Origin of the sequence: Streptococcus sp. HMSC061E03 (assembly GCF_001813505.1) — a bacterium.
In the GTDB taxonomy this organism is placed as follows: domain Bacteria; phylum Bacillota; class Bacilli; order Lactobacillales; family Streptococcaceae; genus Streptococcus.
In genome coordinates, this window is the sequence record NZ_KV812784.1 from 883,737 (window position 1) to 939,739 (window position 56,003).

Consider the following 56,003-nt stretch of genomic DNA (forward strand, 5'->3'; position numbering starts at 1 on the left):
TCCATTCATTATAACTTCTTTGATAACTATATCCCATAAAAACTACCCATCCTACCATCAATCCCACCATCAATCCAAACATCGTAAAAATAAATATAAAAAATTTTTTCATCATGAATACCTTTAGTTTTTTTTGCCTAATTAATTTGGTTATTTGTTCCTATCGACAACCTAAAATTTCATCCTAGTCACCTTTTAGTTGTACTTGCGTATGGGCTAGCAGGTCACCTAGGTGCCTCTTATCATTCCGAAACATCGTCATTACCAGTAGCAAAACTGCAAGGAGAGTCGCCGAAATAGAGAGGCTAATGGATAACACATCAAACTCACTATAGAAGCCATGAATCGTGCCCATATGACCGAGTTGCCAAGGAAAAAATTTGATGACATTTCTAATCAAGCTTGCCTGCACTGTTTTTTTCTGGTAGACCAGTTCCAGTCCCACTTTTACCTTCCCAAAACTGCCATCATTTTTATAATCCAAGAATGTGAAAAGGAGCGTGATTGGCAAAACAGAGGTGAAAAATACAAGCCACTGTGACTGAATTTCTGTAAACTCTGGGACGCCATTAAAAAAGATAATGTAAATAAGCATCGAACCTAAAAACAGAAGTACTAAATAAGCTAGAATGAAAAGATAATCGAATAGAAATTCCATCATTCTTTTTTTAACCGAAATAGGATTGATTGTTAAGATCTTCATCACTGTCTTCCCCCTTCTCATCTCCTATTATAATATAAGGGTGCGAATAAAGATACTATTTATAAAAAGAAGCCCGCAATCTCTCGATTCCAGGCTTCTTTCTTACTGCTCTTCCCTATAAATAACAAATCCATTTGGTTGGATGGTTAATTGTTCACCAGAGACGCTCCCCAGACTGATCAGATCTGCTTGTCCTCTTTCTAGAACAATGTCTTTCTTGGAGTGGTTAAAGTAGGCTTTAAGGAGCTGTCCTTCATGCTGCCATTCTACTGCTACTACATCTGGCTCTATTTCTTTCAGACTCACTTTACCATGCTGGATAACGCCCGCTACTTCTTTTCTGAGCTGGATCAAGTCCTTCATAAAGTTCAGCATGTCATTGTCTTCTGACACGCGCTCCCAAGGCATGACACGGCGGCAATCTGGGTCTGGACCACCAATGAGGGCTAGCTCCGTTCCATAATAGATACATGGCGTTCCTCGTTGCAGATAGAGGAAGGCAAGAGCAGACTTGACGGACTGAAGATCGCCTTTGGCCGTCGTCAGGATACGCTCTGTATCATGGGAGTCCAAGAGGTTGAACATCACCTCAGAGATCTGCTGCCTGTAGTACATAGACTGGCTATTGATCTCCCAAATGAAGCGTTGCGTCTCCTTATGCCCCCGCAGGAAATAATCCTTGATACTCTCAGAAAGGGGATAGTTCATCACCGCATGGAACTCATCACCATTAAGCCAAGGTTGGGACGAATGCCAGATTTCCCCGAGGATATAGAGGTCTGGCTTCTTGGCCAAGACCGCCTTACGGAAATCTCGCCAGAATTGATGATCGATTTCATTAGCCACATCCAGCCGCCAAGCATCGATATCAAACTCTTCAATCCAGTATGTCGCAACCTTCAAGAGATAGGCCTTCACCTCAGGATTAGCCGTATTTAGCTTGGGCATATAGCCCGCAAAGGCAAAAGCATGGTAAGACAAGTCGCGACTATTCCACAGATTTTCTGAGGAGACAGGAAACTCCTTAATATGGAACCAGTCCTTGTAAATCGAATCCTCCCCGTATTTGACCACATCCTGCCATTGGGGTGAATCATAGCCAATATGGTTAAAGACGGCATCCAGCATAATCTTCATCCCACGCGCATGGGCCTCTTTCACTAGCTGGCGGAAGGTCTCCTTATCTCCAAAATGTCGATCAATTTCAAAATAATCAATGGTATCGTATTTGTGGTTGCTTGGAGATTCAAAAATCGGGCAAAGGTAGAGCCCTGTAATTCCTAACTCCTGCAAGTAGTCCAGATGATCGATGATCCCTTGCAAATCACCACCAAAGAAATCCAATACTTGAGGAGCAATAGAGGCATCCCAAGGACGAACACCTTCTGGTGAAATGGCTGGATTCCCATTGGCAAAGCGCTCAGGAAAAATCTGATACCAAACCGTCTGCGCCACCCAGTCCGGTACAGCACACCCATCAATCTCATGGATAAAAGGAAGCTTAAAACCGTTCATGACGAAGTCCAGGTTCTCCTTGTTGTAGGCTGCCACACCCCGGTCTCCGTACAAGATCTTCTCTCCCGCTGTGTCCTCTAATTCAAAGAGATACTGGATCCGGGCATGGCGGACAGATACCGACACTTGCCAATAATCAAAGAGGTCGTCGGTCGTCACCTTGTCCATTTCCTTGGTCGCCTCATATAGATCCTCTATAAAAATAAAAGGATCCCCATAGTGCAAGACAATCCGTTTGATATCTTCTTTCTTGGTGCGGATGCGAATGTTGAGCTGGCCATCCTTATAAAGATAGGCATACTCCGATTCAGGCCGGTGGTAAATCGCTGTTAATTCCATCTGTCTCGTCTCCTACTTTTCTCTCTGTTCATCATTTACCGTTTTATGCAAACGATTCCATAAACTATTTCTAGTATACTACTTTATAAAAACGTTTGCAAGATCTTGAGAGAATATTAGACCTCTAACTTTTTAAGATTGTAATGCCACACAAAAAGCCCACCATTTGGGGGCTTTCTCATCATCTAAATGACTGATACTTATTCCTTACTTGTATGCCGCTTTCCAAGACTTAGCGCTTGCTCTTCTGACATTTCAACTACTTTCGCAAAGTTGGTATTTCGTGGCATGCTATCTTTAGAATACCAATAAACATCCGCACTCCCATTTCTGGCCACATAAACAACTGGAGCTAGTTGAGGAGTTGGTGCTGCAGGCTCGACAGGTTGGACTGGCTGAACTGGCTCTACTGCTTGACTCGGTTGAGGGGCTTGACTTGGTTGCGTCTCTACAGAAGGGCTGGCTGGTTGTGGTTGGCTACTTGGTTCTGTCGGCACTAAAGATGGCTTGGCAGTCCCCTTCAGATAGTCAATGGTCGCATTCTTAGAGTAGTTGTCCAAGGTCACGGTGGTGATCCCATAAGCATCTACCGACTCTTTGGGACTACTTAGATGGATAGGTAAAAGGTTGCCATCTCGATCAATTCCCACATATTGCAAGGTCACCTGCCGAGGAATCAATTCATCCCCCGTGTAGACAGGCGTCACCTTATAATCTAGCCAATAATTGGGGTGGGTGGCCAGCCAACTATCGAGTCGTTTCTCGTAATAGAGCATGCCTTCCACATTACTATCCGCTGTCCCTTTATAATTCCCCGTATTGGTCCAGGCAGTTAAAGGAACCAGATTTTTCCCTTCATTAGTCAGTCCACTAAATTGATAGCCAATCAGATGTCCTCTATGGAACAGCCAGGCCTTCTTCCCTTTGTTTCCATAAGCAATCTTATAATTGTGCCAGCCAACCGGATTATAGTTGAGACGTGGTTCTCTTTTTTTCTTTGGCTCATCCTTGTCCTGCAACTGAATATGAGCTGAGGTCGCACGAACTAAATGATCAAAATCTCCCAGTACGAGCTGCTTACTGCCATTAAAAGGCAGTAGATGAAGACTCTGGTAATCGAGGCCCGTTTGCTCAGCTTGAGCCCCTTGAACAATGGCCAAGGACATAAAAACCGAGACAATCGCAACAATAACATTTTTCAAAAACCGTTTTGTAACCATGATTGAAACTCCCACATTTCTATCTAGTGATATTATAGCAGAAAAAACGGTTACAGACATAGAAGATAGATAATTTCTTCTCCTATTTCAATTATATGTTTTTAATGAGTTTATTCTCACTTTAATATTCTTTAGTATATAAAATACGGACTATTATTTAAATACATAAAATAATACACAGCTTTCCTAAATCAACTTATATTCATACCACTCTTCATCTACTTTCTGAAATCCCAAAGCCAAAAACATTCTTTGACTTTGAGTATTAAAAGGATAAATTTGAGCAGTTACCTTAACCATTTTTTTCTCTTTGGCCAACTGTATCATTTCAGAAATACATCGTCTTCCAATCTGTAAATTCTGATACTCTTTGCTGATCACTATAGAAAGTTCCGAGTTATCTTGAAGTGTCACATCTCCAACTAACACTCCCTCATATTGGATATAATAGCACGAACCATGTGAAGTTAGGTAATCATACATTTTATGAAGTTTTGTTACATCGTAAATCTGATCAGTATTATCCACTTGTTTGCAAACCTCACTATCCTGATACCAAAGAAGGGAGATGGCATCATTTCTATAATAAGGAATAAGAGTGATCCGATCATCTACTATTCTATTCATCATGACTTGTTCTTATTTCTATTTAGAGGGTTCTTCCGATACTTCAATATTCCCCATCAACCAATTGGACATCTTTTTGCCCTTGTCTTTATAAGGGTTAGGGGGAAACAAGGTAAATGGGGGAATGCTGGCATCTGGGAAGAATAGTTCTACACTTATCGTTCGCTCGCGATTATGATCGACGTAGGCTGTAAAATAGATATGGTAATGTCCGCTCACATCACCACCATTATCATACTCTCCTCTAGCAGTATTTGGTAAGAGCGTCACAGATTTTATGTCTTGCTTTTCCTGGGCTAAGTGTGCGATGATCTCACTCTTAATAGCAGCCTCATGATTTCTGACGAAATTCCCATCATCACTATATCCAGGATGCTCACTAAGAGAATAGAAAACAATAACCATCAGAAAAGGGAGAGAAATTAAAAAAATAATCAGCTTATTTGATTTTAACATGGGGGTCCTCATTCATTTTATCTTTTGACAACTCATCAATTTTAATCAAAGACAGCGTTTTATAGTACGCTGGGATTTGTGGCATTCTCATAAACACAAAACCAAACCACGATATAATACCATTCACAATCAATAATGCTCCTTCAGTTCCATTACTAGTTCCGATAAAAAAACTCAAACAAACAATATTAGCTATTACCGTGATATACCAATCGATCATTCGTTTCCCTTTTGGTTCAAAAACAAGACAGTATGATTTGCTATCTTTAGGAATTCTCGAGTCAAATGTCCGTTTGGCACGTTTTCCATACCAAACCGCCATTAGATAGGATAAAAGCATAGAGAAAGCAAATATACCTAATTTCAAAATAATTTGTTGACTGACTCCCCAGCTGATAAACGCCTTTTTCATGAACCTATAGGAAATACCGACCAGTGGTTGAACCATAATGGCTATTGTAGATGTTCCTAACCGAGTTTTAGATCTTATTTCAAAACTGTCATTGGAAGGAGATAACTCAACCATATTTGCAGTAACTTTCTTAGGAAGCCAACCCAAGAAATAGGATTTTCCTTTTATCGAAGTAGAATCTAAAATGAATTTTTTATTGTTATACTCAACGATTCTAAAAACTGCTATATTCGAATATTTAAATTTTAAATCCATATTTATCTTTCTAAGCTTATCAGAGTCAAATTACCCTTGAGTTAAAAGAATTTATTCGATTTCACGAATACCTTCAAATGTGATCATTCCAATTCTACGATGCATCTTATAATACTGCAGACATTTCAACTCGGCGGTTACTCTTTTCAATTTCGTTCATGGAAACCTCATTCTTTTTCAAAAATAACACTACTAATTTGCACAATCTTTTGATTAGATTTTAGTTGAATAGTTACTCTATATATAGTTGAGCTAGAATGATTTACTAATACTATACATGTTGTTTCCTCTGGTAAATCATATTTGCTTTTTAGATGTTTATAGAGGTCAGAGTTATTTTCTGGCTGATATACAATCTCACGAAGTTCTGTTTCTGCACTCTTAAAGGTCTCCTTTACATCTAAAGAAGTAAAGAAATCTCTTTGTACCACTAAATTAAGAATTTCTTCATCATATAAAGGAGTTACCTCCGACCCATAATTTAACTTCCCATTAGAATATGTAACCGGAACAGTTTTGTTATCCTCGCCAAGTGTTATTGTATAATCACCTTTAATATCAGATTGAGTGATATTTAAATCTACTTCGTATTTTTTTACTTCATCTTGATTTTTTATATAAACTCTACTAGTGTATGCCTTTAATCCTGTAAACTCCTTCTTATCTTGCTCCAAAAATTTAAACAAAGGTTCAAACGTTTTTTCAAATTCGTACTGTTCCTTTGTTCTGTTTTTGGGAATGGTTTCACCACCAAATCCATTAAGGAATGCTAAAGTATACAGAGCAATTCCTACAAACATTATCCATAAAAGCCATTTAAATTTTTTCATATTTCCTTATTACTCTCTTTTAAACACAAAGTCCTTCAATCTACTTATAAAAAATCTTGACCCAATCCTGCTTTGCACTGAGGATACGAGCAACATACACTGTATGCTTCTCCATATAATAAAATGCGAGATAGTTCTCTATTGGCATATAACGATAGGGTTTCCCATCATTCGTCATCTCACCATAGCCCCGGCTTGATACCAGAGGACAGGCTTCTGGAAACAGTTCTAGGGTCTCAAGAGCACTTAATAGCAAATCAACTTTGCCATCTGCAGCTTGCTGGCTATAAAAATTCACAAGAATATAGTCGTGAATGCCACGCAAGTCCTGCTTAGCCTGATCTGCAAGAAAGACCTGATAGCGTTTCAACTTAGTCAAGACCAAATTCCTTTCTCACATCGGCTACAGAAGTGACTTTCCCTTGAGCAATTTCCTGGTGCCCAACTAAAATCTCCTTCTTCAAATCCTCAAAGGCCACTTGATACTGCGTGTTCTGCAAATCACTTGAAACAAATTCTCTTGGATCCACAGTCCCGTTAGCAATTTTTCGAAGTGCTGCATTTAGGACATCTGACACAGAAATTTTTTGATCCGCAAGTACCTCTTTTGTTTTCTGGTAAAACATCTCATCTGCTCGAAAATTCACTGCTTTCGTGTTTGCCATTTCTACCTCTCCTTTGTACATACAATTTGTATATACATTCTACCATACATAAGAGAAGGGATTCAAGTGAAAAATGGATTCCTCTTTCACTAAATAAAAGTTGTAAGAGATAAGAAATTTGAGTGCGTAACTGGTGACAAATAGTTTTAAAACGGAAAAAGGTGATAGATTGTTCTGTCTATCACCTTGTGTTTGCTATTGATTATCTTGTACTTGTGCTTTGCTTTTCTAAATCATGACACATACAGATCCATAATATTCTAAAGGGTCGGAATTACGTCAATATTTAGGACTTATTATGTCACATGCTTCTTTTTTCTCTGAAGTCTCTTTCTTTTCTCGAAAATAAAAAAGTTTTTGTCAAGGAAATTTTTTAAAAATAATCTTGTTCATGACCTTACGTAACGATGTATAATAAGTATGAGGAGGTGGGTAATGATGGCTAAATATAGAGCAATTCCGGAAGGATTTATGACAGTTGGGCAACTTGCTAAGAAAATGGGGGTTACCGTCCGTACTTTACAATACTATGATAAAGAAGGGGTGCTTTCCCCATCGGCAGAAAGTGAGGGAGGTCGCAGGCTTTATACCGATAAAGATATAGTGCTACTCCATCAGATTCTATCTTTAAAATCACTAGGCTTTTCTCTCAAGGATATAAAGAGCCGTTTGATCTCATTGAAAACACCTGATGATGTTGCTAAGGCTCTTACAGAGCAAGCAGATATTCTTCGTAAAAATATAGAGCAACTTAAGGATTCTTTAGTCGCAATAGAGCAGTTAAAGGCAGAAGTTTTACAAATACAGACGGTCAATTTTAAGAAGTATGCAGACATCATCGTCAATCTACAGATGAAGAATGACTCCTACTCTCTCATTAAGCGCTTTGATGATGATACGCTCGACCAGATACGCAGTCGATTTGACAAGAAAAGCGGGCAAGATTTTATGGATAGGTTGAACCGCCTAAGTGATCAAATCGTGGAGCTTCAGAAAGAAAACGTACCAGCTGAAAGCGAACAATGCCAACAGGTTGTGCAAGAATACTGGAGCTTGATTATGGAGTTTACAAATGGTGATATGAGCATGCTTCCGAAGTTGATGGAGATAGGGAATATCGATACCGCCTCAAACGCTTGGGAAGAAAAGCAAAAAATCGTTAATGATTATTTAGGGCCTGCTTTACAAGTCTATTTTTCAAGGCTTGGAACAAATCCCTTTGAGGAGGTAGAACCATGAAAGACGCAATAGAGGTTTCTGGATTAAAGAAAAGTTATGGTAGCAATATGGTTCTTAGAGGTCTCGATTTTCAAATCAAACAAGGAGAAATCTTTGCTCTGCTCGGAGTGAACGGAGCTGGTAAAACAACCACGCTTGAATGTATCGAAGGTCTGAGAAAATATGATGAAGGCACTATAATTGTAAACGGGAAAACCGGAATTCAACTACAGTCCTCCTCTCTACCCATCCACATCAAACCGATGGAAGCCATAAAGCTCTTTGCAAAATGGAATCATACATACATTGATGATGCTATGCTAAAGGCCCTTGGCATAAAAGAAATGAAGGAGTCGCAATACATAGAATTATCCACCGGTCAAAAAAGAAGATTACATCTTGCTCTTGCACTTATCAGTAATCCGGATATTATTTTTCTCGATGAACCGACAGCGGGACTTGATGTTGAAGGAAGACTATCCCTCCATGAACAAATCCGAAAGCTCAAATCACAGGGCAAGACAATTGTTTTGGCAAGCCACGATATGGCCGAAGTTGAAACCTTATGTGACCGCATTGCTATTTTGAATAGTGGAAAGATTGTCTTTTGTGGTACTCCTTCAGAACTGACAGACAGGTTGGGAAGAAAATATTTCATCCATTTAAAGACCCAGGACGGAGAGAAATCTTTTGAAACAGATACGATCGAGGACACTTTGATTTCATTATTGGAAGAATGCAAACAGAAACATATCCAAATACTGGATATTAAGGTGGATCGTGGCACACTGGAGCAGCATTTCATCGAAATGGCAAGGAGGGGATCGGAATGAATGGTTTTTTATATAGCCTAGCATTACAGTGGAAATTGGACATACGAAGTAAGTCTCTCCTGGTTACTTACTATATTGTACCGCTTATTTTCTTTCTTCTCATGGGTGGTATTTTTACTTCCGTTATACCTAATATGGGTAGCACACTCATACAGTCAATGATTGTCATGAGTGTTTCCATGGGGGCCTTTCTCGGCTTACCGGCTTCCTTGATTGATACATACGGAAGCGACATAAAAAAGATTTATAAAGCAAATGGTGTGCCTATTCACTTAGGATTGGTGACCATGGTTCTCTCTGCCTTTGTTCATTTGATAATGACTTGCATAGTGATCCTACTACTTGCTCCTATTTTATTTAAAGCAAGTCTACCGAGTCAACTTCCCCTATTCTTTCTCGCGCTGGGCATCTACATTTTCGTATCGTTAAGTATCGGAAGTATACTGGGCCTTACTGTAAAAAATCAAGCAAAGCTTACCATGATAGCGCAACTTGTCTTTTTACCCTCAATTATGCTCTCAGGAATCATGTTTCCTAGCAACTTACTACCTGATTTTCTTCAAGCAATCGGGCGTCTTTTCCCAGCCTTTTGGGGATTCCGATTGATGGTCAATCATGGTTTTGGTCTTGAAAATCTTTGGTATCTGATTCTTGTATCCTGTATCTCAGTAATGACTTGTATCCTCCTCTTGAATCAGCAAAAATCTAACTAGGTGCCTGAATAAATCCATAGCAACATTAACTATTAAGCAAAAAGCGACGAGATTATTACTTATCTCGTCGCTTTAGTGTTTTTGGTTGTCTTTATCTAATCTCTGTTATGTTATTGAAACTTCTTGCTCCCATCGCCTAAGCACATCTTTTAAAGGCTCATCAAGATAGGTATAGGCCTTATCTTTAATCCAATCAGGTATGCCATAAGCTGCTTCTGCTATACTTCCTGTGATAGCAGCAAGAGTATCACTATCCCCACCAAGAGAGATGGCATTTCGAATTGCATCTTCAAAATCTGTACTTTCAAGAAAGGCAATGATAGCCTGAGGTACTGTATCCTGACAAGTTTCATTGAAACGATAGCTAGGACGAATTTCATTCAGAGATTGAGAAAGATTATAGCCATACTCCTTCTCTATTTTTTCCTTGATACGTTTCTTACACTCTATAGGGTTATCATTGATTGGTTGCCCGTAGTCACTACAGTAGCCCCCAAAGTAATACCGACACATAAAGATAGCATCAGACGTCGCCATAGCTCCTTTGACGCCTTCTGGATGATTATGAGTCACCTCTGCGGAAAGTCGAGCAAGAGCTCTGCTAGTTGGCCAGGTACCTGTTCGTGCACAATAGCAACAAGCCATGACCCAAGCACAGGGAGAAACACGCATGGCAGAGCCATTGCCAAAGCTATTATAAGGGGCGCGGTCATTGCTATGAATCCATGCGTCAAACCTAGCACCATAACCAGCATCAGGATACATCCTACCATACTTCTTCATGGCATCAATAAAGTCATCCTTCTGACCGCCATTCATGATGGCTTCAGCAACAGCACAGGTCATAACCGTATCATCAGTAAAAAAACAATCCTCACGAAATAATGGAAAGTCTTTCGTTTTAATATTGTCCCATTCGTAAACAGAACCAACAATGTCTCCAACTATTGCTCCTAGCATCAGATTCCTCCCTATTACATATCAGATTCATTAAACATTTCCAATGAATCGCTCTTTAAAAATGGCTCAACCAAATCAACCCACTCTTGAGGTAGATAAGCTGATAAATAGCCGTGGTTATAGCCTTTAGCTTCATACAGGATCGTATTGGGATGGAGCTGCTGAAATAATTTCGCTGATGCTTTCACACAGTTTAATTCTTTTTCACCGTAGATATACAGAACCTGCGCCTTGCTAGCAGAAATCGTATCCTTGAGCTTGTAACGCCCCATATAGGTTTTGTAAATAGTCACTAATGTTTTGATAGGCGTCCTTGGCAGATCCTCCAAATAATATGCTTTTATCTCCTCTGGATAGGCCAGTTTAGGATAGAGTTTGTTCATCATGCTTAATTGAAGTTTACAAGAGAATTTACTGAACATCAGTTTACCAAATAGTGATACTAGAAAGATGCTGAGTTTAGCTAACCCTGGTTGAGGAATACAGAGGCTTCCGTCTATGATGGCCTTCTCGGCAATTTCGCTGTCTAAGGACAAAAGCTCCATAGCAATTTGACCACCAAGTGAAACACCACCAATCGCAAACAACTTCCCGCCACAGTGTTCTTTGATATAGTCTAGGATCTCCAAAGCAGAATCTTCCGTAGAAACATAATCGAGTTGGTACTCTTCACCGTGACCATTCAAAGTAGGTAAAATAACACGGTATTCTTCTGATAAGATCCGTGCTTGGCGAAGATAATTCCACCAAGAACTGCCACCGCCATGTATCAGCAAGATAGGAGGCAAATTCTTATCACCAAATTCATGGAATTTCATATTTAAACTCCTTACTGTAAGACTTTCACTAGATACATCCCTCGTTTAACGTTATTGTACTGATATATTTAGACAGAGTTTTTATTATCTATCTCACAAAAAAGAATGAACCTGCCACTCCTTTCTGAAATCTATACCTCCACCTATTTCTCCAGTTTTATCACCTTATCATAGCGCTTCAAGTCCTCTTCACTATAGTGATGAATCACTTCTACAAGTGTTTGAGGGAGGGAGAAGAGAAGTTGACTGATTTTCTCTTGATTTTTAAAGTCCAGATTGGCTTTGACCTCATCAGCTAGGATAAATTGGCGATTGTGATAGAGAGCACGGGCAATTTCCAAGCGCTGCTTCTCACCGCCTGACAGAGTCTGGTTGCTAAGATTTTTGTTTTGAAGAGTTTTCAAACCAGTTTGCCGAAGGATTTCATCCATCCTTACAGTATCAAGTTCTTGTCCCAAAGCAATATTTTCCTCAAGGCTTAAACCATCAAAGATATGACTAGACTGGAGAATGTAGGCTCCTGCTTGATAGAGTTCATCCGAGGTTAGCTCTTGCCCATGGTAACGAATCTGACCATGACTAGGCTCAATTTCACCATAGATTAGGTTCAGTAAGGTTGTTTTTCCAGAACCACTTTCTCCGATAATGGCAATCTTTTCACCTTCCTCAATAGTAAGATCACAAGGGGCTAGGATTTTTTGACCATCACGCTCTACACTGACTTTCTCTAACTGGATAGGAAAGACGGAACCTTCGAGAACAGAAGGCATATCCAAGTCTACTCCCAACAATTTTTGATATTTATCACAGAGAGACTTGGCTGATTTTCTAGTATTGATAAAATAAGATAACTCCTGAAATTGATAGCCAATATTATACGATACGAGGTAAATTCCTACAAAGCTGGCTGCAGATAGGTAGTTATAATAGGTCATGAAACCACCAATGACAATGGGCGCAACAGAGCAAAAAGCATCAATTCCATTGATAAAGAGACTATTTATGGTCCGTTGCTTTTCATAGGCGATTTCTTCCTTTAGAGCCTTGTGCAAATCTTTAGAAAACAGTTTGTAAAACAAGCTTTGTCCCCGATAATACCGTATGGAACGAGCACCTGCGATCATATTGGTTGCTTGAGAGACATAGGCTTGATTAGCTAAGGACTTCTCCTTCGTAATTTTATCCAAACGTTTAGAGCCAATTCCACTACAAAGAACAGGTATCGAATAAAAAATGATAAAGAGCAAGCCAAGATAAAAATTAGTCCAAAGAGCATAACAGATAGAGACGGTTGTAAATCCCAAAGAAGAAATGATAATAACAGTCGGCTCAATAAAATTATCTTCTAGCTGTTTTACATCATTTTCCAAGTCTGACAAAACTTCTTCATCCGCTATCCGACGGCTATATAGAAAAGTCTGAAAGATAGCCTTCTTAATACCCGACTTGAAGTCTGTCAGCACTCGTGCATAGTAATAACGTTTCCCCGCCAAACCCAGCAAGAGAATCAAATTTCCAACAATCCCCCAAAACAAGACCTGCCATAGCAAATGCAACTGGTGATTGGTAAAACTAGAGACAATATACTGAATCAAAGCTGGTGTAATGATAGCCTCCAGCCAAGTAATCATAATCGCCACAAAATAGAAGAATAAGTGCTTCTTGGTTACATAAGATCTAAGCATAACGTATAAACCTCCTAAAGTTATTTACCAACTTAGATAGGCGTTTTTTATCTCTTTGCTGGGATACAAACACTTTAAAAATATTTCATTCAAAGATTTCTATGCTTTACCAGCAGAACTACAGATTCAACGTGGTGCTAGAAAGCATCTATATTATAGAACAAAAAGTGACTAGTTTAGCTTTGTTATTAGATTATTGAACGAATTCATCACTCTAAGAGAAGAGTTAAAAGCTGATTACGTCTACTCTAAAATATTATAACATAGAAAAATAAAAGGGTAAATGGAAATTAAACCCTAACAATTCCATCTATCAAACCAAGATACTAAACTTATACTCTTGCTCTAATATTTCCTATGTACACGAGAAAAGCCTTGACCTCAAGGCTTTTTACAATCCCTTTTATTACAAGTTTTTTACGCTTTTACCTACCGTTTCGTCGTACACTCCTTACTCTACGACAGCTATACCCCAGGGCACCTTCTCGCATGGGCGGACTCAAAAGGTTCAATGAACCTTTTGAGGATTAGCTACGTTTCACTAACAAACTCACACACTCTACGTGTGGTGCTAGTAAACTTCTATATTATAGAACGAAAATGATTAAGTTGTTGTTTAAAATTAAACTTTAGAATGAAACTATTTTATAGTTAGCATTTTTCAAACTTTATAGCTGATAATTGTCACTTAATAAATTTACTTGCTAACTTGTAAACTTTTTGAATCTCTTTACTCTTAACGTCCCAACTATCAAGTTCTTCTTTGATCAACTCTGGAAATTTTTTGCTAATATCCCTCAAAGCATTACCAACTGATTTTCTAACATATTCACTAGAATCTTCTTTTAATGTTGCGATTCGTTTAATAGCTTCATCTGGATTATCCTTGAAATATGGTCTACTCGTCCATATTCTCAAACCTTCTGTAACAGCTCTTCTAACATTTGGATTACTGTTTTGTAACCATTCGTCAATAACCGGAAGAGATTTTTCATAACCTGTTTGCTTACAAAATTCATCAAATGCTTTTGCTAATACTTCTTGAACTCTCCAATTGTCATCCTTTGAAACCTCATCCCTCAAAAAGATCAAAATTTCTTCACACGATAACAAATGGCCAAAGAGAAATACACTGTACATTCTAACTTGATATACATTGGATTTAAAAGCTAAAAATGCTAATTCTTTGGTATACGCATTATCGTTTGATTGATAGTCAGCAAGAGCTCTTTTCTCTTCTTCTTTAAATCCATTTTCTATTAAAGAAAATTCTTTTTCTAAATTTAAAATATATTCTTTCATGTAACTTGACCCCGAAACAACATTCCAAGTTTCAAGATAATTCTCGATAGGTATTAATAAAGAATTGAATTCGTTATAATATGAGCAAATAATCTTGACATTTTTTCAAATTGATATTTAAACCCTTTTATTATTCAGCCTTTTCTCAATCAAATACCAACTAGGAATGATTTGCTTCATATCATCATACCATTCTAAAATTTCCTTGGCTTGATTTTGCATTACTGCTATTTCTTCGATTCCGTAAGGAACAGACCATGGCAGAGCACCAACTATGTTATTTATAATATAGATAGCAAGAAGTTTCCAAAATAAATCTGGAACCTTATGATCAAAATATCCATCTATCATACCAGACGCAAAAGAGGGAGAGACTTGAGCAGACCACACAATACGATTGAATTCCTCCCAAGGATCTCCGATGTCAAGTCGATCAAAGTCAATGACATAAATTTCTCCATCTTCACCAATCATGAAATTCCCGATATGATAATCTCCATGTTGGAAAACCTGAGGTCTATCTTTTAACAACTCTCGATTTGCATTTAAAAACTCAATAAAGGTCTGACCATTTTCATATTGAACGGGACATTCTTTGTATTTGGAGATTTTGTCATCAATTTTTCGATTATAAAAGACCTCCCAATCTTCACGAACTTCTGTAATAGGGAGTGAATGAATTTTTTGGAGGATTCTTCCTGCTTCTACTCCGTAAATGTATTGTTGTTCTTTTGAAACAGTTAAAATGGTTTCTCTTGCATCTTTCCCATCTATCCATTCATGTAAAGAATGTACTTCGTCATCGCAGAGTTCTATGCTAATCGGTTTACACATAGGAACTCCAAGAGAAGCCACCTTCTCCATCATATCAAATTCAAATCTTTTAGAATCTAACTTCTCCTTATCAGAAACACGCAAGAAATATTTTTGCTGATTTTGATCTGTCACACAATATTTTTTATCATCTGACCAGCCTTTATTTATGCCTATCTTACTAATAAAATTCATCAAGCACTCTCCGATTCACCTTCCAACACTTCTTGCAGCTTTAACTAGTAACCCATCCAGTTCGTCTACACTTTAATTTCCTAGATCCAGATTTACATTATGAAAACTAGTCAATTTTCTCAATAATGTTTCCAAGTTTATCTAGTACAAGACAGGAATGATCATTTAATGGAATTATGGGAACATTAACGAGTTCTTCAGCTCTATCCTTATTAGCTTTATCATTTCAGGAATCATAATGGACACTAATTAAAAACTGACTAAAGAGTCCTAATCCATTTTTTATCTTTATCTGATGATCTGAATTATCATTAGGTGAAACATAGACTTTTTCTCCTAATAATAGGGCTCCTGCAGAAAATCCCATAACTTTCGCCCCTTTATTCAGCATATGATCGATATAATTTTTGAACTGCTGATTGACGTAAGTAGCTATATACTTTTCCGTATTTCCACCACCGATAATAATTAGATCAGCATCTAGATAGCTATCAAAAAAAATCTGCTCAGTGTCCAAGAGTAAGTGATCAGTGTTTAGATTAGGAAATTGACTTTGGAAAACTTCCGTGTACTTTTTCATATACGATTCCCAATTTTCTCGATAAACTGTAAAAATGACAATTCTTTCGATCTTCCTTGATGACACAATTTTATTAACAATCGTATGGTTCTTTATCGGCGGATTTCCACCCATCAAAAAAATTTGTTCGTCCAAACTTTCACACTTTCTAAAGATACATAAATTTTTACCACGTTCTGAAATTATAATTTCTTCTTAAAATAAATAAGTCTATTTGCCTCCTGAAATCCAATATTGAGATGAAATCTTATAGAATCCGTATTCGTTAAAGTACAGTCACTTGCAAATTCCTTACATCCTTTATTTTTTGCCCATTCCTCACATTTTGTACAGAGATTTTTAGCAATATCCTTTAAACGATATTCCTCGTCGACAATAATCCCTTCTAAGAATCCAACAGGACTATATTTACAACCTTCAACATAATCAAATCTGAGTGAACATAGTGCTAGACCTACAATTGTGTCACCTTCAACTTCAGTAAAGATTGCAGTATTTTTGCCATTCGTATATTTTTTTACTTCATCAATAGCTTCTTTTTCGGTCAATTGGGGCCATAATTGTTTCATTAGTTTAGCCATTTTTATAGAATCTTTTGTTATTCCATCCATATTGATGTTCCTCCGCAAATTACAAGCAAATGTTTCGAATCATGCTGTTACTTTGTTACTCATTGATTGATACCAATACTATCCCCTTCTACTTCGCTGATGCCTCAGCTCGTACAAGCAGTGATACTGCCTCAACATGGTGTGTCTGTGGGAGTTCAAAGCTCCAGTGGAGCTTTGAAGCATCTCGCCTTGAAATGTCAAAGCGAGATGTTTAACTGCGTTTTACCAATAAACTCACACACTCAACATGTGGTGCTAGCAAACTTCTATATTATAGAACGAAAGTATGTAAAAGTGATTTTGGAATAATACTATAGAACGGAACTATTAAAATTTATTTAGTAAGGAAATTCCCTAACTCACTGACCAATCCTTGCTTTATAGAACAGAAATCAATACTCTGAACTTTCGTCGCACGTAATGTAATTTTTTCTGCAGTAGTATAAAAATCTAATTCATCTTGAGTGAAGAAATCTACTGCATCATATCGACGTATAGGTATAAGTTTTTCATTATAATAAACCAGCATTTTAATCGGATTGACTCGCAATACCTCAGCCACCCCAGAATCCGCAGTTGCGAAATAATGGAGATAAATCACATCTGAGTTTTCAATACAATTGAATAAAGTACTTTGTTCCAATAGTCTTATATGAAAAATATCCCATGCTGTATTATGTATTTTATCAATTAAATTCTTAGCCCCTAGCTGCAACTTTTTAAATATTTCTTGAACAGCACTATCATTTTTCAAAAAAAGTATTAATAAAGTCATTTCCAATTCTAAAAATACGCATAAATCCTCAAAACAATAGCGTTTAAACTCAGCGACTTTAACTTTTGTAGAAAGATTTTTTGTATTTTTCAAAATGAATGCTTTCAATATATAGCAACACACTGCCTCATACTGTTGTATCACCTCATCATTGCTTAGGTAGTTTTCTGCATCTTCCCAGATTTCTTTCATCCAAATATATTTATCTGGTTTTAGAGTCTGAGGCACATTAGATTGAAAAACTTCAAAATCAGTGCTATCAAAATAAACATAACTTTCAATCATTTTGGCTAATAATTCACGATTTAGTGGGGTGGTATATCTTTCCATTAAAGCAGTTGAAATATTATTTGTTAGACGCAACGATTTAATATCGTGTAAAAACTTAATTAAATTCTCCTTATCAGGGACATTTCTCCCTCTATATAAATCATGTATGTAGGTAAAAATGTTTAAGTCATAATTGATAATTCTGGCAACGGGTAAGAAATTATCCTTAGCATTCACAGTATTTTTATCAATAACCCAAATTTTTTGATAATCTCCCAAACCAATCAGATTAAACTTTCCATAGCTAAATGATTTGCCTATGTTACCAAAATTTGACTTTTCTTCATCAAATAGAAAAACTCTACACTCATGAAGGTTCCATCTATTGAAAACTTCTATTTTCTGTATGGTCGTTTCACACTTAACTAGCTCCTGAATAAAAGGATATATTTCAAGCATAGGTGTTTAACCTCCCAAAATACTTAGTTGTCTTGTTCATAACGAATAACTTCTTCCCAATAATCATACTCATCACAAATATACAACATTGCATTAAATAACTTCAAAAACTCTTGTTCTTCGATTTCTTTCTCCCACCGACCATGACTAATCATATGACGATTTGGTTCATCAAGTGTAAATCTATTAGTATCTTTGAAGAAACTATAGAGCCAGTGCATCAGTCCTACATCGCTAAAAGACTTATCAATAAATATACTATCAATTTCTTTAATTGCTCGGTGACCTACTGGTATTTTTTTCTCTAATGAAGTCATTTCTGAAATTCTATTTAGTGCACCATCAATTGCCAAACTTCCCAGAGTGTATGCTGCATAAAAGTTTCGATTAAAGTAGCAATCAACCATTGATTTTACAAGAGGAGCTGAATAACACGGCGAATTTTGTAAGTCAATAATAAAATCCTCATTTTTTAGTTTATCCCTAAGCAGCTCTATCCATTCGTCCTCCAAGGTATTCCATTCCTCAGCAAGTAAACGTTGATAAACACTTCTATCACGAAAATAAATAACCCATCCATTTTCTGCCAGCAGTTGAACTCGAGAAATAATCTGCTCAATTTCTTCTTTTGTATAAATCGAAGGCAATGACTTTAAAAGATCACTAATGCCAATAAAAATCTTTGAATAATCATTTTGATAGCCCGCAATTAAATTTTTAGCAGACTCTGCAATATTTTGAATTGCTTGCAAGTGAGTGTTTGAAAACATCTTATTGTACGAAGCAATCAGTTCTGACATGGCATGGGCAGCACTTTTGTTCACTTGAATTGATGGATCCAAACTTGCTAAAGGAGTCGTCAAATTAGCAACATTCACTAATTTAGATATACTTAATGCATTTGAATCCGCAATAATTCCTGAAATATTGAAAGTATTTACTGCTGCTTGAAAGTTACAAAAGGACTCAGCCAAAGCAGAAATAGCTGCAGTATTTTGTTCCCACTTTATCTTCTCAGAGAGGTTTGTTGTGCTGTCTGAGGGAATTTTTATAGAGTCTATTTCAATTTTCTTCACTTCATTACTATCAGTCATCTTCCCCTCCCAAAACAGCTTATTTATATTGATTATTATACCACTAAAACCACAAAAAAGATCTCAACTATTCAATCACAGTCACTTACAACTCTACCTCAGTCTATCTAAAAATTGAAAACAATATTCTCTTTTTATGGGCTAGTTATAGTGTCCAATAACTAGCCCATAATCAATCTATTCAAAACCATTTTATAGTTAAAATTTTTAATCGTTAACTAAAATAATATTTAAAAAAGTTATTGATTCCTGTCACATTGTAATACTCACTATAAAAATTTCTAGATTTTCTGTAAGAATATAACCCACTATTCTACTTCGCTGATGCCTCAGCTCGCACAAGTAGTGCCACACACTCAACATGTGCCGATAGGTATTACCTATATTATAGGACAAAATAGATACTCAAGATTTGAAATTATATTATTCAACGAAAATATTATCAACATGATTCCATGCCAAATAGTTTATTTTTGTTTTCAAATCAATATTTGGGATGAGGACTATTCGATTCGAAAAAACTTCTTGATTATTTGACAATATTTGTTGTAACGTTGCTCTAGGGACTTGTTCTTCATTAGAGTATAGGAGATTAACCTGGTAATACAACTTTAATTTACCATCTTTATTCTTTTTACTTTTTAAAGTAGTTGCCATCAAGTTTTCGATTAATGAAAATGTATTTCCCTCATTACTATTTGGTTTCCAAACAGTTTTATTTGACCACTCTGATTGAGGAAATATATTTTCTTGATTACTAGAGTTAAAATTAAACTTAGGAATATTATAAATCAGTTGATGACCAAGAATGTGTCCAGTGTGAAAAATCGAATTTGGATACTTTGATTTTTTTAATTTTCGCTTCTGATTTTCACGTATAAGTGAAGATGAATTAATAAGTGCCCGACCTCCCATTGCACAATTATTTCTAAATGAAAAATTTTCTGCAAAATCATACTTGTCGTCAGAATCAGTTTGAAAAAAATCTTGGTCAAAATCTGAAGTAAATGATGATAGAAAAAATGCCCCATAATGAAAAGTTTTCGCTAAATCATCAAACCTCACAATATTAACTTTTTCTAATACACTTGTACCAACAAATAGTGATTCAATCATTTCTAAACTTGGATATTTAAAATCTGTCATTTATGAACCTCATTAGGTAGTTTTCAATCTTATTATACCACTAAAACAACAAAAAAACTGCAACCTTTCGGTCACAGTCTCTTATAAATCTACCTCAGGCCCTTCTAGGAAAGTGACTACAATTTGTCCAGCTTCTGAAATACTGATGTGGTCGAGAACTTGATTTATAATAACTCCATCAAATTTATCTAAATCTAGTATCTGATACATCTACTTTGCATAGTTCTTATGAAGAAGATTTTCTCCTCGCTCTAGCTTTTGCCATTTAGCTACCACACTATCTGTATGTTCTTGTAGCAGTCCAACTGCTTTCATAAAAGCTTTTTCAAGCATTTCTTCATCGATTTAATTGTTTAAACATCCAATTTGGCCTTTGATCCTATATCGATTATTACACTGCCAAACCTTCCGTTTACCACGACTTGTCGTCCAGTTCTTTCGACCAAACGCTGAACCACATTCGGAACAGTAAATCATGATAGTAGAAGAAGCATTTCAATAATTTATTCGTGGCCGTTAGCTATATTTCTTTCCCCTAAAACTCCTTTTCAATGAAAACAAACACGTACTCACAAGATAAATGAAAATAGGATTAGATAATTTCTAGCTATCATTTCTACTCACTCCAAAAATTCTCTCACTCTTATACTTCCCTAGCACATAATAAAAAGCCGTACAATCAAGGCTTTTCATTATTGCTCCGTTACAAGTTTTTTACGCTTTTCACTAACAAACTTACACACTCAACATGTGCTGAGAGCTTTCTTCTATACTAATAGACGAAAGGGTGTGAAAATGATTTTTAAATGATACTGTGGAACGGAACAGTAGCCCTAGTATTGACTACTGTCGTTTCTATTCATATTGGCTATTCTAGGACTGAGATGAAAAAATCTATAAATGCTCAGAATAAAATTGAACCCGCAAATCTCCCCAAAACAATGGTGAGTCATGTACTTGTATTATTCCGAAAAAATACACCTCTGGTGCAGTGAGACAAATTGGTGTATCTTATAGTGGCTTCGTAGATGAAAGCTATACTCTACTATCACTCTTTGATGATGTAGAACAAATTGAAAAAGATAATAGACTTCAGACAGCTATTGATGTTGTCAGAGAACAGTTTGGTTTTTTAGCCATACAAAAAGGAACCGTCCTAACTGAAGGTTCCAGAAATATTGAACGCAGTAAACTTATCGGTGGTCATTCCGCGGGTGGATTGGAGGGATTAAAATGAAACAAGAAAAAAATACAGTACAATTTTCAGAAATCCGTAGCAAAGGATGTAATGATATTGAAATGCTTGAAAGATTTTTACATGGAATCGTTGAAACAGCAACTTCAAAACTTCGTCAGAGAAAACTCAAAACAACTGAAATATCGATACGACTAGTACATGCTAAATCTGAAAACCGATTACCATTGGAATTTACATTTAGCATTAAGCCAACAAGCTCATCTGTGATAATCTATACTGAGGTAATCAATCGCTTTAAAGAATGTTACACAGGTGGGGGAATTCAAGGTTTTACGATTCAATTTGATAAAAATACCCTTGCCTCTGCATAGAAAGGATTTGATATGATTGACCGTTCATATTTACCATTTCAATCAGCAAGAGAGTACCAGGATACAAAGATGCAAAAATGGATGGGCTTTTTCCTATCTGAACATGCATCAGCACTCTCTGATGATACAAACAAAGTAACGTACATGTCTGACTTATCACTAGAGAAGAAATTATTACTCCTCAGTCAAGTATACGCCGGGCAGCTACGCACACGCATTCAAGTGATTGAAAAAAACAAGCGTGTTTCCTACACTGGAACAATACCAAGTCTGACCAAAGATTTCATTTTGATAAAAACTACAACAGGTCACATCAATTTGAAATTAAAAGACATTATTAGTATTGAACTTGTCGAGGAGGTGCTCTATGAATCAGCTTGAGTTTCAGCGTAATCACCTACAAATGGACTATTATAGCGAGAGCTACCAAGATTTTGAACGTGACTTCTACCGCTACTCTAACATGAATATTCCATTGACCTTCCTAACTGATGATATCCTAAAAACAATGGCGACTTCACGTAAGAATTACTTTGTCCTCAATAAGGAAAAGTCCAGAGATAACCGCGATCACTTCTTCATATTTGAAGTAAGTACCGTAGATGAGAATCCGCTAATCTATCATTATACATATAAGAAAACTACAATATATTTAGCAGAAAAATAGGAGCAGTTCAATTGACTGTTCCTATTTTTAATATTCATAAAATCTAAAGTCTTTATACTCTTTAACAATGGAGTCGCCAACCAGAACAGACTATACTGACCAGCGACTACCTTAAATTTAATGTTTCAGATTTATTTTCTTATCTCTAATTTCATAAACTACATCTGCTACATTTTCGAGTAATCGTTTATCGTGGGTGATAAACACGATAGTTCCGGTGTACTCCTTCATTAGTATTTCCAAAGCCTCTAAACTTGGTATGTCAAGGAAGTTACTGGGTTCATCCATTATTAGGATGTTATATCTACCCATGAGCATTTTAGCAAGCAACAATTTTATAATTTCTCCACCGCTTAAAACAGATAAACTTTTTCCAATATCGTTCTGTTTGAACCCCATAGATGCTAGCACTGAACGAATTTCTGATATATTGTAGTCACAATCCTTCTGCATAAACTCCATAACATTCTGATTACTGTTGTACTTGTAACCATTCTGTGCAAAGTAACCTATTTTTGCCTTAGGCGAAATAGAAATTCCTTCTTCATGGTTTAAGATCATTTGGATTAAAGTTGTTTTTCCGATTCCATTACCACCAGTTAACGCCACTTTTGCTCCTAACGGAATTTGAAAAGATGCATTTTCAAACAGAGCCTTATCCCCAAATACTTTATTAATTTCTGCACCGACTATAGGGTATGGATTATGGAGCTCCAATGCTTTACTTTGCCTGAAACGAATTCTGCGAATGCCTTCCGGAGCTTCTACTTTTCCTAAGGCCGCAATCCTGTGCTCTAGGGTTTTAGCAGCATTATACATCTTTTTTTCCTTACTTCCTATTGATTTTTGATGAGCTAAACGCCCTCCGTCTTCAGTACTTTTTTTCTTTGAAGAACCTTTTGCCTTCTGTTCTATTTTACGAGCCTGTTTTCGCTTTTCCTCCGCAGCCCTTTCCAATCGGGCACGTTCCGCAATAAATTGTTCGTATTCTGCAGCTTGGCTCTTACGTTCTTCCTCTTTCTGACGAAGATAATCAGAATAGTTTCCCCAATACTCAGTGATTTTGCCATCTTTCAGTTCCCATATTTTATCTACTATTTCATCAAGAAAATAGCGGTCATGGCTAATAACTAACAGTGCACCTGTAAAATATTTTAGCTGTCCTATTAGAAAATCAATTCCTTCACGGTCTAAATGGCTCGTAGGTTCATCCGCTAAAATACCATGAACCTGTGCCGATAAGGCCTGTGCTATTTTAAGCCTTGTTTCTTCACCACCGCTCATAGTCTGTATATTTAATTGCTCAACACCTAGCTTGCCTACAAGTGCAAAATCTTTTTCCTCCTGCAGAGTTACTTCGTCCAACTGGGGAATATAGGCAAGTTCACCCAGACGATTCATTTTACATCCTGGGGGAGTTAATTCTCCTAAAAGTACCCTGAGTAAAGTGCTTTTTCCAGCACCATTTGCTCCTACTAAACCAATACGGTCATAATCATATACTTCTAATTCATTTATATCTAAAACATCGCGTCCTTTGAATTCCACACGAATGTCTTTTGCTTTTAATATTAATTCCATAACATTTCCTCCTGTCTATAATCGCATGCTTTCATTTGCTTGTATGCAGGGAAAACCCTGCGATTTTAGCAGGAAGAGTTACATGAAAATAAGATACATAAATATTCCTCCAATATTGTTTATTTTAAATCTAATTTTCTAACCTCAGTTATCATTTGGCAAACTATAGCAATGCCAATAATTAAAATACCTGATAGTAAAAACCAATGATTTACACCGATTTTATCAGCAAAGAATCCAGAAAGAATTAACCCAATTGGCATAGCAAGTGACATGATACTTCCGATCAAAGAAAATACACGTCCTAAATATTCAGGCTTAATTTTCTCCTGAAAAAGAGCTGTTTGCACACCGCTATAAAATGGCACCGAAAGCCCCATTATTGCACAGCAAACTACGAATATTACAAATCCATTTGGAGGAAGTATTCCCGAAACGGCTAAACTGGTCCCCATTATAAAAAATGAACTTGTTATTAGTAATACATGCTTTTCGAAGCCCCCTAATCTTCCTAATAATAAGCCTCCTGCTAGCATCCCAAATGCAAAGGAAATTTCCGTAATAGAAATATGCACAGGCGTTCCATTAAAGTGTTCCATGCTTATTAAAGGAAATAGTGCATTGATTGGCATATAAACAAAAGTATATAGTGTTCCTAAGAGTAATAAGGCAAACAATCCTTTGTTTTGTCTCAGAACCACAACTCCTTCTTTCATCTCCCTTATGAAATTTGGTTCTAAACTTTGCACTTGATTACCCAGCTTAGGTATACGTACAATTGCTACCGTAATAGATGCAATCACAGCACCCAATACGTCGATGGCAATAATAGCATTTAAATCCCAAACGGAGTATAAGAGTGCTGCAACTGCCGGACTAACAATATAGCTTATAGACTGCAAAGACTGACTATAGCCTGCGCATTTCGTTAGCTGTTCTTCTGGTACTAAAAGTGGTGTAACCGCATTGAGTGCTGGGGTATGAAAAGCTGTTCCAATGCTACGGATAAACAATACTATCATAATCATCCAGACAGGTAGCTCCATACAGAATGCAACAATAGCAAGCACTGCACCAGCTGCTGCGATAATTAAATCGGCACCAATCATTATCTTCTTCCTATCATGACGATCCACTAGCACACCAATGGCAGGTCCCAAAATCGCATAGGGTAAAAAACCTACTAATGAAGCCATAGACAAGACCATCGCAGATCCTGTTTTTTCTGTAAGGTAAAAAATAATCGCCATTTGCAGGATGGCACTAGTGATTAATGATACTGCTTGCCCTGCCCATATTGCATAAAATTTTCGTTTCCAATTGTTGTATTTTTCCATTTATATTATCTCCTGCATATTATTTTGCTTGAATTTCTATTTTGAATAGCATTCTAGGCAATAAAAAATGCAGGCCAAACCCCACAATGTGGCTTTTGGTCTGCATACATACAATTTGGAAACATTCATATTAAAGACATAGTTAAATAAAGGTATAGTTAAATAACCAATATCCTCACCGTAACTAATGAATGCTCAATATCGTATAAATAAGCACAACAAAAAAGCCTATCATCGGGTATAGATTCTGCTTTTTTTATTGCCAGCTTATCTTAAACGCATTGAGGCTGTCATAGTTTCGGTTCCTCCTACATCTTTGTTTATATCAATTTATAGTATAACACAACAAGATGATATGTTCAATATAAAAGTTATGGAATGAGACTCATACTTCCAATTCGATGCCAGATTTAAAGGATATGACGAAGTTTTCTTCATAGACTGTAACGCTCTGGATTATCTTCCTTAGTAGCAAGCGATTAGCTTTCACAAAATCTTCTGTTTGTAGTTTTAAAAATTCATCAGGATTTTCTAACTCAACCTCAAAATATTTCATTTTACATTCCCTCATTTCATTTATTGATAAATTGAGTTTGCAAAAAAGAGTGGACAATTTTTGTCTACTCTTAACCTTTAAAATAGTTTTTTTTAATCGATTTGAAGTTGCCTAAATTATTACTTATTCGGTAAAATGAAGTATTGCTTTCAACAGATTTCCTTCAACTACACTTCACTTGATTCAAACAAGGTGGGTACATTTCTATTCCCACAAACTCCTTGTCAATGGAAACAAACACGTACCCACAGGGTAAATGGAAATAGAAACTGATAATTTCTAGCTATCACTTCTACTCATTCCAAAAATTTTCTCACTCTGATACTTCCCCACCATAAAGCAAAAAGCCTTGCAATCAAGGCTTTTCATTATCCCTTTCGTTCAAAGGTTCTAGGCTTTTACGAGCAAAGCAAAACACTCCACGTGATGCGTTTGTGGACTCAAAAGGTTCGGGGAACCTTTTGAGAATTATCTGCATTTTACCAACAAGCTTACACATTCGACATGGTGCGTCTGTGGAAATAAATCCACCGGCTGGACTTTCTTTAATTCGTAGCCCAACTCTTGATAGAGTTTGATATCACGCGCCATGGTGGCGACGTTACAGGAGATATAGGCGATGCGGTCAGCTCCTGTTTGAGCGCTTGCTTTGATAAAGCTTTCGGTCAAGCCCTTACGTGGTGGGTCAACTAGGATGGCGGTTGGTTTGATGCCATTCTTACTCCACTTAGTCATGGCATTTTCAGCCGTGTCACAGACATAGTGAGCATTGGTAATGCCATTTAAGCTAGCATTCTTCTGGCTATTCTCCACTGCTTCTGGGATGACCTCAACTCCATAGACTTCCTTGACATGCTTGGCAACTGACAAGCCAATGGTTCCAATTCCGGAGTAGGCATCAATCACGATATCCTCTGCTCTCAAGTCCGCAAAGTCAATAGCTGTCTGATAGAGCTTTTCTGCCATTTCGGTATTGACCTGGTAAAAGGCTGGGCCAGAGATTTGGAAGCTATTGCCCAACATTTGATCTGTAATATAGTCTTGACCATAAAGCGTACGCCATTCTTTTCCAAAAATGGCATTGGTATTCTGGTCATTGATATTTTGCATAACGGATTTGATGGCTGGGAATTGCTTGAGGAGTTGTTCAATCAACTGTTCAACTCTGAAAACTTTAGGACGAGTGGTGACTAAAATGACCATGATTTCTCCAGAATGATGTCCTCGGCGAACGACAAGGTTACGAATCAAGCCAGATTGTTCCTGCTCATCATAAGGCTTGAGGTCAAAACGACGAATCAAATCACGAAGAGCCAAGACCACTTGGTCAATGACTGGATCTTGGATATAAAAGTCTTCAATCGGCATCAAATCATGGGAGTTCTTCCGAAAGAAGCCTGTTTCGACCTGACCATTGACACGACGGACAGGGACTTGGGCCTTGTTGCGGTATTGGACAGGATGGTCCATTCCCAAGGTAAGGGGCACCTCGATATCAGTGATTCCCGCCATCTTGTAGAGGCTATCCTTGACCTGCTTGGCCTTGAATTTCAGTTGCTCCGGATAAGCTAGGTGTCCCAAGTCGGCGATTCCGCTTCGTAAATAGGCAAGATCAAGCTCTTCATTACGATGAGGGGATTTTTCTAAGTACTCCTCTACTTTTCCGTAGCCAATCCTTTTGTTGACTTTAAGCACGCGCATGCGGATCACTTCTCCTGGTAGGGCATTCTCCACAAAAAAGACCAGGCCATCTACCTTAGCCACCCCTGCTCCCTCATGGGTCAAATCGACAATCTCAACGTCTACAATTTCATTTTTCTTTAACATGGTGTTCTATCTTTCTACAAATTAAAAGGGATGGAGTTTTCAGACTCCTATCCCTTAATTATATCATCTTAAGCCCATTTGGGACAATTTCTTTTTATAAGCATCGAAATCGACCAGCAAGCCTTGACCACCATACATATCGTAGGCATCCACCCAATCACCATTTTCTGGAATGGTAATACGTTCAATCCCCTTGCTGGCACTTCCGACTAAGCCAATTCCGTTTGTCAACAGGAAGGAGAAGGGTACATTGGTTGAGGTCATAGCGAAGACCTTTCCTAGTGCTTCAGATCCAGTAAAGAGCTTGGTTGGATCCTTGATTTGGTGAACAATGGCAGACATAACTTCTTGTTGGCGTCTTGTCCGTCCAAAGTCACCCTCATCATCCTTACGGAAACGAGCATAGTTGAGGAGGGTCCGGCCATCCATCCGTTGTTTTCCGACCTTAATGGTCTGATTTGGAACGACGCCATCTTTCATGTTCAAATCGTCTGGCACTTCCACTTCACTGACCTTTTCGCCATCAATCGTTGAAAACTGCGCATTCATCTCGACCCCATTTGGGAAGAGGGTATCGATGGCCGTCGCAAAGGTTTGGAAATCAACCATGGCATAGTATTGGATATCAATATCAAAGTTATCCTTGAGCATCTGACGGACCAATTCCGCCCCTTGGTTGTTATTCTGCTCTCCAATAGTAAAGGCCGTATTCAACTTCTGGTCATAATAATCTGGATATTCTGGATCTGTTTGCTGGCTCACACCATCAATATGAACCAAGGTATCCCGCATAAAACTGACCAATTTCACCTTGCCGTCCTTGTTGTTGACATTGACCACCATGATGGAGTCTGTCCGTGTCTCATCTGACTTCTCACCGATCCGCCCATCTGTCCCCAAGATCAGGATATTGACCCCATCTCGCGACTTCTTGCCATTAAATTTCTCAACGACAGCCGGTTTGGCATCTGGACCTGTCGGCTTGCTGTTCAGGCCTTTCACAAACATGAAGACCATGCCACCGATAATGAGCAAGAAAAAGAGAGCAAGCCACTTGAGAATCCGTTTGACGCGGATCTTTTTCCGTGGTTTCTTAGGTATATCGCTCGTCGCAGCAACTGCTTTCTTCTTAGACTTTTTGCTACGTGATTGGTAAACAGGGAGATCCCCAATTGGTTCAGCAATCTCACCTTGCACTTCTTCTGTAGCGTCTACCTCAGGTTGAAGGGCTTCTGCTTCCTCATAAACTCCTTGGCTTTTTTTGAGCAAATAATTGTATTCTAGTTGTTCTCGTTCATTCAAATAATGAAAATTTGAGTATAAGTACTCTAATCGCTTTCGCTCATGGTGAGATAGAAAGTTGGATTCCTTACTCATCTTTTCTCCATTCCGTTATCTTTTAAGGTATAGACCTGATACTGACCCAAGACTTTTGTCTGAATGCCCAGACTGTCTAATTCTTGATAGGCAAACTGCACTAGATCAGGCGCTTCATTTAGGAGGTCAATAATGAAAAAGTATTCTCCTAAAGCTGTTTTTAAGGGACGACTTTCAATCTTGGTTAAATTGATCCCCCGCCACGCAAAGGTGGACAAGCCTTTATAGAGGGCTCCTGCCAAGTTACTTGGTAAGGTCAAGGCCAAGCTAACTTTTTGCAGTCCCGGACTTAAAGTTTCTGAGATCGCTGGCTCTTTGGCTCCTAAAATCCAAAAACGTGTATAATTGTCCTCGATTTCTTGGATGTCTTTGGCCTGGACTTCCAAGCCATACTCACTGGCTGCTGCCAGAGGGGCAATCGCTGCAATTTCCAAGTCTGGATGCTCTGCCACATAGCGAGCCGCATAGGCTGTTGAAGCCGTCATTTCCATAGCCGCATCTGGATAATGGGCCCTTAGAAAAGCCTTCCCTTGGGCCAAGGCCTGTGGATGCGAATAGACCGTTCGAATGGGGCGGTCTTTTTTAGCCACCAAGAGCTGTTGCTTGATGGGATAGACCACTTCTGCAACGGCCTGAATCGTCCCTTGATGAAAGAGGTAATCAATGGTCTCATGGACACTGCCTTCAATCGAGTTTTCAACTGGGACGACTGCAAAATCGATCTCTTGATTCTCATAAGCCTTGATGACATCTGTGATCGTCCGATAGGCGATGCGTTCAGAAGTTAGAAAGCTATGAGTGGCCACATCATGGGTAAAGGATCCCTTGGGACCAAGATAGCCTACAAGCATCGAATGATCTCCGCAATTTCTTCAGGTGTTTTGTCCTCAACATCCACAATATGGGTAGCAATATCCTCATACAAAGGCAAACGACCATCAAAAATCTTCTTAAATTCTTCTTTTGTGTTGTTTAAAAAGAGGGGACGTTGCATGGCTTTGTCATTTTGAATCCGTCTGTACAAGGTTTCAAAATCTACCCGCAGATAAATGTTGTGAGGATTTTTTTCCAAGAGTGCACGGTTATGAGGATTGACCACAATCCCACCTCCAGGGGAAATAATGGCTGCCTCATTTTCCAATAAACGCTCCAGCATTTCAGCCTCGCGACGACGAAAGGCAGCTTCTCCTTCCACTTCGAAATAGTCATTGATTGACATACCGATCTCTTCAATAATTAATTCATCCATATCATGGAACTTTGGATCAAGAATGCGACCAACAGTCGTTTTACCTGTTCCCATAAAACCAAGTAAAATTTTAGCCATGCAGTAAGGTCTCCAAATCTTCAAAAAAACTAGGGTAACTGGTGTTGATGGCCTCTGCCCGATCCAGCATCACATTTTCTTCACTCACCAATAAGGCAGCAATGGCAGCCATCATCCCAATCCGGTGATCTCCAAAGGTCTCTAAGTCTGCTCCATGTAGGGGAGTCGGTCCAGTGATGATCATGCCGTCTTCCGTTGGCAAGACATTGGCTCCCATAGCATTGAGGCTATCTGCCACGACCTGGATGCGGTCCGTTTCTTTCACACGAAGCTCCTCAGCATCCGCAATCACGGTCTGGCCATTTGCTTGTGTCGCTAGTAAAGCAATAATCGGCAATTCATCAATCAAGCGTGGAATCAACTCCCCATCAATCCGAATCCCTTTTAAGGAAGAAGTCCTGACAGTGAGACTCGCAGAGACCGCTTTTTCATCGCGATCGTCAATGGTGAGATCTCCCCCCATTTCTTGAATCACATCGAGAATCCCTGTCCTCGTTTGGTTGATGCCAACATTTTCAATCTTGATCACACTATCTGGCAGAATGAGGCCAGCCACTAGCCAAAAGGCTGCACTGGAAATATCTCCAGGAACGATGACTTCTTGACCTTGGAACACTTGTCCACCTTGGATGCGGATGGTTTTTCCGTCCACCTGGATCTCTCCACCGAATTGGCGAATCATATCCTCCGTATGGTCACGCGTCTTTTCCTTCTCGATAATCGTCGATTCACCTTCAGCCTGTAGAGCAGCAAAAATGAGAGCAGACTTGACTTGAGCCGATGCCACTGGCAAACGGTAATGAATCGGTTGGAGCTGACGGGTCCCTTTTTCATGTAAAGGTGGGCAATCGCGATCTCCCTGACCAGCAATCTCTACCCCCATCTGACGCAGTGGGATCGCCACACGATCCATGGGCCGTTTGGAAAGACTATCGTCTCCGACCATGGTCACTGCAAAATCCTGACCTGCTAGTACACCTGAGATCAAACGAATAGAAGTTCCTGAATTGCCCATATCAAGGGGAGATGTCGGGGCTTGAAGACCTTGAAAGCCTACTCCTTGAATCCGAATCACATCCCCATCATCCTGGATAGAGACTCCTAAATCTCGAAACACCTGGATGGTTGAAAGCACATCTTCGCCTCGCAAGATATCATAGACCTTGGTTTCGCCCTGTGCAAGACTTCCAAAAATAATGGAGCGATGACTAATCGATTTGTCACCAGGGACACGAATGGTGCCCTTTAGACCCTTGCTATTGGTTTTTAATTTCATTGCCTTCTCCAGATGCTTTTCCTCATATTCTATCATAATTAAGGTATGAATTCAATTTTTTGTCAAAAATTTGGAACAAATAACGAATGTTTCCAAGCTTTTTTTGAGCTTCTTTTGATCTAGTGGCGAACGAAAATACCAGAGTCGAAATTACAACTCTGGTAGTCTTTCTATTTGTATAAATCTTGAATTGGCTCAAAGATGATCTTTTCAAGATCTGCAAGATAAATAGACAATTGCTGTTGTTTAGTGAAAAATTCATTCACAATCGGACTCGCTTGGATTTTTTCCATATAGTCCTTCATTTCTTGTTGCACAGCTTCTGTTGGAAGTTGACCGGATTGCATCAAGCCTTGCAGTTGATTTTGAAAAGCGACGTATTCGTCAAACAGCGTTTTCGCTTCTGGATTCGCTTCGATCGCTTGTTTGCTTTCTACGACAGCCTTGTATTCAGGAAGATCTCGAAGGGTCCGAGAGAGTTCATTTGCGACATCATAAATATTTGCCATTTTCTAGGCTCCTTTACTGATAAGATACTTCTATTATACTGTTTTTCCTTCAATATTCCTAAAATGAAGCAGGCCTTTTGATGCAAATCCTTCTGTAGACCTAGCGAGCAAGGACGGTATAAGACGTCGCCTGGCTGATCAATGTTTGAGCCCGCTCTTGATCCTCTGCATTTTTAAAGGTCAGCTGCAAAATCCCGTGGATATCCTCCCGATTTTCTTCATTGATGTGAATATTGACTAAGGAAATCCCTTGTAGAAGTTGTAATATTTCGAGGATCACACCTTCCTTATCGGGGACATCGATAAAGAGATCATAGGCACTATCGCGTCCAGCACGCTGATGGATCTGCATTTCTTTTCGGTGCTTGCGCCCTTCTTGGAAAAAGGACCAAATAGCCTCCTCGTTATCTGCTTGGATGGTTTCAGCCACTTGGTCCAAACGCTCTTTGAAATCTGCAATCCGCTCTAATATCGCTTGAGGGTTGGACAAGAGAATAGAAGTCCACATGCCTGGCTCACTTTCCGCAATCCGTGTCATATCCCGAAAGCCACCAGCCGCAAAACGACGGGTCATTTCATGCTCTTCCCCATAAGCTACGGCCTGCTCGACCAGAGTCGAGGCTAAAATATGGGGAAAATGGCTGATCTGGGAGGTTACCCGATCATGTTCCTCGGCATCGATTTCAATAAAGCGGGATCCCAATCCACTCAGAAGCTCTTTCAACTCTTCCATGGCACCTCCTGTCGTCAAGCTGGAAGGAGTGAAAATATAATAGGCATTTTCAAATAAGGTTGCATCTGCTGCTGCAGCACCTGTCTTATGACTACCAGCCATGGGGTGTCCTCCCACAAAGCGAACAGCCTTGTCTGTAAATACCTTTTCAGCTTGTGCGACAATTTCTGCCTTGGTAGAGCCTGCATCTGTCACCAGTACCCGGTCTTTCAAATTCAGGCCAGCTAAGGTTTCTAAGTAAGACTTGGTTTGCTTGATGGGAAGGGCCAAAATAATGATATCCGCTAAAGGGGCAAAGGCTGCGAAATCATACGTCACCTGATCCACCATTCCTCTTTCAAGGGCGATGGTTCGAGAGGCTTCACTTCGATTGTAACCAAGAATGGTCACGTTTGGGTGGGCTCTCTTAATGCCTAGCGCGAGTGAAGCACCAATCAAGCCCAAGCCTGCAATATATACAACTTTCTTCTCCAAAGGAAAACTCTTTCTCTTAAAAATTCTTCGTAAAGTCCCGGTGCTTAGCAACAGCTTCTTTCAATTCTTCCAAGTTATCGGATGAGAATTTCTCAAGCACTTCTGTAGCAAGGACTGTTGCGACCACTGCTTCCATTACCACTCCTGCAGCGGGTAGAGCCGTTGGGTCGCTGCGCTCAACCGTTGCCTTATAGGGCTCATGGGTTTCAATATCCACACTCATCAAGGGTTTGTAGAGGGTTGGAATAGGCTTCATGACGCCACGAACCAGAATGGGCTCACCGTTGGTCATACCCCCTTCAAAACCACCAAGATTATTGGTGCGACGGGTATAGCCGGTGTCCTGAGACCAGATGATTTCATCCATGACTTGACTGCCTTTTAGGCGACCTGCGTCAAAACCAAGGCCAAACTCAACACCCTTAAAGGCATTGATAGAGACCACTCCTTGAGCGATTTTGGCATCCAATTTCTTGTCCCATTGCACATAAGATCCTAGTCCTACAGGCACACCACCAACCAAGGTTTCCACAATTCCCCCGATGGTATCGCCATCTTTTTTCACTTGGTCAATGTAGGCCTTAACGGCTTCTTCTTGTTCTGGCACAACGATCGAAACTTCCGACTGACCTGCCTTTTCCTTGATTTCTGAAACGGTTAGATTCTCGGGAATTGCAATCTCGATTCCCCCAAAATTAACAATGTGGCTGGCTACTTCAACGCCGATCTCTTCTAAAATCCGTTTAGCAACAGCACCAACGGCTACACGCATGGTTGTCTCACGGGCAGAAGAACGCTCTAAGGAATTACGAAGATCGTCAAAACGGTATTTCATCCCTCCGACTAGATCGGCATGACCAGGACGTGGCTTGGTGATCTTACGCAGATTTTTCTTTTTCTCTTCGACCGGTGCTACATTCATGATCTCCAGCCATTTTTGGTGATCCAGATTGGTCACATTCAGCGTAATCGGACCTCCCATGGTCAAGCCATGACGGACCCCTGATGTGATCTCGACACGGTCACTCTCGATTTTCATCCGAGCACCACGACCATAGCCACCTTGTCGACGTTTGAGCTCTTTATCAATATCCTCTTCAGATAAAGGAAGGCCTGCCGGAACGCCCTCGATGATGGCTGTTAATCGAGGCCCATGGGACTCTCCTGCTGTTAAATATCTCATACGACCTTATTCCTTTCTTTCTAAAAAGTCCTTCATTTCTTGAAGAGGGATTTGATGAATCGCTGCTTGCCCCAACTCTGGAACAATGACTAATTTCAAGTTCGTCCCACGCGCCTTTTTGTCATGGGTCAAGACTTGATAAAGGGCTTCTTTATCCCAGTTCTCATAGGTCACAGGAAGGCCAAATTTCCGGCACATTTCTTCGATTTTTTGAGTAATTCCCTTTGGCATCAAGCCCTTTTCTTCTGCAACTCGTGAGAGTTGCACCATGCCCATACTGACGGCTTCTCCATGCATGACCTGCCCATAACCAGCTGTCGCTTCAATGGCATGACCAATGGTATGACCAAAATTAAGATACAGTCGAATACCATTGTCCAGCTCATCTGCCACAACATGGTCTCGCTTCACCAGGCAAGAATGAGAAATGATGCTCTCTGCATGCTCTAAAATACTCTGGACAGAACCATCCATGGCTCCCAATTCTTCCCAAAGTTCAGTATCTTGGATGAGGCCGTACTTGATGACTTCGCCCATCCCCTCGATCAATTCACGTTGCCCCAAAGTGCTCAACACTTCAGGATCAATAAACACACCGTCTGGTTGAGCAAAGGTCCCTACCATGTTTTTGGCAAGCGCTGTGTTGACTCCAGTCTTTCCCCCGATAGAAGAATCCACCTGTGCGGTCAAGCTAGTCGGGATCTGAACAAAGGAAATTCCCCGCATATAGGTCGAGGCAGCAAAACCAGCCAAATCACCAACTACGCCACCCCCAAGAGCAACGATTCCATCACTGCGCGTCATGCCATGGGTAGCTAGAAAGTCATAGACTTTTGAAACAGTGGTTAGATTCTTACTGGCTTCCCCTTGAAGAAACTCAAAGCGCACCACTTGAAACCCAGCTTTCTCAAGGCTCTTCTCTACGATAGAGGCATATAGCTTAGCCACGCGGTTATCGGAAATGATGGCGACTTTTTTATCGCCCCAAAGAGTGCGCAACCAGTCTCCAACCTGGTTGAGACCACCTCTTTCAATCACAATATCATAGGAATGTCCTGGAATAGGTACCGATACGTTCATAGGAATCTCCTTCGCGTTTTTCTTTGATTCTATCTTATCATGAAATAGGGCACATGTCTCAATCAAAATGAAAAAGAGACTAGAGCAAGACTGTTTTTTAAAAATCAGGTCTTGTCTAATCTCATAAAGCTTTTTCAATAGGAAAAGGTAAACCCCTCTCTTAATCACATACAAATTGACGATATTCAGTTGTCAATGCTTCCCATACAGACTCTGTAGGAAATACTTTCCCAATCATTAATTCAAAGGCTGCTTCAGCTTGATAAAAGAGCATTCCCAGCCCATTTACCCTCTGGTTTCCTTGATTCACTGCTAATTGCAGAAAGGGGGTCACTGCCGGATAGTAGGCCATCTCTACGATTAAGGCCTGTGGGGGAAAGGTCAAGTAACTCGCTATCGGAAGAGAATGACCATCCATGCCTACACCAGTGGCATTTAAGATGAGATCGGCTTGATTAAAAGAGTTTTGAACTTCTTCATCTTTCTCAATCGCATACAATTCTATCAAGAAATCAAAGCCATCTTCAATCAACTGAACTATTGAACGATAATGAACTAATCTCTCCTCTCTCACAAAGACAAGGATACGTTTCACACCTAGATGAATGGCCTGTGCAATAATCGCTAAAGCTGCACCACCTGCGCCTAAGAGAACCATTGTTTTTCCCTCAATAGAGAAAGCAGGAGGTAAACTACGAAAGAAACCAATTCCATCCGTATTATAGCCTTTAAGCTTGCCATCACGGTGAACAATGGTATTGACAGAACCGATCTTTCGGGCCATCTCATCCACTTCATCTAAGTAAGGAAAGACCTTCTGCTTGTAGGGCATGGAGATATTGGCCCCAATCATATCCAACTTACGAATTTGGCTGATGGTGCTTTCTAAGTCTTCTTCAGCAATATCCCAAGCCAGGTAAGCAGCATTGGTCGCTGTTAATTCATAGGCTAGATTATGAATGAAAGGAGAGATACTATGACGAATGGGATGGGCAATGACCGCTGCCATCCGAGTATATCCGTCAATCTTCATTCAATAACTCCCGAATTCTTCTCATATTCTCAAGAGGAATTTGACCTGGGGCGCTTTCATCTCCGACTCTAGCATAAGACCAAGAAGAGCCTGTCAAATCAGCTGTCAAGCGCGAAATCTTCCCGACCTTGCCCATGGAAATGGTTACATATTCTTGCTCAGGATTCAGCGTCTTGAAACCACGCGTATAATTCATCAAGTCAAGAACATCTTGTTCATTGTGGGCCATAACGGATACCTTGACCAATTTTGGAGAAAAGCTGGTCAATTCCGATAAGATCTCCATCATATTTTCCGGTGTCTCTTGGAAATTGTGGTAGCTGAGAACAAGATTTGAAAATTCCAACATCTCTTCAAAGACTTCACGGTGACTATAAAACTCGAAATCGATATAATCTGGATGATAGATGGATTGAATATCTTTCAGGATTCCAACATATTCCTCGTTGGTCAGCTCCATCTCTCCACCTTCAGCTCGAGTCCGCAAGGTGAATAAAATTTCTCGTCCAGCAAATTTCTCAAAAACTGCAGGAGCGACGGTTAAGATCTCGCTTTTTTCTAAAAAGTCCGCACGCCACTCAATAACATCTGCATCCTCGTAACGCGAACTATCTAGTTGTTGCGCCTCTTCTAAGGAGCGAGGCATAATCGAAACAACTAACTTCATACATCCACCCTAATCGTAAATACTTTTAAGTAATTACTACTTTCTTCTTTCATGTTCCATCGAAAATCTCCCGGAAGGCCGTATTCCGCTACATAGCGATGCTTACGTCCTTGAAATCCCTTTTCGATTTGTTTTTTAAATTTATCTTTGGTCACATTTGCCGCATTGGTACTGAGAATCAAGGTGCCACCTGGATTTAAAATCTCAAGAGCCTCGCTGACCAATCGATGGTAATCTTTAGCGACTGAAAATGTCCGTTTTTTATTCCGCGCAAAGCTAGGCGGATCGAGCACTATCACATCATAGCTTAGGTCATGGCGTTTGGCATATTTGTAATAGTCAAAGACATCCATCACGACAAAACGATGAGCATCCAGCGCCAAGCCATTTGCCACAAAATGCGCTTCTGATAGTTCTCTACTTCTCTTAGCCAGATCGACCGATGTTGTCTCAACTGCTCCACCCATGGCCGCAGCCACAGAGAAGGCCGCCGTATAGGAGAACATATTAAGCAAGGACTTGCCAGCTGCTAAGCCCTCTACTAAGCTACCTCGAACTTCATGCTGATCCAAAAAGATTCCCGTCATCAAGCCATCATTGAGAAAGACTTGGTAAGAAACTCCATTTTCAAGAATCAAAAATTCTTGCGGAGCTTCTTCTCCAAAGACATGAGCCGATTCATAGTCCAAGCCTTTAAAGCGAATCTTTTCATAGCCACCTCGGACTTCTGAAAAAGCTTCTTGAAAGGCTGCTAGAATGGTTTCCTTGATCTGAAATACGAAGGGATTGTACCAAGAAAAGACAACAAACTCACCATACAAGTCAACCGTGAAGCCACCAAAACCATCTCCCTCTTGGTTAAAAAGACGAAAGGCTGTCGTCGTTTCATCCGCATAATAAGAACGACGGTATTGCTTGGCTTTGATGAAAAGCTTTTTAAAAAAGTCTTGATCAAAAGCGACCAACTCTTGTGAAACAAACCATCCAATCCCTTTATTTTGTTCAGATAAGTATCCGACTCCGAGGGATTGTCCATCTCCTGAAAGCAATTGGACCGCTTGATCCAAAGCAGGAAGTGAGTCAAAATCTTGCTTTTCAAGAAGAGATTGTCCTTGTTTGATTTTTGTTGCGACTTGGCGACTGACTGTGAGTTTTTTCATACCCTCTATTATAGCAAAAGTCTGCAGTTTTCACAAAGAGAGGCTTTATTTACTAGAACTTTTTTTGCTATTTTATTTCAGCTCTTATCCTTTAGCTTTTTCGATTTCATATAGCTGATCTTTCCTATTTCTTTCCTCTGCTTTACAGTCATTTTTTTCTTTCTCCATAAAATTGTGGTATACTTGTATATGAAAATTTTTAGGAAATAAGACAAGGAAGTAACATTTTGTGAAAAAAATTACGAATTCGATACTCAATTTCATGAGTACCAGACTAGGATTTGTCTTGACCCTTCTGTTGCTCTACTGGTTCAAAACCATGTGGGCCTATTCAGTTGATTTTAACTTAGACATTCAAGGACCCTATCAGATTTTTCTAGCAGTGATCAACCCATTGCCGATTAGTCTGCTCTTCATTGGTCTAGCACTCTATATCAAACGAACCAAGCTCTTTTATAGTTTGGCTTTTGGGATCTACCTTCTCTTATTTATTTGGTTGATTTCCAACTCCATCTATTATCGAGAGTTTACAGACTTCGTAACGGTCAATACCATGTTGGCTTCCAGCAAGGTTTCTGCCGGTCTCGGAGCTGCTGCTTTAGAATTGTTCCGCCCTTGGGATGTGATCTACATTCTAGATTTCCCTATTCTCGCTTTCTTCTTCTTTAAGAAATGGATTCGAATGGACAATCGTCCCTTCAATAAACGAGCTAGTTTTGCGGTTACCTCTTTATCGGCTATGCTCTTTTCGGCCAACCTTTTCCTCGCAGAAATTGACCGACCTGAGCTCTTGACTCGTGGGTTCTCAAACTACTATGTCGTTCGTGCCCTAGGCTTACCTGCCTTTCTTGGTTATAGCGCTAATCAGACCTATGCTGCCAACAAAGAACGTTCCAAAGCTTCCGAAGCAGATTTAAAACCGGTGGAAGAATATATCCAACAGCATTATGCCAAGCCTAATCCTGAGTACTTTGGAATGGCCAAAGGCCGTAACGTCATCTACATTCACTTGGAAAGTTTCCAACAATTCTTGATCGATTACAAGTTGAAAGTAGATGATAAAGAATATGAAGTAACACCTTTCTTAAATTCACTTTACCACTCGAAGGAAACCTTTGCCTTTTCAAATGTTTTTAACCAAGTCAAGGCAGGGAAAACGTCCGATGCTGAGACCATGATTGAAACAGGCCTCTTCGGACTCAACCAAGGTTCCTTTATGGTGAACTATGGTGGAACCAATACCCAACAGGCTGCACCATTTATTCTTTCAAAAAATGGTTACAACTCGAGCGCTGTTTTCCATGGGAATGCTGGAAGTTTCTGGAACCGAAATACTGCCTATAAACAATGGGGCTACAATTACTTCTTTGATGCCAGCTACTTCACCAAACAAAACAGCAGCAATTCCTTCCAGTATGGTCTTAATGACAAATACATGCTCAAGGATTCCATCAAATACCTAGAAAGATTGCAACAACCTTTCTATACCAAGTTCATTACGGTTTCCAACCACTATCCTTATACAACCAGCTTGTCAGGAGATGATCTTGGCTTCCCTCTAGCTAAGACTCAGGACGAAACCATCAATGGCTATTTTGCGACCGCTAACTACCTAGATTCTTCGATCAAGGCCTTCTTTGATTACCTGAAAGAATCTGGTCTTTACAAAAATTCCATCATCGTTCTCTATGGGGACCACTACGGAATTTCAAACTCCCGCAACCCAGATCTTGCTCCTCTACTTGGTAAGAACTCTGAAACGTGGTCAAGTTATGACAATGCCATGTTGCAACGCGTACCTTATATGGTAGTTATTCCAGGTATGGATAAGGGTGGCATCATTGATACCTACGGTGGCGAAATTGATATGCTCCCAACCTTGGAACATTTGCTAGGTATTGAATCCAATAAATTCCTCCAAGTTGGTCAAGATATGCTCTCTCCAGAACATGATCAAATCGTCGCCTTCCGCTCCGCTAACTACTTTGTAACTCCAGAGTATACGAGCTATAGTGGCCGGACCTATTACACTAAAACAGGTGAGGAAATCACCAACCCAGACGAAAAAACCAAGGAAGAACTGGATAAGATTAGGGAAGCTGCTAACCTGCAATTGAAGATTAGCGATAGCATCCAGACCGGTGATCTCCTTCGCTTCTTCAAGGGCAATGATCTTGGAAAAGTCAATCCAGAAGATTATTCCTACACCAATTCCTTCAAGGCATTGAAGAAGATTGAAAAGGAAAAAGGTGACAAATCAACCAGCCTTTATAACCAACGTGGCAACCAGTCTACCGTTGATCTCTTCAAGGCACCGACTTATAAAGAATTGCACCCAGAAGACGATAGTTCTTCCTCAACAGAGACCAGTAGCAGTTCTTCTAAATAAAAAGAATCCCTGAGTTTAAAAACTCAGGGATTTTATGATTTCTTTTAAAAAAACTTAGTCTAGGACTTCAAAAACAGAAGCTGTTAAATTCTCCACGTAGAATGGTCGTTTATGACGACTATTCCCAACCATCAATTTCAATTTATTTGAATTTTGGAGGTAATATGGAAGTCCGCTGGCGTTGAAGATGACCAAGTACTTCTTGTCTCCTGTTAATTCATAGATGACAAGGCCACTGGTATCAGTTGCAGATTGAATAAAGACTTGTTGGTAGATTTTATCATAGCTTTCAAGCCCTAAGACAGGAAGACTTGTCTTCAAGGCGATCAAGCTTCGGATATAGGCAATTGATTCCTTGTTCTGACTGACCAGATCCCAGTTGACCTGATTCACAAAATCTGGAGCATTGTAGGAATTCATGGCCCGTTCACGATCCAAAGGTGTGATTTCTCCATCAGGACCTGTCGCTACCAATTTGGTCCGCATAAACTCTTGACCCAATTGCATGAAGGCCATGCCCTGAAAGAGCAGATTCATGGCCGTAGCCAACTCTGAGCGCTTGACCAATCCTGCTACTTCTACATTCGGATGAAGGGTCTGAAGCAAGTCATAGAGATTATAATTATCATGAGCCTCCACATAATTCAAGACCTGATTGGGACTTAAATAATTGCCAAGCTCTGCACTACCTAGAACAGCACGGGCAACGATATTCTCCGTCGATTTTCGGCTGACAAAGCCACGTTTGATGGAACCATAAACCTCAGCCCCTTTAACGGCATCGCGCTCCGTATCATTAAAGAATCCAATTCTTGGCAATTGCGCTGCATTGTCCTTCTTAGCCTTGTCCTCTGGGGCGAGACCTGTTCCCATGTCCCAACCTTCTCCGTAAAGAAGAATCCGAGGATCCAGAGCGTCCATTGCCTCCCGAATAACATTCATCGTCCTTACATCGTGAATCCCCATCAAATCAAAGCGGAAGCCATCGATCTGGTACTCTTTGACCCAATGCGTGAGGGAATCAATCATGTACTTGCGGTACATTTCATGCTCACTAGCCGTTTCATTCCCAACACCTGTTCCATTTTGGAAGCGACCATCTGGCTCCATCCGGTAATAATAATCGGGCACTGTATTTTGGAAAGGACCATGTTCGGTCGAATAGATATGATTGTAGACCACATCCAAGACCACAGAAATTCCTGCCTCATGATAAGCCCGGATCATGGTTTTGAGCTCTTTCATGGTTTGTTTCGGATTGGATGGATCCGTTGAAAAGCTAGTTTCTGGTGCAGAATAATTCTGAACGTCGTAGCCCCAATTGTAGGTCACCTGGCCTTCATCGTCGTACTGTTTAAAGCGATCAGAAATCGGCTGCAGTTGCACGACATTGACCCCTAACTGACGGATATAATCAAAGGCAGTTGCATCGCCATGGCTATTGACGGTTCCTTCTTGGCAAGCCCCCAGATAGGTTCCACGCAGGACTTCGTCTACACCTGATGTCGGTGACTTGGTCAAATCCCGAAGGTGCATCTCATAAATCACTGCTTGACAAGGATTGTCCAAACGCCAAGGAGTCGCATCGGCTCCTTTTTTAGGACCCCAATCAAACTGACGATCTGCTCTTGAAAGAATGGCAGAGCGCATCCCGTCCGCTGTCGTTGCAATACTATAAGGATCGCGCGTTACTTGAGTATGGTGTTCAAAATGCACACGATATTGATAGGCCATGCCACTTAAATTTCCTAGAAAATCTAAAATCCAAACACCATGGGTATTTTCTGGGTGGTAGCTAGACTCTTGTTTGCCACGCGTCATCGGAATACTCTTCCAAACAGGTGCATCCAGCTCAGTTGATTGATAAAGCAACAATTCAACTTTCTTAGCCGTTGGTGCCCATAGTTTAAAGCAATGCTCCCCTTCTTCCTCCCGATGACCGAGCCAGCCTTGATACGCCCATTTAGCATCAAACTCTCTAGGGTGCATCGCCATATCATAGGCATGAGGCTGACGATGGCTGTATGCATGACTCGTCAAAGCAGCTTGCAAAGAATAATAGACTGTATCGTCTCCATCAAGAATCCACACTTCTCGAACATGCCCTTCTGGTAAAAGTTCGATTTCAAAGTCCCGGGTCTTAGTGAGCCAATCCCCTTCTTTAACCAGGACATGGCCCCGGTTCAAGGTATCCTCACTCTCGTATACCAGATTTCCCTCTACTCCAAAATAATCCAACTTGGAGAAAGAGACTGATTTTCCTTCTACTTGATCCTGCCACTGCCACATATCATAGGCAAAATAATTTCCTTTTTGCTTATGAAAATGAAGCTTTACATGGTATTGTCGCATAACATTTTCCTATTTCCAATTTAATACCGAAGGAACCATCCGCTTGTAAAACACGTACATGACTCCAACTATTGTTTTTACTCTTCAGATGGGTGAACCAAAGCATCGTTGTTGATTTCATCAATATTTGCAAAGAATTCCAAGTGATTATGGAAGACTTCCAATTCAACCGGCGTATCTCCCCCGTATTCCCCATCTAGATTGATGCGGAATGGTTGAGCATTTTTCCCTAGCATTTCGATCGTCAACTTCTTGGTCTTGAGATATTCTACATTTTCATCGTGCACATGCTTGCCTCCATTAATGGCCTGAATCATCAGGGACAACATGTTAAAGAGCTTAGCAGTTTTTACGATAATCAAGGTAAAGTTCCCATCATCAAGCTTAGCATCTGGCGCGACACTTTCAAAACCAGCAATCGAGTTGGTCAAGGCTACAAAAATCATAGACGCTGGCCCTTCAAAGACACCATTGTCGTGCTCAATCCGCACCTTTCGAGCCTTGTTTCGTGGCAACATTTTAGCAGCTTCTGCCACATAGGCAAAGTAACCCAAGCGAGATTTAACACTACTTGGAACACTGAAGGTCAATTCTGTCATGGTTCCTGCTGCAGCAATATTGATGAAATACTTACTACCATAGGCACGACCAATATCCATCTGAATGGTTTGATTCTTTTCGATAATGCGGGCAGCTGCCACAGGATCGCCCATCGGGATCTTCAAGGCACGCGCATAGTCATTGGTGGTACCGGTCGGGATAAAGGCCATCTGTGGACGATTTTCCAGACCTGCAACCCCATTGACCACTTCGTTAATCGTACCATCTCCACCAGCAGCAATGATTAAATCAAAGCCTGCTTTAGCGGCTCTTTCTGCTTCATTTTGGGCAGAAAATGGTTCTGGAGTCGTTTGATAAGCGCTGGTTTCATAGCCCACGTCTTCGAGTACGTCCAAGACTTCCGCAATATTTTTCTTGATAATTTCTTGCCCAGAGGTCGGATTATAAATTAAACGGGCTTTTTTGATTCGTTCTACCATAAAGATCCTCTATAAACTTTCAAGCCAGGCCTCATCTTCTACCTGGATTCCTAATTCTTGTGCTTTGGTTAACTTGCTACCAGCGTCACTACCAGCAACGACCAAATCTGTTTTTTTGGAAACCGATCCAGTCACCTTAGCGCCTAAACTTTCTAATTTTGCCTTAGCTTCTGAACGCGTGAGTCGCTCTAGCTTCCCAGTCAAAACGACTGTCATTCCTGATAGGGCCGCATCAGCAGCGACTTTCTCACCAAGATAAGCCATATTGACGCCAGCTTCTTTGAGCTCTTGCAATAGGCGCTTGGATCCTTCTTGTGCGAAATAACGCTTGAGGCTTTCAGCCACGACCATACCGAGACTGTCAATGCTGGCAATTCGTTCTGGATCAGCTGTAGCCAATTGATCGAGGTCATGGAATTCTTGGAGCAAGATTTGACTAACCTTGCTACCGACATGGCGGATCCCCAAACCAAAGAGTAACTTCTCAGCTGAATTCTCTTTTGAAGCTTGAATGGCTTCATGGAGTTTTTCAGCAGATTTTTCTTTAAAGCCTTCTAAGGTCAATAGATCCTTTACGCTTAGGCGATAGATCCCTGCCACATCCTCTACTAACTGAGCTGCAAAGAGTTTCTCTACAACAGCTGGACCCAAGCCTGTGATATTCATAGCATCCCGACTTGCAAAGTGGTTCAATCCTTCCTTGATCTGCGCTGGACAGAGTGGATTGATACAGCGAAGGGCCACCTCATCCTCGAAATGAAGCAACTCACTCTGACAGCTCGGACAATGAGTTGGAATAGCTAATGCTTGATCAGATACCCGTTTATCTTTGACGACACGCAAGACCGCAGGAATGATATCACCCGCCTTGTAGACGATGACGGTATCATCCTGATGAATATCTTTTTCAGCAATATAGTCCACATTGTGCAAGGTTGCCCGACTAACGGTAGTTCCTGCTAGCTGGACTGGAGTTAGATTGGCAGTTGGGGTCACAACTCCGGTTCGTCCAACCGTCCAATCCACCGATAAGATTTTCGCTTCTTTTTCTTCAGCTGGAAACTTATAGGCGACAGCCCATTTAGGGGCTTTTACGGTAAAGCCTAGTTCTTCTTGAACAGCTAGGTCATTGACCTTGATGACGATCCCATCGATATCGTAGGGAAGATCCTCTCGAAGTTGAGCTACTTTTTGGATAAAGTCCCAAATTTGCTCCATATCCTCAGCCAGCACTCGCTCTTGGTTCACGACAAAGCCCAAGCGGGCTAATTTCTCAAGCACGCCTTCCTGACTGCTTTGGTCCGTCGGGCTCACTTCTTGATACAAGAAGGTTGCGAGATTTCGCTTGGCCACGATTTTCGTATCCAATTGGCGAAGCGTTCCTGCAGCAGCATTTCGTGGATTAGCAAACTCCGGCTCGCCGTTTTCTTGACGGATCTGATTGACCCGATCAAAGGAAGCCCGTGGCATATAGCACTCACCTCGAACAGTAATGTTCACTGGTTCTGGTAACACCAAAGGAATGTCCTTGACCCGCTTGAGGTTCTCTGTAATATCCTCACCGACAGAACCATCTCCACGTGTTGCCCCCGTTACAAGGACACCATTTTCATAGGTGAGGGAAATGGACAAGCCATCGATTTTCAGCTCACATACATAGCTGATAGAAGGAAATTCCTTACGGACACGCTGATCAAAGGCTTCTAATTCTTCACGCGAAAAAGCATCCTGCAAACTATAAAGGGGATACTGGTGCTGGTATTTGGTAAAGCCTTTTAAAACCACCCCACCTACACGGTGAGTTGGACTCTCTGGTAAGATCTCATCAGGATGAGCGGTTTCTAGTTCCACCAACTCCCGATATAATTGATCATATTCACTATCTGAAACAGATGGAGCGTCTTTTGTGTAATACTCGTAAGCATATCGATTGAGTAATTCCACTAATTCTTTCATTCTGGTTTTCATGTTCTTATTTTATCATAAAATCTTAATTTAGCCTTGAATTTACTGCATTCTTAGCATGAAAAAAAGGAGCCAAAGCTCCCTTTTCTTATTTTGTAAAATCGATCCGTTTAGAAAGTTGATTGATCACAATCGCTCCAAAAATTAAGGATGCGAATTCACCCAATCCCATGGTCAACCAGTTATAGAAGAATGGTTGGCCTTGAAGGTAGTAAAGTTCCAAAGCGATCGTAAACATGGAGATGGAAAAGAAAATCGCAAACAAGAAATGGTCCAAGCGAATAAGACCGTCAAACAAGAACTTGTTTTTGAATCGACCAAATAGAATGAGTCCAAGTCCTAAGAAGACAAAGGTTGAACCTCCACCGACAAAGACATCGATCCATCCAAAACTAAATAAGTTAGCAATCATACAACCAAGCGTCACCGCAATCAAGTACTTCTTATTGTAAAAAGCTAAGAAATTCATCATTTCCGAAACACGGAATTGATAGCCATAGTAGGCCATAGCGTTGAGAGGTGGGGTAATGGTCAATACGATATAAATCGCAGCAACAATGGCAATTTGTGCCATATCACGAGCAGTTAACTGTTTCATTTATTCTCCTTTAGCGGTTTTCCCGCGTGTAATATGCTTGGCGAAAGGATCTTAAGCACCAAGGGTTGAAGGTTTGATTTCTTCAACCTTTCAAGTATAGCATATTTTGAGGTTTTATGGTAGACTGAATTTATGAAAACACTAATTAAAAAATTTTTTGATAATGAGATTTTATCCTATCTCTTTTTTGGAGTTGCCACAACCATTGTTTCCGTCGGAACCCGCCTCTTCATCTATCAAGTGTCTCGTGATGAACGATTAGCGACCGCAATTGGAAACATTGCCGGGATCCTCTTTGCCTTTGCAACCAATGATACCATTGTCTTTAAACAAGAAAGAAAGGGCTGGTTTCAGCGCTTGATCCGATTTGCGATTGCGCGCTCTGGGACCTTTATTCTAGATATGGCCTTGACCGAAATCTTTGTCAAGCAGTTCCCAGGAATTATCGGGCAATTCGTCCACAATAACAAGAGCCAAATCAATCTGATTGAAACCCTCTTTGCACAAGTGGCCATTGTGGTCCTCAATTACGTCTTTAGTAAACTCTTTGTCTTTAAAAACAAAAATAAGGCTTGAAACGATTGTTTCAAGCTTTATTCTTTTAAACTTCTATACTTGCATGCTCTGCACTTAATTGATAGATGGTGCCTTCAACCCCAAAATAATCCTTGGCTAGATCTTTCAATTCCTGCATAGCTGTTTGGGCTCGTTTGGCCTGTTCCTCATTGATGGCTTCAATGACTAAAATAGCGTCCTTGGTATCTTCTGTTAACATAGTTCTTTGTGCCTCACGCCAATTCAAGCAACGGCAAACAGCTCCTTCTTGGTCGTAGTAGATAATCTCCCCTTCCAAAGCTGGAGCATCTTCTTCAGCACCTAATGGAAAGAAAGGTTCGCCTCCTTTCGCTTGTCCTAGAGAAAGTCCACCCACCAATTTATCCATATCTTCTCCCCCACAAGGAAGGGCATAAGACATAGAAACACTATTGTAAAGATCCACCAAAGGATTAATCGGATAGAATTCACGTCCCTGGTGAATCCGTTTTAAGAGTGCCTCGATTGAAGATCGGGCTCCTTTTTTTGTTTTAAACTTGCTAAAAGCTTGGCGCCACTCTTGAACGAACTCACTCTGGGTATAGTTTTCTTCATCAATAAATTCCCATGCTCTCTTGGTACCCTTGTCCAACAATTCTTTGAAATAAGGATCCTTGGCTTCATCTACTGTATTATCAATACCATACAAGGACATCACTGTAATTCTAGCTGTTGGAAATAAATCCCAAAATGCTTGATCGACTGTCACTTTCATTGCTTTACCTCACTATAATTTCTTTTTTGACCTTTTTTGACTAGCTCCCAATCCAAGGTGATATTCTCTCGAACTCGTATGAGATACTCCTCTAACTGTGCGACTTCTTCTTTGGAAAATCCTTTTAAGGCAGTTGTCTCAGAGTAAAGATGCTCCCCTAAAATGAAGGGGTAAATCTGCTTACCTTTTTCAGTTAATTCCCATTCCTTGATTTTAAGGTTTTCACCCCTTGGACGCTGCTGAATCAGTCCTCGTTCTTCTAGTTTTTTTACAGACCTTGCAACGGTGGATCGATCGACTTTCAAGACTTCAGAGAGTTCTTCCTGAATCATTCCAGGTTGCTCGGCAATTCGCACCAAGTAGAGGTATTGACCACGCGCCAGATCCAAATCTCGAAATTCAATATTTGCTATAGAATCCAGTGCTCTCGCAATGATGCCAATCTCACGCAAAATACTCATCTTACTCCTCCTTTCCTATTGACAATAGCATAACACATTTTTGTTGCAAATGCAATAAAAATAGATAAGAAAAAAGAGGCTGGGACAAAAGTCCTAGCCTCTCTATTGTTTTTGGATTGTCGAGCAAGACGCAGTTGTTGAGTGGGCTCTAATACGCTGATTTCATCAGCTTATACAGGCCTACTCAACTGTGCGGAGGTGGAACGACGAAATCGAATTCTAACGAATGACCGATTTCTGTCCCACTCTCTCTTATTCCGTTTTTTCTTTTTTTATCAAGCGTAAGCGACGCTTTAATTTTTGTGAAACTTCTCTATGCCGAAAGTCCACTTCTTCTGATTTTAACTTAGAGACAATTTCTCCACTGCGCGTTTGGAACTTTGCTTCTCTAGCAAATTGGATACTGGCGTTTAAAATACAACCAATAATCATGATTTTTGCCACCAAGATGAACCAGAACATGATGACCGCTAGGACGACCGAACCGAAGAAACGAGCATCTAAGAAATGACTCACATAACGATCCACATATTTCCAAAAGATATTCAAGATCGCATACAGGACAGCAACAACAAAGGTCGCCCCTGGCAATACATATCTAAATTTCGGAATTTTGACATTTGGAAGGGTGTAATAGAGCAAGACCAGACTAACAAAAAGCAAGAGATAGATGGTCGGCTCTGTCAAATTCAGTAAGCGCACATAAATCGTCCGATCAAATGAAAAGGTCCGATAGAGATAGCGAACGATCATTTTCCCAAACATGGAAAGGATCAGCGAGAGTCCAAACAAACCCTGCAAGGCAAAACTGATCAGAAAGCTAAAGAGTCGCCCCCAGATAATACCACGCTCCTTTTCCACCCCATAACTCTTGTTATAGGCTTTTTGGAGGTAGGCAATGCTCTGAGAGAAGATCCACAAAGCAGAAATAATCGAGAAACTCAGTAAGCCTGTCGAAGGTTTGGTCAACACACTCGAAATCATCTGTGCCACTATTCGATATAAGGAGGCTGGCAAAACTTTCTGTAAGCTTAAAAGAATCTGAGTGGGACGAATATGAAAGTAGGGTAAAATATTGGCTGCAATCAGCATCAATGGAAAAATGGAGATCAGCAAATAATAAGCCACCGCAATGCTGGTGATATCAGACTCTGCGCTCTGATAAAACCGCACGAAGCCCTTTATAAATGGCTGTCCCAATACTTTTTGTAGGACCTTTTTCATTCGTCACCTCCCCATTTTACTAAAAAAGAGCAAAGAGCGAAACCAGACACTTGCCTTCAGCTCCATTCTTTCCTCTCTAGTTTTAGTATGTTCCTTCTTCACCTTGACTAGTCAAGATCACTGGACCATCTTTTGTAATCACAAATTGATGCTCGTATTGACAAGAAAGGCCACCGTCGAGGGTCTTATGGGCCCAACCAGTTTCCATATCTGTATCAATCTCCCAAGTACCGGTATTAATCATTGGCTCAATCGTCAAGACCATCCCTTCACGTAAGCGAAGACCGCGTCCAGCACGACCATAATGCGGGACCATTGGTTCTTCATGCATGGTAGGCCCGACACCGTGTCCGACCAAATCACGCACCACGCCATAGCCTTTGCTTTCCGCATACTCTTGAATTGCTGCACCAATATCTCCCAAGCGATTGCCAACGACTGCTTTCTCAATTCCTTTATAGAGACATTCTTTGGTCACGTCCATCAAATCTTTGACTTCTTGCGAAACATTTCCCACCGTATAAGCCCAGCAAGAGTCCGCCAAGCCACCACTATAAGACTCCGTGTATTTCTTCACTTGGGCTACATTATCAAAATCTAATTTCGATACATCCAAAACAGATTTATCCAGTGGTTCAGACAAGACCATGTCTACCTTGAGGAGATCACCATCTTTGAGAATGACATGACGTGGAAAAGCATGGGCTACTTCGTCATTCAAACCACAGCAAGTCGCATAAGGATAGTCCATGAGACTACCTTCTACACCGATTTGAAGCGGCAAGACATTGGCTTCTTTACAGCGACGACGGACATATTCTTCTACTTCCCAAAGGTCAAGCCCTGGCTTGATCAAGTCACGCAATCCAATATGGATGCTGGCAAGGAAATCTCCCGCACGATCCATGGCTTCAATTTCACGTTGTGATTTTAATGTAATCATTGTCTCCTCATTTCTTTTTGTTTAATTAATCTTAATCGTAATGGTTGCTTTCGCGACTAGCTGCAGATCTAAATACAAGCTAAAATCAACCAAGGCTGAACGTCTGGTTCTTCGAACAAGTTGGGGTTCAATGCGGATCACATCATCCACCTGTACAGCCTGTAAAAAATTGATGATCAACTGTTCGACAATCAAGCTACGCCCACTGTGTTGCATCATTTTGCGAATAACCTTCATCAGCACTTCGATCATGACCCCATTGGCCAAAACACCGCTTTTCTCCAGCATACTTGGCTCCACTGTGAATTGGTAATGGTCGTTCTCTGTTTGAATCTTTTGACCAATTTGCTCACTAAAGGTTGGTAAGCTCGAAAACTGCACCTTGCTAATCCGATCCATGACATCCCGACGCGTAATAACACCCAGCAAGGTCTGGTTATTACGAACAACAGGAATCATTTCATAATCTTCAGCGATCATCCGTTGGCTAATCGTCGCAATGCTGGTGGACAAATTAGTGGTAAAAATGGTCCGTGACATCACCTTATCAAGGGTCGTCTGAGGCGCCTTATCTCCAGCATCTCTCATGGTTACGACGCCAACTACCATCTGGTGCTGATTGACAACCGGAAAACGACTAAAGCGATTCTTTCGAACCAAATCTAAATAATCCCGGACCGTATCCGTCTCAGAAAGGTAGCCGTACTCATGGAAGGGCCGATAGACCTGCTCGACTGTCAAGATATCCGTCTTGATCTGCATATTAGACAAGGCCTTATTGATCATAGTCGCAACGGTATAGGTATCGTGTGAAGTTCGGATGACTGGGATTTTTACCTGATTAGCCAGATCAATCACATCCTCACTGACCTCAAAGCCACCTGTCACTAAGACCGCATTGTCATGCTTAAGAGCCAATCGTTGGATGCTAGTGCGGTCACCCACGATCAAAAGTCCCCCTTCAGACACATAGTCTAGGACGTGCTTTTCCGTCATAGCACCGATGTAAAATTTATTAAATTCTTTTTCGAGACCTTCCTCACCTGCTAATATTTCAGAGCCAGTGATTTCTAAAATTTCCCGATAGGTCAAGTGCTCTAGTACAGCTTTTTTCGATTTGACACGGATAGTCCCGCTTCTAGGACGCGTTTCTACAATTCCTTGATTTTCAGCTTCTTTAATGGCCCGATAAGCCGTCCCATCACTGACATTCAAAAAGTTGGAAATACTGCGGACACTGACCCGTTTTCCAATCGGCAATTTTTCGAGATAGTCTAAAATCTCTTGGTGTTTACTCATAGAAGTCCCCTCTACCTAGGCGGAAATCATAATAATCGCGCATTTTACGCGTATAGCGGTCACTCCCTTTGAATTGACGAAAAAGACGAAAACCAGCCTTTAAAGCGACCTTTTGACTCCCTGCATTTTCAACATGGGTGACAATCTTAAGCTCCTTCAGTTGAAATTTCTCAAATGATAGATAAACCAACTCTTTGACCGCTTCTGTCATCAGACCCTTTCCCCAAAAATCTTTGCGTAAAAAGTAGCCTAACTCAGCCTCACCCTTAATCTCATCCAACTTTTCAAACTTAATGGAGCCGATCATCTGATTGGTTTCCTTATCACAGATCGCCCAAACCCCCAAAGGATTTTTCATGAAATAGTTGGCTAGTACATATTGAGTTTCAGCAAGATCGGCTTGTGAAGGAAAGATAAATTGTAAATTTTCAGGATTCGAAGCAATCTTATAAAAATCTTCCGCATCCTCAAAGAGAAAAGGTCGTAAATACAACCTTTGTGTTTCAATTAGTGAATAGGCAGCTAAGTGCGTCCAAATATTCATTTCAAACTCCATTGTTCGTGTATCCAGCCGCCACTATCAGATCCCAAGTTCTGTCACTATTCCTCTACCAACTGGATATCTGCTCCAAGTTGGGTCAATTTATGAATAATATCTGAATACCCGCGAAGGATGTATTCCACATTTGTAATTTCTGTTGTTCCAGAAGCCATGAGACCGGCGATCACTAAAGCCGCACCAGCTCGAAGATCCGTCGCTTTCACACTGGATCCTGTCAATTGATTTGGCCCTTCATAAATAATGTGGTCGTTCAAGGTCGAAATGTTGGCCCCCATTTTAGCCAATTCTGGTACATGGTTGACCCGCTTTTCATAAATTGTATCAACAATGCGTCCACGTCCTGCAGCCGTTAAGAGCAAAGGTGTGATCGGTTGTTGCAAATCAGTCGCAAAACCAGGATAAGGAGACGTTTTGATCTGGATGGCCTTCAAGCCCGTCTGCTTTTCTACAAAGATACTATCTTCAGAAATGGTCATGCGCACACCCATTTCCTCTAACTTAGCAATATAGCTCTCTAAATGCTCATACAGGACATTATTGATCTGGATACCTTCTCCAATAGCAGCTGCAAGGGCAATATAGGTTCCAGCTTCGATGCGATCTGGAATCACCTGATGTCTCGTTCCATGCAATTGTGGAACACCATCAATGATAATAATGTCTGTTCCTGCTCCACGAATATGGGCTCCCATGTTGTTGAGCAAGGTCACCACATCGATAATCTCAGGTTCCCGCGCAGCATTTTCGATCACCGTCCGGCCTTCAGCCTTGACTGCTGCCAAAATCGTATTGATCGTTGCACCGACACTAACAGTATCCATGTAGATGTTTGCTCCTTGAAGAGGCTTGCCATCAGTCGCAAGTTTCATACTAGAGCCATCCATGGTCATAGCGGCTCCCATCGCTTCAAAGGCCTTCAAATGCAAATCAATCGGACGTGGGCCAAGATCACACCCACCAGGAAGCCCAACAGTTGCTTGACCATAGCGTCCTAATAAGCTGCCATAGAAATAATAGGAAGCTCGCAGACTGTTGATTTTTCCAAATGGCATGGGCATATTCTTCACCCCACGTGGATCAATGATCAAACTGTCTTCTTTGCGCTCGATCTTAGCCCCCATGATGGTCATGATTTCAATCAGACTCGCCACGTCGGAGATATCCGGTACCCCATCAAGGGTCACGATATCATCCGCCAGAATGGTCGCCGGAATCAAGGCTACTACACTATTTTTTGCACCACTAATGGTCACCTCTCCTTTTAGAGGGCGACCACCATTTATTACAATTTTTTTCATCTTAATAATTTATTAGCTCTTTCAAGTCTTTTTCCTTTTACTATCGTTTTTTGAAACGGAAATAAAAGGGACAACGTATTCAAAATACTGCATCTATTATACCACAGATCGACCTATTTTTCCATCTGTAGGAATTTTCAAAACGAAAAAAAGCTAGGATCAACTTGACCCTAACTTTTCCATTTCAACGAATTATTTTACAGCTTCTTTCAAGGCTTCTACCTTGTCCAAACGTTCCCATGGAAGGTCGATATCTGTCCGTCCCATATGGCCATAAGCTGCTGTTTGACGGTAGATTGGACGTTTCAAATCCAACATTTGAATAATCCCTGCAGGACGAAGATCAAAGATCTCACGTGCTGCTTTTTCAAGCTTACTTTCAGCGACTGTTCCAGTACCAAAGGTATCAATACGAACAGAGACAGGTTGAGCAACCCCAATGGCATAAGCCAATTGCACTTCTGCTTTCTTAGCAAGACCTGCTGCCACGATATTCTTGGCAATGTAGCGAGCTGCATAAGAAGCGGAACGGTCCACCTTAGTTGCGTCCTTACCAGAAAAGGCACCACCACCGTGACGTGAATAACCACCATAGGTATCAACAATGATCTTGCGACCTGTCAAACCTGAGTCCCCTTGAGGCCCACCGATAACGAAGCGACCAGTTGGGTTGATGAAGAATTTAGTCTCCTCATCTAGGTAAGAAGCTGGAATCACTTCTTTGATGACCTTGTTAATCACATCTTCGTGGATTTGTTCATTGCTGACATCTGGATCGTGTTGAGTTGAAATAACCACTGTATCCACGCGCACTGGGCGGTCGTTTTCATCGTACTCAACAGTAACTTGTGACTTGGCATCTGGACGAAGATAGCTGATTTCCCCAGACTTACGAAGCTCTGCCAAACGACGAACCAACTTGTGGCTGAGTGAAATTGGCAATGGCATGAGTTCTTCTGTTTCATCCACCGCAAAACCAAACATGAGACCTTGGTCTCCAGCTCCAATCAAATCAAGTGGATCTTGATCTGCATTTCCACGAACTTCCAAGGCTTCATTAACCCCTTGGGCAATATCAGGAGATTGTTCCACCAAAGATGGGTGTACTCCTACAGTCTCAGCAGAGAATCCATATTCCGTATTGGTATACCCAATCTCTGCAATTGTATCACGCACCACACGGTTAATATCCACATAAGCAGTCGTTGAAATCTCACCGAAAACATGGACTGAACCAGTATAAACAGCTGTTTCGGCAGCCACGTGAGCTTCTGGATCTTGCTCTAAAATAGCATCTAAAATAGCATCTGAAATTTGGTCTGCAATCTTATCTGGATGCCCCTCAGATACTGATTCAGACGTGAAAAGTTTACGTTCTGACATAAAAATGTCCCCCCTTAAAAAATATTGTTATAGAGTTACAAAGTACTGATAGAAGATTTCTACCACCTTATCGGGACCATATAACACTTCATTATAACACATTACATATGATATGGAAAATGGTTTTTCAAAAAGCCCATTAAATCAGCTTTTTCGGTCTATGCACTACCCAGTTAAACTGACTTATACAGTCCTTAAAGTTCCTAAAAAGTTCACAAAAAAATACCCCTTAGGGTATCAATCATTTACGAGTTCAGCAGCAATATCTAGCACCCTCACACGGTGCTTTTTTATCTTCAAAAATGGTAGGCGTCCGCGTACCAATGGGTA

General features: G+C 40.4%; 54 protein-coding genes, 2 pseudogenes and 1 riboswitch. Of the genes and pseudogenes, 9 read left to right on the plus strand and 47 right to left on the minus strand.

Features of this window, described 5'->3' with window-relative positions; all coding sequences use genetic code 11:
* Positions 1-184: 184 nt before the first annotated feature.
* From HMPREF2917_RS04470 to HMPREF2917_RS04510, 9 genes are all read right to left on the minus strand, one after another.
* Positions 185-724: an RDD family protein gene (locus tag HMPREF2917_RS04470; protein WP_070589175.1), complete on the minus strand. Its 540-nt coding sequence runs from the start codon at positions 722-724 to the stop codon at positions 185-187.
* Between the two features lie 81 nt (positions 725-805).
* A complete protein-coding gene (locus HMPREF2917_RS04475; protein ID WP_070589177.1) occupies positions 806-2,557 on the minus strand; it encodes a glycoside hydrolase family 13 protein in 1,752 nt (583 codons plus the stop codon).
* 200 nt (positions 2,558-2,757) lie between these two features.
* Positions 2,758-3,777, minus strand: a complete 1,020-nt coding sequence (locus HMPREF2917_RS04480; RefSeq protein WP_070589178.1) for a DNA/RNA non-specific endonuclease — start codon at positions 3,775-3,777, stop codon at positions 2,758-2,760.
* 186 nt (positions 3,778-3,963) lie between these two features.
* Positions 3,964-4,407, minus strand: a complete 444-nt coding sequence (locus HMPREF2917_RS04485; RefSeq protein ID WP_049472772.1) for a GNAT family N-acetyltransferase — start codon at positions 4,405-4,407, stop codon at positions 3,964-3,966.
* 15 nt (positions 4,408-4,422) lie between these two features.
* Complete coding sequence (locus HMPREF2917_RS04490) at positions 4,423-4,860, minus strand: hypothetical protein (RefSeq protein ID WP_070589180.1); 438 nt, start codon at positions 4,858-4,860, stop codon at positions 4,423-4,425.
* On the minus strand, positions 4,844-5,527 hold the full coding sequence (locus HMPREF2917_RS04495) for a DUF443 domain-containing protein (protein ID WP_070589182.1): 684 nt from the start codon (positions 5,525-5,527) through the stop codon (positions 4,844-4,846). The genes HMPREF2917_RS04490 and HMPREF2917_RS04495 overlap by 17 nt, the downstream gene beginning before the upstream one ends.
* Before the next feature lie 167 nt (positions 5,528-5,694).
* On the minus strand, positions 5,695-6,357 hold the full coding sequence (locus HMPREF2917_RS04500) for a hypothetical protein (RefSeq protein ID WP_070589184.1): 663 nt from the start codon (positions 6,355-6,357) through the stop codon (positions 5,695-5,697).
* Between the two features lie 40 nt (positions 6,358-6,397).
* Positions 6,398-6,736: a type II toxin-antitoxin system RelE/ParE family toxin gene (locus HMPREF2917_RS04505; protein ID WP_070589729.1), complete on the minus strand. Its 339-nt coding sequence runs from the start codon at positions 6,734-6,736 to the stop codon at positions 6,398-6,400.
* Positions 6,729-7,022, minus strand: a complete 294-nt coding sequence (locus tag HMPREF2917_RS04510) for a type II toxin-antitoxin system RelB/ParD family antitoxin (protein WP_070589185.1) — start codon at positions 7,020-7,022, stop codon at positions 6,729-6,731. Before HMPREF2917_RS04510 ends, HMPREF2917_RS04505 begins: the two co-directional genes overlap by 8 nt.
* Positions 7,023-7,457: 435 nt before the next feature.
* Here HMPREF2917_RS04510 and HMPREF2917_RS04515 point away from each other — a divergent pair, with 435 nt between their 5' ends.
* From HMPREF2917_RS04515 to HMPREF2917_RS04525, 3 genes are read left to right on the plus strand one after another with little or no spacing between them, the layout of a single operon-like run.
* A complete protein-coding gene (locus tag HMPREF2917_RS04515; protein ID WP_176745946.1) occupies positions 7,458-8,261 on the plus strand; it encodes a MerR family transcriptional regulator in 804 nt (267 codons plus the stop codon).
* On the plus strand, positions 8,258-9,073 hold the full coding sequence (locus tag HMPREF2917_RS04520) for an ABC transporter ATP-binding protein (protein WP_070589187.1): 816 nt from the start codon (positions 8,258-8,260) through the stop codon (positions 9,071-9,073). The genes HMPREF2917_RS04515 and HMPREF2917_RS04520 overlap by 4 nt, the downstream gene beginning before the upstream one ends.
* Positions 9,070-9,786 (plus strand): ABC transporter permease, encoded by a 717-nt coding sequence (locus HMPREF2917_RS04525; protein WP_070589189.1) that lies wholly within the window; start codon positions 9,070-9,072, stop codon positions 9,784-9,786. The genes HMPREF2917_RS04520 and HMPREF2917_RS04525 overlap by 4 nt, the downstream gene beginning before the upstream one ends.
* Before the next feature lie 105 nt (positions 9,787-9,891).
* Here the strand turns inward: HMPREF2917_RS04525 and HMPREF2917_RS04530 are convergent, their stop codons facing one another.
* The 11 genes and pseudogenes from HMPREF2917_RS04530 to HMPREF2917_RS04580 all read right to left on the minus strand — a co-directional run.
* The gene (locus HMPREF2917_RS04530) at positions 9,892-10,746 is read right to left on the minus strand and encodes an ADP-ribosylglycohydrolase family protein (RefSeq protein ID WP_070589191.1); all 855 of its coding nucleotides are present in this window, start codon (positions 10,744-10,746) and stop codon (positions 9,892-9,894) included.
* A 14-nt stretch (positions 10,747-10,760) separates the two neighbouring features.
* Positions 10,761-11,564, minus strand: coding sequence for an alpha/beta fold hydrolase (locus tag HMPREF2917_RS04535; protein ID WP_070589193.1), 804 nt, complete (start codon positions 11,562-11,564; stop codon positions 10,761-10,763).
* Positions 11,565-11,707: 143 nt separating this feature from the next.
* Positions 11,708-13,249, minus strand: coding sequence for a streptosactin export ABC transporter GggC (locus HMPREF2917_RS04540; protein ID WP_070589195.1), 1,542 nt, complete (start codon positions 13,247-13,249; stop codon positions 11,708-11,710).
* Positions 13,250-13,933: 684 nt separating this feature from the next.
* The gene (locus HMPREF2917_RS04545; RefSeq protein ID WP_070589197.1) at positions 13,934-14,551 is read right to left on the minus strand and encodes a DNA alkylation repair protein; all 618 of its coding nucleotides are present in this window, start codon (positions 14,549-14,551) and stop codon (positions 13,934-13,936) included.
* Between the two features lie 117 nt (positions 14,552-14,668).
* Complete coding sequence (locus tag HMPREF2917_RS04550; protein WP_070589199.1) at positions 14,669-15,559, minus strand: aminoglycoside phosphotransferase family protein; 891 nt, start codon at positions 15,557-15,559, stop codon at positions 14,669-14,671.
* Between the two features lie 106 nt (positions 15,560-15,665).
* Positions 15,666-16,274, minus strand: a pseudogene (locus HMPREF2917_RS04555) (Type 1 glutamine amidotransferase-like domain-containing protein).
* 47 nt (positions 16,275-16,321) lie between these two features.
* Positions 16,322-16,750, minus strand: a complete 429-nt coding sequence (gene aac(6'), locus HMPREF2917_RS04560) for an aminoglycoside 6'-N-acetyltransferase (RefSeq protein WP_070589201.1) — start codon at positions 16,748-16,750, stop codon at positions 16,322-16,324.
* 334 nt (positions 16,751-17,084) lie between these two features.
* On the minus strand, positions 17,085-18,254 hold the full coding sequence (locus tag HMPREF2917_RS04565) for a hypothetical protein (protein ID WP_070589203.1): 1,170 nt from the start codon (positions 18,252-18,254) through the stop codon (positions 17,085-17,087).
* Between the two features lie 23 nt (positions 18,255-18,277).
* The gene (locus HMPREF2917_RS04570) at positions 18,278-19,348 is read right to left on the minus strand and encodes a hypothetical protein (RefSeq protein WP_070589205.1); all 1,071 of its coding nucleotides are present in this window, start codon (positions 19,346-19,348) and stop codon (positions 18,278-18,280) included.
* A gap of 423 nt (positions 19,349-19,771) precedes the next feature.
* Positions 19,772-20,494: a DNA/RNA non-specific endonuclease gene (locus tag HMPREF2917_RS04575; RefSeq protein ID WP_070589207.1), complete on the minus strand. Its 723-nt coding sequence runs from the start codon at positions 20,492-20,494 to the stop codon at positions 19,772-19,774.
* Between the two features lie 81 nt (positions 20,495-20,575).
* Positions 20,576-20,962 (minus strand): annotated as a pseudogene (locus tag HMPREF2917_RS04580) (zinc ribbon domain-containing protein); the annotation flags it as partial.
* Between the two features lie 523 nt (positions 20,963-21,485).
* Here HMPREF2917_RS04580 and HMPREF2917_RS04590 point away from each other — a divergent pair.
* From HMPREF2917_RS04590 to HMPREF2917_RS04605, 4 genes are read left to right on the plus strand one after another with little or no spacing between them, the layout of a single operon-like run.
* Positions 21,486-21,731, plus strand: coding sequence for a hypothetical protein (locus HMPREF2917_RS04590; protein WP_001813542.1), 246 nt, complete (start codon positions 21,486-21,488; stop codon positions 21,729-21,731).
* Complete coding sequence (locus HMPREF2917_RS04595) at positions 21,728-22,063, plus strand: DinB/UmuC family translesion DNA polymerase (protein ID WP_000806926.1); 336 nt, start codon at positions 21,728-21,730, stop codon at positions 22,061-22,063. Before HMPREF2917_RS04590 ends, HMPREF2917_RS04595 begins: the two co-directional genes overlap by 4 nt.
* A gap of 12 nt (positions 22,064-22,075) precedes the next feature.
* Positions 22,076-22,444, plus strand: coding sequence for a hypothetical protein (locus tag HMPREF2917_RS04600; RefSeq protein ID WP_000567222.1), 369 nt, complete (start codon positions 22,076-22,078; stop codon positions 22,442-22,444).
* On the plus strand, positions 22,431-22,730 hold the full coding sequence (locus tag HMPREF2917_RS04605; protein ID WP_001072467.1) for a DUF5960 family protein: 300 nt from the start codon (positions 22,431-22,433) through the stop codon (positions 22,728-22,730). Before HMPREF2917_RS04600 ends, HMPREF2917_RS04605 begins: the two co-directional genes overlap by 14 nt.
* A gap of 117 nt (positions 22,731-22,847) precedes the next feature.
* On the opposite strand, the gene msr(D) is transcribed toward HMPREF2917_RS04605, so the two are convergent.
* From msr(D) to HMPREF2917_RS04680, 15 genes are all read right to left on the minus strand, one after another.
* Positions 22,848-24,311, minus strand: coding sequence for an ABC-F type ribosomal protection protein Msr(D) (msr(D), locus tag HMPREF2917_RS04610; protein WP_000420313.1), 1,464 nt, complete (start codon positions 24,309-24,311; stop codon positions 22,848-22,850).
* 119 nt (positions 24,312-24,430) lie between these two features.
* A complete protein-coding gene (gene mef(A) / locus HMPREF2917_RS04615) occupies positions 24,431-25,648 on the minus strand; it encodes a macrolide efflux MFS transporter Mef(A) (RefSeq protein ID WP_000417519.1) in 1,218 nt (405 codons plus the stop codon).
* 385 nt (positions 25,649-26,033) lie between these two features.
* The gene (locus HMPREF2917_RS04620; protein ID WP_000873143.1) at positions 26,034-26,204 is read right to left on the minus strand and encodes a hypothetical protein; all 171 of its coding nucleotides are present in this window, start codon (positions 26,202-26,204) and stop codon (positions 26,034-26,036) included.
* Positions 26,205-26,672: 468 nt separating this feature from the next.
* On the minus strand, positions 26,673-28,031 hold the full coding sequence (gene rlmD, locus HMPREF2917_RS04625) for a 23S rRNA (uracil(1939)-C(5))-methyltransferase RlmD (protein WP_070589209.1): 1,359 nt from the start codon (positions 28,029-28,031) through the stop codon (positions 26,673-26,675).
* Between the two features lie 63 nt (positions 28,032-28,094).
* Positions 28,095-29,408 carry an LCP family protein gene (locus HMPREF2917_RS04630; RefSeq protein ID WP_070589212.1) on the minus strand — a complete coding sequence of 438 codons (1,314 nt, stop codon included), beginning with the start codon at positions 29,406-29,408 and terminating at the stop codon, positions 28,095-28,097.
* Positions 29,405-30,259: a prephenate dehydratase gene (pheA, locus tag HMPREF2917_RS04635; RefSeq protein WP_070589214.1), complete on the minus strand. Its 855-nt coding sequence runs from the start codon at positions 30,257-30,259 to the stop codon at positions 29,405-29,407. Before pheA ends, HMPREF2917_RS04630 begins: the two co-directional genes overlap by 4 nt.
* Positions 30,250-30,735, minus strand: a complete 486-nt coding sequence (locus tag HMPREF2917_RS04640; RefSeq protein ID WP_070589216.1) for a shikimate kinase — start codon at positions 30,733-30,735, stop codon at positions 30,250-30,252. The genes pheA and HMPREF2917_RS04640 overlap by 10 nt, the downstream gene beginning before the upstream one ends.
* Positions 30,728-32,011: a 3-phosphoshikimate 1-carboxyvinyltransferase gene (aroA, locus tag HMPREF2917_RS04645; RefSeq protein ID WP_070589218.1), complete on the minus strand. Its 1,284-nt coding sequence runs from the start codon at positions 32,009-32,011 to the stop codon at positions 30,728-30,730. The genes HMPREF2917_RS04640 and aroA overlap by 8 nt, the downstream gene beginning before the upstream one ends.
* A gap of 170 nt (positions 32,012-32,181) precedes the next feature.
* A complete protein-coding gene (locus HMPREF2917_RS04650; RefSeq protein ID WP_003014453.1) occupies positions 32,182-32,520 on the minus strand; it encodes a YlbF/YmcA family competence regulator in 339 nt (112 codons plus the stop codon).
* Between the two features lie 100 nt (positions 32,521-32,620).
* The gene (locus tag HMPREF2917_RS04655) at positions 32,621-33,727 is read right to left on the minus strand and encodes a prephenate dehydrogenase (protein ID WP_070589219.1); all 1,107 of its coding nucleotides are present in this window, start codon (positions 33,725-33,727) and stop codon (positions 32,621-32,623) included.
* 16 nt (positions 33,728-33,743) lie between these two features.
* Entirely contained in the window at positions 33,744-34,910 is a 1,167-nt protein-coding gene (aroC, locus tag HMPREF2917_RS04660; RefSeq protein ID WP_070589221.1) for a chorismate synthase, read from the minus strand.
* Positions 34,911-34,916: 6 nt separating this feature from the next.
* Positions 34,917-35,990, minus strand: a complete 1,074-nt coding sequence (gene aroB, locus HMPREF2917_RS04665) for a 3-dehydroquinate synthase (RefSeq protein ID WP_070589223.1) — start codon at positions 35,988-35,990, stop codon at positions 34,917-34,919.
* A gap of 160 nt (positions 35,991-36,150) precedes the next feature.
* Positions 36,151-37,023, minus strand: coding sequence for a shikimate dehydrogenase (gene aroE / locus HMPREF2917_RS04670; RefSeq protein WP_070589225.1), 873 nt, complete (start codon positions 37,021-37,023; stop codon positions 36,151-36,153).
* Positions 37,013-37,690: a type I 3-dehydroquinate dehydratase gene (gene aroD / locus HMPREF2917_RS04675; RefSeq protein WP_070589227.1), complete on the minus strand. Its 678-nt coding sequence runs from the start codon at positions 37,688-37,690 to the stop codon at positions 37,013-37,015. Before aroD ends, aroE begins: the two co-directional genes overlap by 11 nt.
* On the minus strand, positions 37,687-38,850 hold the full coding sequence (locus HMPREF2917_RS04680; protein WP_070589229.1) for a class I SAM-dependent rRNA methyltransferase: 1,164 nt from the start codon (positions 38,848-38,850) through the stop codon (positions 37,687-37,689). The genes aroD and HMPREF2917_RS04680 overlap by 4 nt, the downstream gene beginning before the upstream one ends.
* A gap of 229 nt (positions 38,851-39,079) precedes the next feature.
* On the opposite strand from HMPREF2917_RS04680, the gene HMPREF2917_RS04690 reads away from it, so the two are divergent.
* Positions 39,080-41,239: an LTA synthase family protein gene (locus HMPREF2917_RS04690; RefSeq protein ID WP_070589233.1), complete on the plus strand. Its 2,160-nt coding sequence runs from the start codon at positions 39,080-39,082 to the stop codon at positions 41,237-41,239.
* Positions 41,240-41,293: 54 nt separating this feature from the next.
* Here HMPREF2917_RS04690 and pulA read toward each other — a convergent pair whose 3' ends face one another.
* From pulA to HMPREF2917_RS04710, 4 genes are all read right to left on the minus strand, one after another.
* A complete protein-coding gene (pulA, locus tag HMPREF2917_RS04695) occupies positions 41,294-43,591 on the minus strand; it encodes a type I pullulanase (protein WP_070589235.1) in 2,298 nt (765 codons plus the stop codon).
* Positions 43,592-43,668: 77 nt separating this feature from the next.
* Positions 43,669-44,631: a diacylglycerol kinase family lipid kinase gene (locus tag HMPREF2917_RS04700; RefSeq protein ID WP_003006748.1), complete on the minus strand. Its 963-nt coding sequence runs from the start codon at positions 44,629-44,631 to the stop codon at positions 43,669-43,671.
* 9 nt (positions 44,632-44,640) lie between these two features.
* A complete protein-coding gene (gene ligA, locus HMPREF2917_RS04705; protein ID WP_031574985.1) occupies positions 44,641-46,599 on the minus strand; it encodes an NAD-dependent DNA ligase LigA in 1,959 nt (652 codons plus the stop codon).
* Positions 46,600-46,684: 85 nt separating this feature from the next.
* Positions 46,685-47,194: a QueT transporter family protein gene (locus HMPREF2917_RS04710; RefSeq protein ID WP_003006740.1), complete on the minus strand. Its 510-nt coding sequence runs from the start codon at positions 47,192-47,194 to the stop codon at positions 46,685-46,687.
* Positions 47,192-47,298, minus strand: a riboswitch (PreQ1 riboswitch). (Overlaps the previous gene by 3 nt.)
* Before the next feature lie 28 nt (positions 47,299-47,326).
* Between HMPREF2917_RS04710 and HMPREF2917_RS04715 the strand changes: the two genes are divergently transcribed.
* Positions 47,327-47,770, plus strand: coding sequence for a GtrA family protein (locus HMPREF2917_RS04715; protein WP_049497318.1), 444 nt, complete (start codon positions 47,327-47,329; stop codon positions 47,768-47,770).
* A gap of 25 nt (positions 47,771-47,795) precedes the next feature.
* Here HMPREF2917_RS04715 and HMPREF2917_RS04720 read toward each other — a convergent pair whose 3' ends face one another.
* The 8 genes from HMPREF2917_RS04720 to metK all read right to left on the minus strand — a co-directional run bounded on the left by HMPREF2917_RS04720 (position 47,796) and on the right by metK (position 55,673).
* The gene (locus tag HMPREF2917_RS04720) at positions 47,796-48,503 is read right to left on the minus strand and encodes a B3/B4 domain-containing protein (RefSeq protein ID WP_070589237.1); all 708 of its coding nucleotides are present in this window, start codon (positions 48,501-48,503) and stop codon (positions 47,796-47,798) included.
* Complete coding sequence (locus tag HMPREF2917_RS04725; RefSeq protein WP_070589239.1) at positions 48,500-48,964, minus strand: MarR family winged helix-turn-helix transcriptional regulator; 465 nt, start codon at positions 48,962-48,964, stop codon at positions 48,500-48,502. The genes HMPREF2917_RS04720 and HMPREF2917_RS04725 overlap by 4 nt, the downstream gene beginning before the upstream one ends.
* 252 nt (positions 48,965-49,216) lie before the next feature.
* The gene (locus HMPREF2917_RS04730) at positions 49,217-50,188 is read right to left on the minus strand and encodes a YihY/virulence factor BrkB family protein (protein ID WP_070450546.1); all 972 of its coding nucleotides are present in this window, start codon (positions 50,186-50,188) and stop codon (positions 49,217-49,219) included.
* An 82-nt stretch (positions 50,189-50,270) separates the two neighbouring features.
* Positions 50,271-51,131: a methionyl aminopeptidase gene (locus HMPREF2917_RS04735; RefSeq protein ID WP_070589241.1), complete on the minus strand. Its 861-nt coding sequence runs from the start codon at positions 51,129-51,131 to the stop codon at positions 50,271-50,273.
* Positions 51,132-51,152: 21 nt separating this feature from the next.
* Complete coding sequence (spxR, locus tag HMPREF2917_RS04740) at positions 51,153-52,430, minus strand: CBS-HotDog domain-containing transcription factor SpxR (protein WP_070589243.1); 1,278 nt, start codon at positions 52,428-52,430, stop codon at positions 51,153-51,155.
* Positions 52,423-52,974, minus strand: coding sequence for a GNAT family N-acetyltransferase (locus tag HMPREF2917_RS04745; RefSeq protein WP_070589245.1), 552 nt, complete (start codon positions 52,972-52,974; stop codon positions 52,423-52,425). Before HMPREF2917_RS04745 ends, spxR begins: the two co-directional genes overlap by 8 nt.
* 56 nt (positions 52,975-53,030) lie before the next feature.
* A complete protein-coding gene (locus HMPREF2917_RS04750) occupies positions 53,031-54,290 on the minus strand; it encodes a UDP-N-acetylglucosamine 1-carboxyvinyltransferase (RefSeq protein WP_070589247.1) in 1,260 nt (419 codons plus the stop codon).
* Positions 54,291-54,482: 192 nt separating this feature from the next.
* The gene (gene metK / locus HMPREF2917_RS04755) at positions 54,483-55,673 is read right to left on the minus strand and encodes a methionine adenosyltransferase (protein ID WP_049497327.1); all 1,191 of its coding nucleotides are present in this window, start codon (positions 55,671-55,673) and stop codon (positions 54,483-54,485) included.
* Positions 55,674-56,003 lie beyond the last annotated feature (330 nt).

Excerpts from the sequence above, each read along its gene's own strand:
- HMPREF2917_RS04700 (WP_003006748.1), bottom strand. The coding sequence starts at position 44,631 with ATGGTAGAACGAATCAAAAAAGCCCGTTTAATTTATAATCCGACCTCT.
- HMPREF2917_RS04575 (WP_070589207.1), bottom strand. The coding sequence starts at position 20,494 with ATGACAGATTTTAAATATCCAAGTTTAGAAATGATTGAATCACTATTT.
- HMPREF2917_RS04730 (WP_070450546.1), bottom strand. The coding sequence starts at position 50,188 with ATGAAAAAGGTCCTACAAAAAGTATTGGGACAGCCATTTATAAAGGGC.
- pulA (WP_070589235.1), bottom strand. The coding sequence starts at position 43,591 with ATGCGACAATACCATGTAAAGCTTCATTTTCATAAGCAAAAAGGAAAT.
- aroA (WP_070589218.1), bottom strand. The coding sequence starts at position 32,011 with ATGAAATTAAAAACCAATAGCAAGGGTCTAAAGGGCACCATTCGTGTC.
- HMPREF2917_RS04640 (WP_070589216.1), bottom strand. The coding sequence starts at position 30,735 with ATGGCTAAAATTTTACTTGGTTTTATGGGAACAGGTAAAACGACTGTT.
- HMPREF2917_RS04720 (WP_070589237.1), bottom strand. The coding sequence starts at position 48,503 with ATGAAAGTGACAGTCGATCAAGCATTTTGGGATTTATTTCCAACAGCT.
- aroC (WP_070589221.1), bottom strand. The coding sequence starts at position 34,910 with ATGAGATATTTAACAGCAGGAGAGTCCCATGGGCCTCGATTAACAGCC.
- HMPREF2917_RS04470 (WP_070589175.1), bottom strand. The coding sequence starts at position 724 with ATGAGAAGGGGGAAGACAGTGATGAAGATCTTAACAATCAATCCTATT.
- HMPREF2917_RS04515 (WP_176745946.1), top strand. The coding sequence starts at position 7,458 with ATGATGGCTAAATATAGAGCAATTCCGGAAGGATTTATGACAGTTGGG.
- HMPREF2917_RS04545 (WP_070589197.1), bottom strand. The coding sequence starts at position 14,551 with ATGAAAGAATATATTTTAAATTTAGAAAAAGAATTTTCTTTAATAGAA.
- HMPREF2917_RS04595 (WP_000806926.1), top strand. The coding sequence starts at position 21,728 with ATGAAACAAGAAAAAAATACAGTACAATTTTCAGAAATCCGTAGCAAA.
- HMPREF2917_RS04745 (WP_070589245.1), bottom strand. The coding sequence starts at position 52,974 with ATGAATATTTGGACGCACTTAGCTGCCTATTCACTAATTGAAACACAA.
- HMPREF2917_RS04650 (WP_003014453.1), bottom strand. The coding sequence starts at position 32,520 with ATGGCAAATATTTATGATGTCGCAAATGAACTCTCTCGGACCCTTCGA.
- HMPREF2917_RS04510 (WP_070589185.1), bottom strand. The coding sequence starts at position 7,022 with ATGGCAAACACGAAAGCAGTGAATTTTCGAGCAGATGAGATGTTTTAC.
- HMPREF2917_RS04605 (WP_001072467.1), top strand. The coding sequence starts at position 22,431 with ATGAATCAGCTTGAGTTTCAGCGTAATCACCTACAAATGGACTATTAT.
- HMPREF2917_RS04475 (WP_070589177.1), bottom strand. The coding sequence starts at position 2,557 with ATGGAATTAACAGCGATTTACCACCGGCCTGAATCGGAGTATGCCTAT.
- ligA (WP_031574985.1), bottom strand. The coding sequence starts at position 46,599 with ATGAAAACCAGAATGAAAGAATTAGTGGAATTACTCAATCGATATGCT.
- HMPREF2917_RS04600 (WP_000567222.1), top strand. The coding sequence starts at position 22,076 with ATGATTGACCGTTCATATTTACCATTTCAATCAGCAAGAGAGTACCAG.
- HMPREF2917_RS04725 (WP_070589239.1), bottom strand. The coding sequence starts at position 48,964 with ATGAGTATTTTGCGTGAGATTGGCATCATTGCGAGAGCACTGGATTCT.
- HMPREF2917_RS04485 (WP_049472772.1), bottom strand. The coding sequence starts at position 4,407 with ATGATGAATAGAATAGTAGATGATCGGATCACTCTTATTCCTTATTAT.
- HMPREF2917_RS04715 (WP_049497318.1), top strand. The coding sequence starts at position 47,327 with ATGAAAACACTAATTAAAAAATTTTTTGATAATGAGATTTTATCCTAT.
- aroB (WP_070589223.1), bottom strand. The coding sequence starts at position 35,990 with ATGAACGTATCGGTACCTATTCCAGGACATTCCTATGATATTGTGATT.
- HMPREF2917_RS04520 (WP_070589187.1), top strand. The coding sequence starts at position 8,258 with ATGAAAGACGCAATAGAGGTTTCTGGATTAAAGAAAAGTTATGGTAGC.
- HMPREF2917_RS04550 (WP_070589199.1), bottom strand. The coding sequence starts at position 15,559 with ATGAATTTTATTAGTAAGATAGGCATAAATAAAGGCTGGTCAGATGAT.
- HMPREF2917_RS04680 (WP_070589229.1), bottom strand. The coding sequence starts at position 38,850 with ATGAAAAAACTCACAGTCAGTCGCCAAGTCGCAACAAAAATCAAACAA.
- HMPREF2917_RS04710 (WP_003006740.1), bottom strand. The coding sequence starts at position 47,194 with ATGAAACAGTTAACTGCTCGTGATATGGCACAAATTGCCATTGTTGCT.
- HMPREF2917_RS04735 (WP_070589241.1), bottom strand. The coding sequence starts at position 51,131 with ATGATTACATTAAAATCACAACGTGAAATTGAAGCCATGGATCGTGCG.
- HMPREF2917_RS04530 (WP_070589191.1), bottom strand. The coding sequence starts at position 10,746 with ATGCTAGGAGCAATAGTTGGAGACATTGTTGGTTCTGTTTACGAATGG.
- HMPREF2917_RS04540 (WP_070589195.1), bottom strand. The coding sequence starts at position 13,249 with ATGCTTAGATCTTATGTAACCAAGAAGCACTTATTCTTCTATTTTGTG.
- HMPREF2917_RS04750 (WP_070589247.1), bottom strand. The coding sequence starts at position 54,290 with ATGAAAAAAATTGTAATAAATGGTGGTCGCCCTCTAAAAGGAGAGGTG.
- HMPREF2917_RS04525 (WP_070589189.1), top strand. The coding sequence starts at position 9,070 with ATGAATGGTTTTTTATATAGCCTAGCATTACAGTGGAAATTGGACATA.
- HMPREF2917_RS04630 (WP_070589212.1), bottom strand. The coding sequence starts at position 29,408 with ATGAGTAAGGAATCCAACTTTCTATCTCACCATGAGCGAAAGCGATTA.
- HMPREF2917_RS04495 (WP_070589182.1), bottom strand. The coding sequence starts at position 5,527 with ATGGATTTAAAATTTAAATATTCGAATATAGCAGTTTTTAGAATCGTT.
- HMPREF2917_RS04535 (WP_070589193.1), bottom strand. The coding sequence starts at position 11,564 with ATGAAATTCCATGAATTTGGTGATAAGAATTTGCCTCCTATCTTGCTG.
- aroD (WP_070589227.1), bottom strand. The coding sequence starts at position 37,690 with ATGAAGTTAGTTGTTTCGATTATGCCTCGCTCCTTAGAAGAGGCGCAA.
- HMPREF2917_RS04620 (WP_000873143.1), bottom strand. The coding sequence starts at position 26,204 with ATGAAATATTTTGAGGTTGAGTTAGAAAATCCTGATGAATTTTTAAAA.
- pheA (WP_070589214.1), bottom strand. The coding sequence starts at position 30,259 with ATGCTTGTAGGCTATCTTGGTCCCAAGGGATCCTTTACCCATGATGTG.
- metK (WP_049497327.1), bottom strand. The coding sequence starts at position 55,673 with ATGTCAGAACGTAAACTTTTCACGTCTGAATCAGTATCTGAGGGGCAT.
- HMPREF2917_RS04500 (WP_070589184.1), bottom strand. The coding sequence starts at position 6,357 with ATGAAAAAATTTAAATGGCTTTTATGGATAATGTTTGTAGGAATTGCT.
- HMPREF2917_RS04490 (WP_070589180.1), bottom strand. The coding sequence starts at position 4,860 with ATGTTAAAATCAAATAAGCTGATTATTTTTTTAATTTCTCTCCCTTTT.
- HMPREF2917_RS04565 (WP_070589203.1), bottom strand. The coding sequence starts at position 18,254 with ATGCTTGAAATATATCCTTTTATTCAGGAGCTAGTTAAGTGTGAAACG.
- HMPREF2917_RS04480 (WP_070589178.1), bottom strand. The coding sequence starts at position 3,777 with ATGGTTACAAAACGGTTTTTGAAAAATGTTATTGTTGCGATTGTCTCG.
- aroE (WP_070589225.1), bottom strand. The coding sequence starts at position 37,023 with ATGAAGATTGACGGATATACTCGGATGGCAGCGGTCATTGCCCATCCC.
- HMPREF2917_RS04570 (WP_070589205.1), bottom strand. The coding sequence starts at position 19,348 with ATGACTGATAGTAATGAAGTGAAGAAAATTGAAATAGACTCTATAAAA.
- rlmD (WP_070589209.1), bottom strand. The coding sequence starts at position 28,031 with ATGTTAAAGAAAAATGAAATTGTAGACGTTGAGATTGTCGATTTGACC.
- spxR (WP_070589243.1), bottom strand. The coding sequence starts at position 52,430 with ATGAGTAAACACCAAGAGATTTTAGACTATCTCGAAAAATTGCCGATT.